The sequence below is a fragment of the Streptomyces sp. NPDC096046 genome (genome assembly GCF_040303285.1).
In the GTDB taxonomy this organism is placed as follows: Bacteria; Actinomycetota; Actinomycetes; order Streptomycetales; family Streptomycetaceae; genus Streptomyces.
On the sequence record NZ_JBEOSZ010000034.1, the window covers coordinates 1 to 57192 of the forward strand.

Consider the following 57192-nt stretch of genomic DNA (forward strand, 5'->3'; position numbering starts at 1 on the left):
GCCCTGTGTCCGTAAGGGGCGAACCGCTCAAGGCACTTGCGCAGCGAATAGCGCCGCAAGGCCAGATCGCACCGCGGATCGCGGACCTGTCTCGCGCGACGGGCGTCGCCCGTCGCGGCACCGGCGCCGGTCACTTCGCGTAGATCGCCTCGATCTCGTGCGCGTAGTCCTTCGCCACCACGTTCCGCTTCAGCTTCAGCGAGGGCGTCAGGTGGCCCGACTCCTCCGTGAACTGGGAGGACAGAATGCGGAACTTCCGCACCGATTCCGCCTTCGACACCGCGGCGTTGCCGTCGTCGATCGCCGCCTGGATCGCGGCCAGCAGGTCCGGGTCCTGGCACAGCGACGCCGCGGTGGAACCCGCCGGCTTGCCGTGGTCGGCGCACCAACGGCCCAGGAACTCCTCGTCGAGGGTGACCAGCGCGGCCACGAACGGCCGCCCGTCGCCCACCACCATGCACTCCGCGACCAGCGCGTGCGCCCGGATGCGGTCCTCGATCACGGCCGGGGCGACGTTCTTGCCGCCCGCGGTGACGATGATCTCCTTCTTGCGGCCGGTGATCCTGAGGTAGCCGTCCTCGTCGAGCGTGCCGATGTCACCGGTGTGGAACCAGCCGTCGGCCAGCGCCTCCGCGGTCGCGCCGGGGTTGTTCCAGTACTCCTTGAACAGGTGCTCGCCGTGCAGCAGCACCTCGCCGTCGTCGGCGATCCGCACCACCGAGCCGGGCAGCGGCTGCCCGACCGTGCCGATCTTCTGCCGGTCCCAGGGGTTGAACGCGGTGGCCGCGCAGGACTCGGTCAGGCCGTAGCCCTCCAGGACCGTGAAGCCGATGCCGCGGAAGAAGTGCCCGAGGCGCTCGCCCAGCGGAGCGCCGCCGGAGATGGCGAACTCGCCCCGGCCGCCCAGGACGGCGCGGAGTTTGCCGTAGACGAGCTTGTCGAACGTCCTGTGCTTGATCTTCAGGCCGAGGGACGGGCCCGACGGGGTGTCCAGCGCCTTGCTGTAGGCGATCGCGGTGTCGGCGGCCTTGTCGAAGATCTTGCCCTTGCCGTCGGCCTGGGCCTTGGCGCGCGCCGAGTTGTAGACCTTCTCGAAGACGCGCGGCACGCCCAGGATCAGCGTCGGGCGGAACGCGGCCAGCTCGTCGGTGAGGTCCTTGATGTCCGGGACGCAGCCGAGCTTGATCGGCGCCATCATGGGCGCGATCTGCACCAGCCGCCCGAAGACGTGCGCGAGCGGAAGGAAGAGCAGCACCGAGCACTCGCCGGTGCGGAACAGCGGGCGCAGGCGCTCGACGATGTTGCCGCACTCCGCGAAGAAGCTGCGATGGGTGAGCACACAGCCCTTGGGGCGGCCGGTGGTGCCGGAGGTGTAGACGATGGTCGCCGGGTCGTCGGCCTTGGCGATCGAGCCGCGCTCCTTGACCGTCTCGTCCGTGACGTCCTGGCCGAGCCGTCCCAGCTCGTCCAGGCCGCCGCCCTCGATCTGCCACACGTGCTTCAGCGCCGGCAGCCGGTCGCGCACCGACTCGATCGCGGCCGTGTGGACGTCCGACTCGACGACGCAGGCCGTCGCGCCCGAGTCGCCGAGGATCCACTGCACCTGCTCCGGCGAACTGGTCTCGTACACCGGCACGGTCACCGCGCCCGCGCTCCAGATCGCGAAGTCCAGCAGCGTCCACTCGTAGCGGGTGCGCGAGATCAGGCCCACCCGGTCGCCGGGCTGGACCCCGGCGGCGATCAGCCCCTTGGCCGCCGTGTGCACCTCGGCGAGGAAGGCGGTGGCCGTGACGTCCTGCCAGCTGCCGCCGATCTTGCGGGCGATGACGGCGACGTCCGGGTGCTGCGAGGCGTTTCTGCGGACGATGTCGGTCAGATTTCCGTCCGCAGGGACCTCGTACAAAGCCGGAAGGCTGAACTCGCGCAAGACTGCTGCTCCTCATAGGGCGCCGGCGCCACGACGTTGTGTGCTGCGACGGTGCGGTCCAAGGCTCGGGGAGGTGCTCAGGCATTCGCTTGTTGAAATGCAGAGCACGACTGGACTGCCCGGACGTTACCCGCCGGTATGGCTTCTCCGACAGGGGGTCCCGTCGAGATGTTCGCTGCGTCACACAGTGGGGTATTCCTTCGCGCACAGTAGTCCACGGGCTAACTGACTGACCAGTAACCGCAGGTAGGACCGCCACTGTTCACGTGTGCCGCACACGCTTACGCTTGATCGTCATGGCATCCACACCAGCCGGAAAGCACCGCACGCGCGTGCACGTGGTCAGCGACGTGCACGGCAACGCCCGCGACCTGGCCAGGGCCGGCGAGGGTGCCGACGCTCTGGTGTGCCTGGGCGACCTCGTCCTCTTCCTCGACTACGCCGACCACTCCCGCGGCATCTTCCCCGACCTGTTCGGCGTGGAGAACGCCGACCGCATCGTCGCGCTGCGCACCGCCCGCCGCTTCGAGGAGGCCCGGGTGCTCGGGGCCCAGCTGTGGGCCGGCCTCCAGGAGAACCGCGCCGCGGTGATCGAGGAGGCGGTGCGCAAGCAGTACGCCGCACTGTTCGCCGCCTTCCCCTCTCCTACGTACGCCACCTACGGCAACGTCGACATGCCGCCGCTGTGGCGGGAGTACGCGGGCCCCGGCACGACCGTCCTGGACGGCGAGCGCGTCGAGATCGGCGGCCGGGTCTTCGGCTTCGTCGGCGGCGGCCTGCGCACCCCGATGCGGACGCCCTACGAGATCAGCGACGAGGAGTACGCGGCGAAGATCGAGGCCGTCGGCGAGGTCGACGTGCTCTGCACGCACATCCCGCCCGAGGTCCCCGAGCTGGTCTACGACACCGTCGCCCGCCGCTTCGAGCGCGGCAGCCGCGCCCTGCTGGACGCCATCCGTCGCACCCGCCCCCGCTACTCACTCTTCGGGCACGTGCACCAGCCGCTGGTGAAGAGGATGCGGATCGGGGCGACCGAGTGTGTGAACGTGGGGCACTTCGCGTCGACCGGAACGCCCTGGGCGCTGGAGTGGTGAGGACGCCCCAGGTCGGATGAGATCGGCGGGGCCCGTGCGCGGTAGCCTTCACGCTGCACTCACGTGCGCACGACCTCATACTCGGCCCGTATCCGGAGGAGCCACGGCGATGGCGGAACACACCAGCTCGAGCATCACGATCGAGGCGGCCCCGGCCGACGTCATGGCGGTCATCGCCGATTTCGCCCGCTACCCGGACTGGACGGGCGAGGTGAAGGAGGCCGAGGTCCTGAAGACCGACGCCGAGGGCCGCGCCGAGCAGGTCCGCCTCGTCATGGACGCGGGCGCGATCAAGGACGACCAGGTCCTCGGCTACACCTGGACGAGCGAGAACGAGGTGTCCTGGACCCTGGTGAAGTCCCAGATGCTCCGGTCCCTCGACGGCTCGTACATCCTCAAGCCGTCCGGCGCGGGCGGCACCGAGGTCACCTACCTGCTGACCGTGGACGTCAAGATCCCCATGCTCGGCATGATCAAGCGCAAGGCGGAGAAGGTCATCATCGACCGGGCGCTGGCCGGCCTGAAGAAGAGGGTCGAAGCGGGCAAGTAGCCCCGGCCGCACACCCGGACGGCCCCGTCGGCGACACCGGGCGCCCGACCGACGCCCGGTACCGTCACACCCATGCGCACCATCCTGATCACCGGGCCCGGCGGCAGCGGCCGTACCACCCTCGCGGCCGCGACCGCCCTGGCCGCGGCGGCCGAGGGCGGCAGCACCCTCGTCCTCGGCACCGATCGCACGGACACGCTCGGTGCCGCCCTGGGGGTGACGACCGGCCCGGCCCCGGTGCAGGCGGCTCCCCGCCTCACCGCCTGGCGCCCCGACGCCGCCCAGGACTTCCGCAGGGACCTCACCGCCCTCCAGGACCGCGCCTCCTCCGCCCTGGACCTCCTCGGCGCCTCCCGCCTCGACCCCGAGGAGCTCACGCCCCTGCCCGGCGCCGAGGAACTCGCCCTGCTGCGCGCCCTGCGCGACGCCGCGCTCTCGGAGACGTACGGCACCCTCGTCGTCGACCTCCCCCCGGCCCCGCAGGCCCTCGCCCTGCTCGCCCTGCCCGAGGAACTCCGCCGCTACCTGCGCCGCCTGCTCCCGCCGGAACGGCAGGCCGCCCGCGCCCTGCGCCCCGTCCTCGGCCGCCTCGCCGGCGTGCCCATGCCCGCCGAGTGGCTCTACGACGCGGCGGCACGCTGGGACCTGGAACTGGCCGCCGTCGAGGCGGTCGTCGCCGACCGCGACACCGTCGTACGGCTGGTCGCCGAGCCCGGCCCGGCGGGCGCCGACGCGCTGCGCACCGCCGGCCTCGGTCTCGCCCTGCGCGGCCTGCGCACCGACGTCGTGGTCGCCAACCGCGTCCTGCCCGAGGCCTCCCCGGACGCCTGGCTCGCCGGCCCGGTCGCCCAGCAGCGCAAGACACTGGAGGAGTGGCGGGAGTCCTACGACGTCCGCACCGTGGCCCACCTCGGACGCGACCCGCGCGGCACCGACGACCTCACCGCCCTCGCCGTGCCCGGCGCCGTCGCCGTGCCCGGCGCAGAGCAGGCGGCCACCAAGGCCGGCTGGCCGGTGACCGACCGGCTCGGCGAGGAGGGCGTGCTCGTCTGGCGGATCCCGCTGCCCGGCGCCATACGCGAAGAACTGGACCTCGTCCGGCGCGGCGACGAACTCCTCGTCACGGCCGGACCGTTCCGGCGGATCGTCTCGCTGCCCTCCGCGCTGCGCCGCTGCACCGTCGACGGGGCCGCCCTGCGCGACGGCGAGCTGCGCATCCGCTTCACGCCCGACCCCAAGCAGTGGCCGCAGGGCCGGTGACCCGGCGGGGCGGCCCGGGCGAGCCCAGCGGAAACCGGGCAGAGACAGCTCCGCCCGGCCCGTGAACCGGTCGCGCCCGTTCGGGTAACGTCGTAGGGACGAACCGTAGGCAGGAGTCCGTCATGAGCGAAGAGCTCCCCCCGTCCGACGCCGCCCGCGACGAGGCCGCGGACGAGACGCGGGCGACCGACGCCGACGCCTGGGCGACCGCGTGCGCCGAGGACCTCCAGGCGGAGAAGGCCCGCCGCCGCACCCAGTACGGCACGCCTCCCGGCTCCGCGGCCGAGGAGCTGAAGAAGCTCGTCGACGCCGTCGCGGAGAAACTGTCGGGTGTCCGGTCCCCGCTGCTCGGCGCGGTCGCGGGGCCCGCCGCCGAGCAGGTCGTCCGGCAGGTCGTCCAGCAGGCCAAGGACGCCGTGGAACCCGTCATCGAGCGCAATCCGGACGTCTTCGACCACCTCGCGGCGGCCGGGAACGAGCTGCTCGCCGCCTACCGCTCCGCCGTCGAGGCCCAGGAGCGACGCTGGACCGGCCGTGACGACCAGGACGACCCCCGCGACCAGGGCGGACGCCGGGACGGTGGCGACGATGCCGGTCCCGGGCAGCGCATCGACCTGGACTGAGGGACCCCCTTTCACCATGAGCCCCCGGCCCCGGCCGCGGAGCGGCCCTCCGGGGTGCCCAGCGTGCGGACGACGGCGAACCCGACGGGGGGCCTCGGGTACCGTTGGCCGTAGCGGGGCTCGACCGAAACTGAGGGATTCATGGGACTCACCATCGGCGTCGACATCGGCGGCACGAAGATCGCGGCCGGCGTGGTCGATGAGGAAGGCAACATCCTCTCGACCCACAAGGTGCCGACCCCGGGCACGGCTGAGGGCATCGTGGACGCCATCGCCTCGGCGGTGGACGGCGCACGCGTCGGACACGACATCGTCGGCGTGGGCATCGGTGCCGCCGGCTACGTGAACCGGCAGCGCTCCGAGGTCTACTTCGCGCCCAACATCCACTGGCGCAACGAGCCGCTCAAGGAGAAGGTCGAGGCCCGCGTGGGCCTCCCGGTGGTCGTGGAGAACGACGCGAACGCCGCGGCGTGGGGCGAGTACAAGTTCGGTGCCGGCAAGGGCCACCGCAACGTCATCTGCATCACGCTGGGCACCGGCCTCGGCGGCGGCATCATCATCGGCAACAAGCTGCGCCGCGGGCACTTCGGCGTGGCCGCCGAGTTCGGCCACATCCGCATGGTGCCGGACGGCCTGCTGTGCGGCTGCGGCTCCCAGGGCTGCTGGGAGCAGTACGCCTCGGGCCGCGCGCTGGTGAGGTATGCCAAGCAGCGCGCCAACGCCACCCCGGAGAACGCCGAGATCCTGCTCGGCCTCGGCAACGGCACCCCCGACGGCATCGAGGGCAAGCACATCTCCATGGCCGCCCGGCAGGGCGACCGCGTGGCCGTCGACTCCTACCGCGAGCTGGCCCGCTGGGCCGGCGCGGGCCTCGCCGACCTGGCCTCCCTCTTCGACCCCTCCGCGTTCATCGTCGGCGGCGGCCTCTCCGACGAGGGAGAGCTGGTCCTCGGCCCGATCCGCAAGTCGTACAAGCGCTGGCTGGTCGGCGGCAACTGGCGCCCGGTCGCCGAGGTCCGCGCGGCGGAACTGGGCAACAAGGCGGGCCTGGTGGGCGCGGCCGACCTGGCCCGCGAACCCGACCCGATCATGTAACGCGCCGCGTCTGTCAGGGGCGCGGGGAACGACGCGATCAGCCACACACGACCGGCACTCGCGCACCGTCCCCGCGCCCCGGCCCGTCGGGCGTAAATTGATCACATGCCCCTGCTCCCCAACTCCCGTACCGAACCCGACGGTTCCGCGGTCATCAGGGTCCTCGGCTACAACATCCGCAGCATGCGCGACGACACCGACGCCCTGGCCCGCGTCATCAAGGCCTGCGCACCCGACCTCGTCCTCATCCAAGAAGCCCCCCGCTTCTTCCGCTGGCGCAAGAAGCTCGCCCGCCTGGCCCTCGCCTCCGACCTCGTGATCGTCACCGGCGGGGCCACCACCACGGGACCGGCGATCCTCAGCTCGCTCCGGGTGAGCGTCGAACGCACGGAGGACGTCCTCCTGCCGCCCACCCCCGGCCTGCACCGCCGCGGCTTCGCCACCGCGGTCGTCCGCATCGCCGGCACCCGCCTCGGCGTGCTCAGCTGCCACCTGTCCCTGCAGAAGGACGAGCGCTACGAGCAGGCCGGCATGCTTCTCGACCGGCTCGCGAGCATGGGTGTGGAGCACGCGATCGCCGGCGGCGACCTCAACGAACGCCCCGACGGACCGGCCTTCCGCCGGCTGGCCGACGGCCTGACCGACTGCCGGGCCGCGGCTCCCTGGGGCGGCGAGCACACCTGGACGCCCACCGACCCCTACCAGCGCATCGACGCGATCTTCGCGACCGGGGGCATCGAGGTGCTGGGCTGCGGTGTGCCTCCCTCACTCCCGGCGCCGCTCGCACGGGACCCCCATGGACAGCCCGAGGTGTCCGAGGCGGATCTGAGGGCGGCCACGGACCACCTCCCGGTCCTGGCCGCCCTCAGAGTCCCGGCTTCCTAGACGACCGCGCCCCGGCCGGGGTCGTCGTCGTCCTCGTCGTCCGTGCGCATGCGCATCACCAGCGTCGCGAACCCGCCGACGAACCCGCCGATCCCCAGCGTGGCCAGCCACCACGTCATGTCCCAGCCGAACAGCACGGCCAGCAGGAGCAGCACCGGCCCGCCGAGCACACCCAGCCAGGCGAACTTGGCGGTGGGGTCGGCGTCGGGCAGCGGGGGCGGCTCCGGGGGGACGAAGTGGCCCTCGTCGTCCTCGTCGAAGTCGTCCTCGGTGGGCTCGCGCACGGAGTAGTCGCGCGGGCCGACACCGGGCGCGAAGGAGACGGAGCCGCCCAGCGGCTTCGCGGGATTCGCCGGCTTGTCCTCGGGTCCCTGCTCCGGCTCGGCCGGCTTCACGGCGTCCCCGGACTTCACGGCCGTATCGCCCCGGTCGCCGTCCATCACGATGTCATTGGTCCCGGCCGCGGGCAGGGCCAGGTCCTCGATCGACTTGAACGGCTTGGCGCCCGGCGGGTCCGGCGGTTCCTCGCCGTATCCGGCGACGATCGCCGCCCAGGCGGCCTCCTCGTCGATCGGGACGCCCTTCTCGTCCGGCTCCCGGCCCTCGCGGTCGGAGTCGTGCTCAGCCACCTGCGGTCGTCCCTTCCTTGCCGAGCCCGGGCTCCTTGGCGAGGCCGGACGCGATGCGGTGGATGAACGCGAGGCTCTCCTCGTGGATCCGGTCCGCGTCATGGTCCAACGTGGCGACGTGGTAGCTGTGTTCCAGGATGACCTCTTTCACGTCCGTCGAGGAGATGCGGCTGAGGATCCGGGCCGAGTCGGCGGGCGGCACCACATGGTCCTGCGGGCTGTGCAGCAGCAGCACCGGCTGGGTGACCTGCGGCAGCTCGTGGTCGGTGGCCTGGAAGAACCGGCGCAGCGAGTGCGCCGCGTGCAGCGGCACCCGGTCGTAGCCGAGCTCCCTGCCGTCCGGCTTGGCGATGTCGCTGGCGATGCCCTTGGTCGCGGGGACGAGGTGGCGGACCACCGGGAGGGCGTGCGCGGCCAGGCCGTGCACCTTGTTGGCGGGGTTGACGACCATGACGCCGCGGACGGCGTCGCCGTGCTTCGCCGCCAGCCGCAGGGCCAGCGCGCCGCCCATCGACAGACCGGCCACGAAGACCGTCCCGCGGCGCTCGCACAGCAGGCGCAGCTCGCGATCCACCTCCGCGTACCAGTCCTGCCAGCCGGTGATCCGCAGGTCCTCCCAGCGCGTGCCGTGCCCGGGCAGCAGCGGCAGGGAGACGGTCATGCCGTGTTCGGCGAGGTGCTCCGCCCAGGGGCGCAGCGACTGCGGTGATCCGGTGAAGCCGTGGCAGAGGAGGACGGCGACCTCCCCGCCCTCGTGGTGAAACGGCTCGGCTCCGGCAAGGACCGGCACCTTCGGCCTCCTGGTCGTGAGAAGGGACTGACACGATCACGGGATGTCACGGAACGCCATGGAAGGGGTCGCACGCCGTTCGCGGGACCTTCACCGTACGCGACCGCACTGACACCGACCAGGGCCGTCGGCGCCTTTGACGGTGCTCCGGGTTAAGGTCTGACCGACACATACAGGAGGCACTCGGTTGTTGTACGGCGCGATGAAGGTCACCATCGGGGGTCCGCTGAAGCTCGCCTTCAGACCCTGGGTGGAGGGCCTGGAGAACGTACCCGCCGAGGGCGCCGCCATCCTGGCGAGCAATCACCTGTCGTTCTCCGACTCGTTCTTCCTGCCCGCCGTCCTCGACCGCAAGGTCACCTTCATCGCGAAGGCCGAGTACTTCACCACGCCCGGCGTGAAGGGCCGGCTGACGGCCGCCTTCTTCAAGGGCGTCGGGCAGCTTCCCGTGGACCGCTCCGGTGCGCGCGGCGCGGGTGAGGCCGCCATCAAGAGCGGCATAGACGTGCTGGAGCGCGGTGAGCTGTTCGGGATCTACCCGGAGGGCACGCGCTCGCCCGACGGGCGGCTCTACCGGGGCAAGCCGGGCGGCCTCGCGCGCGTGGCGCTGGCCAGCGGCGCGCCCGTCCTCCCCGTCGCCATGATCGACACGGAGAAGATCCAGCCGCCCGGGAAGGTCGTGCCGAAGCTGATGCGGCCCGGCATCCGGATCGGCAAGCCCCTGGACTTCAGCCGCTACCAGGGCATGGAGCACGACCGGTTCGTGCTGCGCGCGGTGACCGACGAGGTCATGTACGAGATCATGAAGCTGTCCGGCCAGGAGTACGTCGACATGTACGCCACGGCCATGAAGCGGCAGCTGACCGAAGCGGCCAAGGCGCAGAAGGAAGCCGAGAAGGCGGCCAGGGCCGCACTCGCGCGGGCGGAGAAGGAACAGGCCGAGAAGGAAAAGCAGACGGAGCAGCGGCGGACCGGGCCCTAGGGGCTTCTGATGGATCTACGTGGAAGAAGGAGCGGCGTTCGGTGCGTGCGGCGAGCGTGCGTGCCGGGCGTCGTGACGCTACGGAGATCCATCAGAAGCCCCCTAGTCGGGGCGTCGGACGGGGGGCGGGGGAGATGGCCGAGCGTGAGCGTGTGATGAGGATGTCGGTCGAGCAGCCGCTGTGGCGTGCGCTCACCGCGTACCGGGTGCTCACGATGCTCTACGCGGTCGGCCTGTTCGCCACCGCCTACGAGGAGTTCCCCCGCCCCTGGATCGCCGTCGCCTACTACGCCGTGCTCGGCACCTGGACCCTGGCCACCCTGCCCCGGGTCGCGAACGCGGCCCGCTGCACCAAGCGGTTCCTCGCCGCCGACCTCACCGTCGCCCTCACCGGCATCCTGCTCACGCCCGTCGCCGACGCGCACGAGCGGGTCCAGGCGGGCGGGCCGACCCTGCCGTCGATATGGACCGCCGGTGCCGTCCTCGCCTTCGCCATCAAGGGCGGCTGGCGCTGGGCGGCCCTCGCCTCCGGCCTGGTGGCCGTCGCCAACCTGATCGAGCGCGGCAGCCCGGCCCGCGACACCGTCCACAACGTCCTCCTGGTCTGCATCGCCTCCATCGCCATCGGCTACGTCGTCGAGGTCGCCCGCGCCTCCGAGCGCACCCTCGCCCGCGCCCTGGAGATCGAGGCCGCCACCCGGGAGCGCGAGCGGCTCGCCCGGGACATCCACGACAGCGTGCTCCAGGTGCTGGCCATGGTGCAGCGCCGCGGGGCCGTGATCGGGGGAGAGGCCGCCGAGCTGGGCAGGATGGCCGGCGAGCAGGAGGTGGCGCTGCGCACGCTGGTCTCCGGCGGGCTGGTGCCCGTCTCCCGCGTCTCGGACGACGCCGCCGAGGGCGCTCTCGTCCGGGCCGTCGACGAGGAGCCGGACGACAGCGGCCCCGTCGACCTGCGCACCCTGCTCGCACCGTACGCCGCGGCCCGGGTCAGCCTCGCCGAGCCCGGCGCGCCCGTGCCGCTGGCGCCGGCCGCCGCCCGGGAGGTGGCCGCGGCGGTGGGGGCCGCCCTGGACAACGTCCGCCGGCACGCCGGTGAGGACGCGCGCGCGTGGATCCTGGTCGAGGACGAGCCGGACGAGGTCATCGTCACCGTGCGCGACGACGGCCCCGGCATCCCGGAGGGACGGCTCGTCCAGGCCGAGGGCGAGGGACGGCTCGGCGTCGCCCTGTCCATCCGCGGCCGGCTGCGCGACCTCGGCGGCAGCGCCGAGCTGGTCTCGGTCCCGGGCCAGGGCACGGAGGTCGAGCTGAAGGTACCGAAGGACGTGACGAACACACGGGGGAAGGCGGAGCAGCGATGACGGAGAGCGCCGAGGAGCGGCGGGACCCGATCAGGGTCATGGTCGTCGACGACCACCCCATGTGGCGCGACGCCGTCGCCCGCGACCTGGCCGAGTCGGGTTTCGAGGTGGTCGCCACGGCGGGCGACGGCGACCAGGCCGTGCGCCGCGCCAAGGCCACCACGCCCGACGTCCTCGTGCTCGACCTGAACCTGCCCGCCAAGCCCGGCGTGCAGGTCTGCAAGGAGGTCGTCGCGGCCAACCCCGCGCTGCGGGTCCTCGTGCTGTCGGCGAGCGGCGAGCACGCCGACGTCCTGGAGGCGGTGAAGTCCGGCGCGACCGGCTACCTGCTGAAGTCCGCCTCCACCGAGGAACTGCGGGACGCGGTCCGCCGCACGGCCGTCGGCGACCCGGTCTTCACCCCCGGCCTCGCCGGGCTGGTCCTCGGCGAGTACCGCCGCCTGGCCTCCGATCCCGGCCCCGCCCCGGACACCGACGCACCCAAGGCGCCCCGGCTCACCGACCGCGAGACCGAGGTGCTGCGCCTGGTCGCCAAGGGCCTGAGCTACAAGCAGATCGCCGAACGCCTGGTCATCTCCCACCGCACCGTGCAGAACCACGTCCAGAACACCCTCGGCAAGCTCCAGTTGCACAATCGCGTGGAGCTCGTGCGGTACGCGATCGAGCGCGGCCTCGACGACGAGTGAGGCGCACGTCACACTGACCCTTCGTCAGGCACCTGCGGCGAAGGGACTGTTCCATGCGCGTCGGAGTACTGACCGGAGGCGGCGACTGCCCCGGCCTCAACGCCGTCATCCGGGCCATCGTCCGCAAGGGCGTGCAGGAGTACGGCTATGACTTCACCGGCTTCCGGGACGGCTGGCGAGGACCCCTGGAGAACGCCACCGTCCGTCTCGACATCCCCGCCGTGCGCGGCATCCTGCCCCGCGGCGGCACCATCCTCGGATCCTCGCGGACCAACCCCTTGAAGGTGGAGAACGGCATACGCCGGATCCGGCAGACCCTCGCCGGGCTGGAGGTCGAGGCGCTCATCGCCATCGGCGGCGAGGACACCCTGGGCGTGGCCGCCCGCCTGTCCGAAGAACACGGCGTGCCCTGCGTGGGTGTCCCGAAGACGATCGACAACGACCTGTCCGCCACCGACTACACCTTCGGCTTCGACACCGCCGTCGGGATCGCGACCGAGGCCATCGACCGGCTGCACACCACCGCCGAGTCCCATATGCGTGTCCTGGTCGTGGAAGTGATGGGCCGGCACGCCGGCTGGATCGCCCTGCACTCGGGCCTGGCCGGCGGCGCCAACGTCATCCTCATCCCCGAGCAGCGCTTCGACGTCGAACAGGTGTGCTCCTGGGTGACCTCCCGCTTCCGGGCGTCGTACGCGCCGATCGTGGTCGTCGCCGAGGGGGCGATGCCGAAGGACGGCGACATGGTCCTCAAGGACCAGTCGCTGGACTCCTTCGGGCACGTCCGGCTGTCCGGGGTCGGCGAGTGGCTCGCCAAGGAGATCGAGAAGCGCACGGGCAACGAGGCCCGCACCACGGTCCTCGGGCATGTGCAGCGCGGCGGCACCCCCAGCGCCTTCGACCGCTGGCTCGCCACCCGCTTCGGGCTGCACGCCATCGACTGTGTCCGCGACCGCGACTTCGGCCGGATGGTCGCCCTGCGCGGCACGGACATCGTCCGTGTCCCCATCGCGGACGCCACGACCCGGCTGAAGACCGTGGACCTGGCGCTGTACGAGGAGGTGGGGGTGTTCTTCGGCTGACCGCCCGCTCCCGGGTGCCGGTCGGGGCCGGGCGGCCCCGACCGGAGCCGTGTCAGAGCGACGGCGCGTCCGCGCCCCGCAACCGCCCCACCAGTTCGCGCACGACCCGCGCCCCGTTCAGCGTCAGCACCGACTCGGGGTGGAACTGCACGCCGGCGAACCCGGCGGTGCGCAGCGCGTGCACCTCACCGTTCGCGGCGCGCGCGACCTCGACTCCGTGCGCCGCCAGCTCGGCCGCCGTCTCGTCGTCGCAGCGCGCCACGAAGCTGTTGTAGAAGCCGACGGTCTCCCGCCGCCCGAACAGCTCGATCTCCGTCTGCGCCCCCTGGTACGGCACCTCCTTGCGCACGATGTCCAGCCCCAGCTCCGCCGCGATCAGCTCGTGGCCGAGGCAGACGCCCAGCACGCCCTGCCGTTCGCCTCTGATCACCTCGGCGGTCAGGGAGCGCAGGAACCGCATCTTGGGGTCCGCCGGGTCGGACGGGTCTCCCGGCCCGGGGCCGAGCACCACGGGTCCCTCGTGAGCGAGCACCGCCTCCCGCAGCCCCGGCTCGTCGTACCGCCGCACGCTCACCTCCAGGCCGCTGGAGCGCAGCACGTGCGCGAGCATCGCCGTGAAGGTGTCCTCGCCGTCGACGACCAGGGCGTGGCCGGCCCGTTCGTCCGCGCGCTCCCGCATGCGCAGCCAGAAGGGCGCGAGCGAGGCCCGGCGTGCGTCCAGCGCGGCCCGCACGCGCGGGTCGTCGGCCAGGCGCGGGCGGGTGTGCTCCGCACGCGGCCGTGACGGCCGTACTCCCAGTGCCGCCAGCACACCCGCCGCCTTGGCGTGCGTCTCGGCCACCTCGCCCGCCGGGTCCGAGCCACGCACCAGGGTCGCACCGACCGGTACCCGCAGTCGCCCGCCCGCGTCGATGTCGGCGGTGCGGATGAGGATGGGGGAGTCCAGCGTCTGGACCCCGCCCGGGTCCCGGCCGACCAGCGCCAGCGCCCCGGCGTAGTACCCGCGGCCGCCGCTCTCGTGCCGCTCGATCACCCGGCAGGCGTTCTGCACCGGCGAGCCGGTGACCGTCGCCGCGAACATGGTCTCCTTCAGGACCTCCCGCACGTCCAGCGAGGACCTGCCGCGCAGTTCGTACTCGGTGTGCGCGAGGTGCGCCATCTCCTTCAGCCGGGGCCCGACCACGACCCCGCCCCGGTCGCCGACGGTGCACATCATCTTGAGCTCCTCGTCGACGACCATCGACAGCTCCTCGATCTCCTTGCCGTCGGCGAGGAAGTCCAGCAGGTGCTCGGGCGTCGGCCCCTCGGCGGGGTAGCGGTACGTCCCGCTGATCGGGTTCATGACGACCGTGCCCCCGGACATCCGCACGTGCACCTCGGGGCTCGCCCCGACCAGCGTGCGGTCCCCGGTGTGCACGACGAACGTCCAGTACGCCCCCCGCTCGCCCTCCAGCAGCCGCCGGAACAGCGCGAGGGCGTCGGTCCGCCCGAATCCGGGGATCTCACCCTCGTACGTCCGCCGGATCACGAAGTTGGCGCCCTCGCCCCGGCCGATCTCCTCCTCCAGCACGCGCCCGACGATCCGCGCGTACTCCTCGTCGGGGACGTCGAAGCCCCCGCCGTCGACGCGGACGTCGTGCGCCGGGAGCTGCTCCAGCGCCTCGGCCAGCGGGACGGTGCAGGACTCCTCGGGCGTGAGCGCCAGCAGGGGGGTGCCGTCGTCGCGGACGTCGAAGCCGCGCTCGCGGATCTGCCGGAAGGGCACCAGCGCGAGGCACGTGTCGGGCAGGTCGGCGAGACGGTCGTAGCCGGCGACCGGGCCGATCAGGACGTCGATCCCGTCGTGGTCCCGGCCGGGCGTCCGGCGGCGGAGCAGGGCGAACGGACGGGGATCGTCCGGCAGCTGTGTCAGGTCCATGGAGTGAGTTCCTCTTCCGTCGCATCACGTCGATGTCGAGGAGGAACGACCCCGGAAACACCGAAGGCCGCCCCTCGGGCGGCCTTCGCGAAGTGGTGAGTACGCGCAGTCAGCGGGCCGCCGGATGAGCGGTCCACCACCAGGTCTGGGTCGAGTGCGCGAACATGGCAGGCACCCTACCCCACGTCCGAGGGGTGCACGGGTGTCTCAATTGCTGGGCATGGCTCAGGACGCCCGAGACGACCCCGTAGTGTTGAGGTCGTGACCGTGAACGCTAAGACCAGCGCGAGTGCTGGCAACACCTGGCGAAACCTGCCCGCGGCGCAGCAGCCCGAGTACCCCGACACCGAGGCTCTGCGCGCAGTGATCGCGGACCTCGAGTCGTATCCGCCGCTCGTCTTCGCGGGCGAGTGCGACCAGCTGCGCGCCCGGATGGCGGCCGTCGCCAAGGGAGAGGCGTTCCTCCTCCAGGGCGGCGACTGCGCCGAGGCCTTCGACGCCGTGTCCGCGGACCACATCCGCAACAAGCTCAAGACGCTGCTCCAGATGGGCGCCGTGCTCACGTACGCCGCCTCGGTGCCGGTCGTGAAGGTCGGCCGCATCGCCGGCCAGTACTCCAAGCCGCGCTCCAAGGGGACCGAGACCCGCGACGGCGTGACGCTGCCGACGTACCGCGGCGACTCCGTCAACGGCTTCGAGTTCAACGAGAAGGCCCGCGTCCCGGACCCCGAGCGCCTGAAGCGGATGTACCATGCGTCCGCCTCCACACTCAACCTGGTGCGCGCCTTCACCACCGGCGGCTACGCCGATCTGCGCCAGGTGCACGCCTGGAACCAGGACTTCGTGAAGTCGTCCCCGTCCGGCCAGCGCTACGAGCAGCTCGCCCGCGAGATCGACAACGCGCTGAACTTCATGCACGCCTGCGGGGCCGACCCCGAGGAGTTCAAGACCGTCGAGTTCTTCTCGTCGCACGAGGCGCTGCTGCTCGACTACGAGTCCGCCCTGACCAGGGTCGACTCCCGCACCGGGCAGCTGTACGACGTCTCGGCCCACATGGTGTGGATCGGTGAGCGCACTCGGCAGCTGGACCACGCGCACATCGAGTTCGCCTCACGCATCCGCAACCCGATCGGCATCAAGCTGGGTCCGACGACCACCGCCGAGGACGCGCTGCAGTACATCGAGCGCCTCGACCCCGAGCGGGAGCCGGGCCGGCTGACCTTCATCGTCCGCATGGGCGCCGACAAGGTCCGCGACAAGCTCCCCGAGCTGGTCGAGAAGGTCACCGCCTCCGGCGCGACCGTGGCCTGGGTGACCGACCCGATGCACGGCAACACCTTCGAGGCGGCCTCCGGGCACAAGACCCGCCGCTTCGACGACGTGCTCGACGAGGTCAAGGGCTTCTTCGAGGTCCACAAGGCCCTCGGCACCCACCCGGGCGGCATCCACGTGGAGCTCACCGGCGACGACGTCACCGAGTGCGTGGGCGGCGGCGACGAGATCTTCGTCGACGACCTGCACCAGCGCTACGAGACGGCCTGCGACCCGCGGCTCAACCGCAGCCAGTCGCTCGACCTGGCGTTCCTCGTGGCCGAGATGTACAGGGACCAGTAGCGGGTCCGCCTGTTACCGGGGCAAGGACTGGGGCGCGGATCACACGATCCGCGCCCCTCTCCACTTTTGTGCTCCGGACCCGCCGGGTAAGGTTAGGTTAGCCTCACCGATCACCGGGGACGGCGCCAGAGAACGACCCCGTCGGGAGGTGAACCGCGTGTACGTCTGCAGTTGCTTCGGGATCACCGAGCAGCAGGTCAAGCAGCACGCGGACGGCGGCGCCTGCACGCCCCGCCAGATTGCCTCCGCCTGCAAGGCGGGCACGGACTGCGGCTCGTGCGTGCGCCGCATCCAGGCGATCCTGGGCAGGGGAGCCTGCCCTCGCCGCGACCTGGCCGACCGGGGCGAGCCGGCGCTCGCCGAACTGGAAGACGCCGCCTAGGGCGACAGGCGCCGCTGGTGTCGCGGCACTAGCTCGGCTGCTCGATCTGCTGCGCGATGTACAGCGCCTCGCCGAGCTTGTCGATGAGCTCCAGCTGCGTGTCCAGGTAGTCGATGTGGTGCTCCTCGTCCTCCAGGATCGACTCGAAGAGGTTCGCGGACGTGACGTCGCCCTTGCTGCGCATCACCTCGATGCCACGCCTGAGGCGGTCGATCGCCTCGACCTCCACCTGGCGGTCCGCCTGGAACATCTCGGTGACCGTCTGGCCGACCCGCACATGGAAGAGCCGCTGGTAGTTGGGCAGACCGTCCAGCATGAGGATGCGCTCGGTGATCTTGTCCGCGTGCTTCATCTCATCGATGGACTCTTCACGCGTGTACTTGGCGAGCTTGGTCCAGCCCTTGTTGTCCTGGATCCGGTAGTGCAGCCAGTACTGGTTGATCGCCGTCAGCTCGCCGGTCAACTGCTCGTTGAGAAATTCGAGAACCTCGGGGTCGCCCTGCATCGCAGAGGCTCCTTCCATGCGGGGGAACTGACAGGTTGCGCCGCATGATTCCACTGGCGGAGAAGATCGTCCAGTAAGTCTTCACTTAGTAAGTAAGGGCATGCTTAGTCGAGTTTGTCCGCTTTCAGGGTGGCCCCGGTCAGGGGCATCAGCCGAGGTCTGTCAGGATGGAGTCATGGGTCAGCCGCTGGAACACGAATCGGGAGAAGGGCGCGACCCAGCAGGTGCGACGCAGCCCGACCTGCCCCCGGGGCAGCGGCTGCAGCGCGGCTGGCCGGTCACGCACTACGGGCCCGTCCCCAAGTTCCGGCCCGAGCGCTGGGAGTTCCGGGTCTTCGGAGCCACCGCCGACGGCGGCAAGCACTGCTGGACCCACGAGGAGTTCACCGCCCTGCCCCACACCACCGTCGTGGCCGATCTGCACTGCGTCACGAAGTTCAGCATGCTCGGCGCGGAGTGGGGCGGCATCCCCGCGCGCACGATCCTCGACCTCGCCCCGCCCGCGGACGACGTCACCCATGTGATGGTGTGGGCCGAGTACGGATTCAGCTCCAACCTCCGGCTGTCCGACTTCGCCGACGAGCGGGTCCTGTTCGCCACCCACAAGGGCGGCGAGCTGCTCACCGCCGAGCACGGCTTCCCGCTGCGCCTGATCGTGCCCCACCTGTACGCCTGGAAGGGACCCAAGTGGGTGCGCGGTGTGGAGTACATGACCGCCGACCGGCGGGGCTTCTGGGAGGAGCGCGGCTACCACAACATCGGCGACCCCTGGCAGGAGCAGCGCTACTCCTACCAGGAGGAGCCCGGGGACGGCCCCGGCATCTGACGCCTCAGCCGTCGCGCAGCTTCTTCAGCCGCTCCACGTCCCCGGCGTGCCCCTGCCTGCCGCCCGGCGTCTCGATGATCAGCGGCACCCCCTCGGTCGCGGGATGCGTCATCAGCGCCCGGAACGGGTCCTCCCCGATGTGGCCGACGCCGATGTTCTCATGCCGGTCCTTGTGCGCGCCCACCACGTCCTTGGAGTCGTTGGCGTGGATCAGTTTCAGCCGGCCCTCGCCCACCGTGCCCACCAGCAGGTCCAGCGTCCGGTGCATGCCGCTCGGGCCGGTCAGGTCGTGACCGGCGGCGAAGATGTGGCAGGTGTCCAGGCACACGCCGAGCATCGGATGGGCGTCCAGTGCCTCGAAGTACGGGCCGAAGTCCCAGGTCCGTGAGCACAGGGAGGCGCCCTGGCCGGCCGTCGACTCCAGCAGCAGGAACGGGTCGTCGTCGTGGGTCAGCTCGTCCAGCAGCGGCAGGAGATGCTCCCGGACCTGCTTCAGCGCCACCGACCGCTCGCGGCCGCCGGTCGCGCTGCCGGTGTGCACGACCACGCCCAGCGCCCCGATCTCCCGCGCGCGCCGCAGCGAGTGCCGCAGGGACTCCACCGAGCGCTCCACGGTCGCCTCGGTGTGCGAGCCGAAGTTGATCAGGTAGGGGGCGTGCACATAGGCCGGGATCGACTCGGCGGCGCAGGCCGCGCGGAAGGCCTCGTCCTGCTTCGGGTTTCCGGTCGGCGTGGCCCAGCCGCGCGGGTTGGCGACGAAGACCTGGACGGTCTCCGCCTTCAGGTCACGGGCGTACGACAGACCGACGGAGTGGAGGCCACCGGCCACGGGGACGTGGCCGCCCACGGGATTGCGGGGAGGGCCGGACAGCTGACTGTTCACCCGTTCAGGGTGTCATGCGTCCGGCCCCGTCCCGGCCACGGGCTCCCTGCCCGCGTCGGTCACCTGATCTTGATGGTGATCGTCGAGCCCTTGGGCGCGGTCTCGCCGCCCTCGACCGACTGGCCCTTGACGGTGTCGCCGAACAGGCCGAGCAGGCCGCGGTCCTCCTTGACCTGGAACCCGGCGGCCTCCAGCGCCTTCCTCGCGTCGTCCACGCGGTCGCCGACCACGTCCGGGACCTCGATCATCTCGGGGCCCTTGGACACCGTCAGCGTCACGGTGGCGCCCTCGGCAACCCGACTGTCGGCCTTCGGGGACTGCGCCGCGACCTGGCCCTTGTCGAACTCGTCCGAGGTGACCTGCCGGGGCGAGACCTTCACGCTCAGACCAGCCTCCTGCAGCTCCGCCCAGGCGTCCTCCTCGCTCTCACCGGTGACATCGGGGACGTCGACCGGGGCGCCCTTGCTGACGACGAGAGCGATCGCCGAGCCTGCCCGTCGCTCGGTGCCGGCGGCGGGCTTCGTGCTGATCACGTGACCCTTGTCCATGTCCTCGCTGAACTCCTGCGTGACCATGCCGGGCTCCAAGCCGTCCGACCTCAGCCGCTCCTTGGCCCGGGCCAGTCGATCCCCCGCCACATCCGGCACGTTCACCGTCTCCGGGCCGTCGGAGACGGTGAACGACACGGAATCGTTGACCCGGATACGGCTGCCCGGCTCGGGCTGGGTGCCGATGATCGTGCCGCGCTCGACGGTGTCACTGTAGTCGTGGCTGACCTTGCCGACCTCGAGCCCGGCGTCCTCCAGCTGCTGCCGGGCCTGCGCTTCGGTCTTCGACAGCAGCGCCGGGACCTTGGTGAACTGGCCGGAGTTGATGTACCAGACGCCCGCGCCGACACCGAGGACCAGCAGCAGGGCGGTGACGATCGAGAGGACGCCACGCCGCGGCAGGCGCCCCCGGAGTGGTGGCGGAGGCGGCGTCCGCAGCCGGCTGGTGCGGTGCACCTCCGGCTCGGCGTCCTCGTCGACGGGCAGCGGCCGCGGCACCGTCAGCGCCCGCGGGATCACGCTCGTCCGGTCGTCGGCGTTGTCGTGGTGCGCCGTGAGCGCCTGCGGCGGCACCGCGTCCAGCTGGTCCTCGCTGAGCCGGCCGCGTCCGTCGCGGACCCGCGCGAGCAGCGCCACCGCGTCGTGCGGGCGGATCTCCGGGGTGCGGGCGGTCGCCGAGGCCACCACCTCGTCCAGCTCGTACGCCAGGCCCGGCACGGCGGCCGAAGGCGGCGGCACGTCCTCGTGCAGGTGCTTGTAGAGGATCACGGCGGGGGAGTCCCCGTCGTGCGGCTTGTCGCCGGTCAGCATCTCGTACAGCATCACGCCGCAGGCGTACACGTCGACGCGGGGGGCGGCGGTGCCGTTCTCTATCTGCTCGGGGGCGAGGTACGAGACCGTGCCGAGGACGGTGCCGGTGGTGTTCGTCACCGTGTCCACGGCCCGGACGAGCCCGAAGTCGGCGACCTTGACCCGGCCGTCGTCCCCTATGAGGACGTTCTCGGGCTTCATGTCACGGTGCACGAACCCGGCGCGGTGGGCGGCGCCCAGCGCGGCCAGCACCGGCTCCAGGATGTCCAGGGCGGCGCGCGGCTGCAGGGCCCCGCGCTCGCGCAGCACGTCGCGCAGGGTGCAGCCCGCCACGTACTCCATCGCCAGGTACACGTACGAGCCGTCGGTGCCCTGGTCGAAGACCTGCACCACGTTCGGATGGGCCAGCCGGGCCACCGACTTCGCCTCGCGGATGAACCGCTCGACGAACGAGGCGTCGACCGCGAGCGCGGGGTGCATCACCTTGAGCGCGAGGACCCGGTCGAGCCGGGTGTCCACGGCCCGGTAGACCGTGGCCATCCCGCCGACCGCGATCCGCGCGTCGATGCGATACCGGCCGTCGAGCACCTGCCCGACCAAGGGGTCCTGAAGGGTCGTGTCCACGCAGGCGAGTGTACGAGTCGGCACCGACAGCTCTCCCGCCCCGCCCGATTTCGGGGCGCGACTGCAGCCGACCTGTGACGTGTGTCCGCCCCCCGCCGCGGGCATGCGTGCCGCTCGGGGCGGCACGGGTGGGCGCGGCCGCAGCCCGCTACGCCGGGCTGCGGACCGACCCGCCCCCGGCACCGGCGCGGGTCACCGGAAAGCAGGCCGCTCCGGATCGAGCACGGCCATACCCTCACCCGGCGAAGACGCCTGCGCGAAGTGCCGCCGCGGGATACGCCCGGCTCGATACGCCAACCGCCCGGCTTCCACCCCGCTCCTCATGGCGGAAGCCATCAGCACGGGCTCCTGCGCCCGCGTCACCGCCGAGGCGAGCATCACACCCGCGCACCCCAGCTCCATCGCCAGCGCCGCGTCCGAGGCCGTCCCGGCACCGGCGTCCAGGATCACCGGCACGCGCGCGTGCTCCACGATCAGCTGGAAGTTGTGCGGGTTGCGGATCCCCAGCCCGGAGCCGATCGGCGAGCCGAGCGGCATGACCGCCGCACAGCCCGCGTCCTCCAGCTTCCGCGCCAGCACCGGGTCGTCGTTGGTGTACGGCAGCACCGTGAACCCGTCGTCGACCAGCGTCTCGGCCGCCTCCAGCGTCTCGATCGGGTCCGGCAGCAGCGTGCGCTCGTCGGCGATGACCTCCAGCTTGATCAGGTCGGTGCCGAGGGCCTCGCGCGCGAGACGGGCGGTGAGGACGGCCTCGCCGGCCGTGAAGCAGCCCGCCGTGTTGGGCAGCACCCGGATGCCGAGCCGGTCCAGGACGGACAGCACCGAACCGTGCACCGAGGCGTTCACCCGGCGCATCGCGACGGTCGTCAGTTCCGTCCCCGAGGCGACGAGCGACCGCTCCAGCACCTCCAGGCTGGGCGCCCCGCCCGTGCCCATGATCAGACGGGACGTGAACGACGTACCACCGAGGACGAACGGATCGTCGGCCATGGTCAGCCTCCTTGGACGGCCGTGAGGACTTCCACCCGGTCTCCCTCGGAGAGCGGCGTGGCGGACCACTGCGTGCGCGGGACGACGGTTTCGTTGAGGGCCGCGGCCACGCCCGAGGACGAGGCGGTGAGCGACCTCACGACGGTGTCGAGGGCCGTACCGGGCCGGACGTCCCGGGGCTCCCCGTTGACGGAGATGTTCATGCGGGCTGCTCCGTGAGTGCGGTGGCGGGGCTGAAGCGCTTCGGCGTGAAGGGCCGGGCCTCCGCGGGCAGTTCGCCCGTCGTCAGGACGTGTGCCAGGGCGTCGCCGGTCACCGGCGTGAGCAGGACGCCGTTGCGGTAGTGCCCGGTGGCCAGCGACAGACCCTCCAGGCCGGTCGGGCCGAGCAGCGGCGCGTTGTCGGGAGAGCCGGGGCGCAGCCCGGCCCGGGTCTCGGTGAGCGGCAGCTCGGTGATGCCCGGAACCAGCTCGTGCGCGTCCCGCAGCAGTTCGTACACGCCGCCCGCGGTCACGGTGGTGTCCCAGCCCAGCTCCTCGCTGGTCGCCCCGATGACCAGCTCGCCGCTCTCGCGCGGCACGAGGTAGACGTGGCTGCCGCGCACCACCGCGCGAACGGTCCGGCTCAGGAACGGCCCGGGCCGCTGCGGCATCGTCAGCCGCACCACCTGCCCCTTCACCGGGCGCACCGGAGGCAGCACGTCCCGCGGAATCCCCGCGAGCCGCCCGCTGAGGCTGCCCCCGGCGAGCACCACCTGCCCGGCGGCCGGCGCGGTCCCGTCGGCCAGGACGGCACCCGCGGCCCGGTCCCGTACGACGGTCAGCCGCTGCGCCCACGCCCGGTGGAAGACCACACCGGCCCGCTCGCACGCGGCCACCAGGGCCCCGGCCAGCCGCCGCGGGTCGATCTGGTGATCACCGTCGACCCGGAGCCCGCCGCGCACGCCCGGCGCGAGCATCGGCTCCAGGCGCCGGCACTCGCGTCCCGACAGCCACTGCGAGTCCAGCCCCGACTGCTGCTGAAGGGTGTGCAGTTCACGCAGGTGGGCCCGGTCGTCGGCGTCCAGGGCCACGGCGAGCGTGCCGCAGCGGCGGTAGCCGAGGTCCTGGCCGGTCAGCTCGGTGAGCTCGGCGGCGAAGTCCGGGTAGCGCCGGGCCGAGGCGAGGTTCAGGCCGAGCAGGGTCTGCTCGCCGTAGTGCAGTTCCGTGACGGCGGCCAGCATGCCGGCCGCCACCTGTGCGGCTCCGCCGCCGGGCTCGGGGTCCACGACGGCCGTGGCGAGCCCGCGTTGCGCGGCCCGCCAGGCCGTGGCCAGGCCGATGATCCCGCCCCCGATGACCAGGACGTCTGATGTGGTGGACGTAGGCGACATGGGCGTCCAGCCCCTCCCTTCGCCGGCATGACCCGGATCAGGTTCGTACGGTCGGAGGCCGCCAGCCTCCCTCTCAGCCCGGTGCGTCCGGGCTCCCGCGAGTGCTTTACGTTGGCCACCCTAGCCCGATGCCGCACGCCGCAGTAAGGGAGCCTCCGCCCATGGCCCGATCCCTCGACGGTCTCGTCCTCGCCCCGGTCGCCGACCAGGCACCCGGTCAGGTGGGCGTCCGCACCCGGTTCGCGTACCACGAGCGGCAGGGCGAGATCTGGGCCGAGTACAGCGGCGGCGACGTCGTACGGGGGCATCTCGTGGGTACCCGGGAAGGTGACCGGCTGGACTTCCGGTACGTCCAGCTCCAGCGGGACGGCACCACGTCCTCGGGGCACTGCGTCTCGGCGGTCGTGGAGCTGCCGGACGGGCGGGTGCGGCTGGAGGAGACCTGGGCGTGGGAGTCCCGGCGGGGCGCCGGTACGAGCGTTGTGGAGCAGGTCACGGCGCATGAGCACTGACTGACAACGCGTCAGGTGTCTATGGTGATCAAGTGAGCGAGCAGACGCAGGAACCAGGTTCACCCGCGCCCCGGCGCGTGGTCGTGGCGGGTGCGGGCATGGCCGGGGTGCAGACCGCCGTCGCGCTGCGCGAGCGGGGCTTCACCGGCGATGTGATCCTGATCGGCGCCGAGCCGCACCAGCCCTACGACCGGCCGCCGTTGTCCAAGGCCGTCCTGCTCGGCAAGTCCGAGGGCTCCGCCTTCGACGTCGACTTCGACGCCCTCGGCATCGAACTGCGGCTCGGCTGCGAGGTGCTGGGCCTGCGCCCCGCCGACCACGAGCTGGACACCGAGGACGGGCCCGTGCCCTACGACGCCCTGGTCGTCGCGACCGGCGCCGAACCGGTCCGGCTGCCCGGCGCGGAGGGCGTGCCCGGCGTGCATCTGCTGCGCACCCTGGACGACGCCGAGCGGCTGCGGCCGGTGCTGGCCCGCCGGCAGGACATCGTGGTCGTCGGCGGGGGCTGGATCGGCGCGGAGTTCGCCACCGCCGCGCGCGAGGCGGGCTGCGCGGTGACCGTCGTGGAGGCCGCCGAACGGCCGCTCGCCGGGGCGCTGCCCGCCGAAGTCGCCGCCCCGATGGCCGGCTGGTACGCCGACGCGGGAGCCGTACTGCGGACGCACGCGCGCGTGGAGCGCGTCGAGCCGGGTGCCGTGCTCCTCGACGACGGCACCCGGCTGCCCGCGGGCGCGGTCGTCGTCGGCATCGGCGCCCGGCCCGCCACGGCCTGGCTGGCCGGTTCCGGCATCGCGCTCGGCGCCCACGCCGAGGTCCTGGCCGACGAGCATCTGCGCACGTCCGTACCGGACGTGTACGCGGTCGGCGACTGCGCCTCCTTCCCCTCCGGGCGCTACGGCGAGCGCCTGCTGGTCCACCACTGGGACAACGCCCTCCAGGGGCCGCGCACGGTCGCCGTGAACATCGTCGGCCGGGCCACGGGGGAGACACCGGCGGTGTACGACCCGGTGCCCTACTTCTGGTCCGAGCAGTTCGGGCGCTTCGTCCAGTACGCCGGGCACCACGCCGCCGCGGACACGACCCTGTGGCGGGGCGAGCCCTCCGGACCGGCCTGGACGGTGTGCTGGCTGCGCGGTGAGCGGCTGGTCGCGCTGCTGGCGGTCGGCCGGCCGCGGGACCTGGCGCAGGGCCGGCGCCTGATCGAGTCGGGCGCGCGGATGAATCCGGTCCTGCTGGTGGATCCGGCCAGGCCCCTGAAGGCCGCGACGAGGTAGGCGCCGGGGCTCGCGCGCGGGGCCGGGGCGGCGCTGCGGGCCCGGCGCGTCCGCCGGGTGGACGGGGCCGACTTCCGACTGTCAGTGGCAAATGGCAGGCTTGTTTCCGTGACCGAGATTGACGCAAAGATCGATGCTCTCGTCCCCGCCTGGCTCACCCTCCCCGACATCGCCGAACAGTTCGGCGTCGAGGTGACGCGTGTGCGGCAGCTGGTCAAGGACGGCCAGCTCATCGCCGTACGCCGCGGTGAGAACCGCGCGCTGCACGTTCCCGCCGCCTTCATCGACGGGGATAAGGTCGTCAAGGGCCTGTCCGGGACCTTGACGCTCCTGCGGGACGACGGCTTCACGGACGAAGAGATGCTGGAGTGGCTCTTCACCCCGGACCCCAGCCTGCCCGGCACCCCCGCGCAGGCGCTCAGCGAGAATCGCGGCACGGAGGTGAAGCGCCGCGCCCAGGCGCTCGCGGTCTGACCCGGCCGCGACGGACAACCGTCCGGTGCTGTGAACGGGGCCGGAACCGTCCGGTGCCGTGAGCGGGGCCGGGCCTGAACAACCGCCCGACGCGGGGGCCGTGGCCCACGGGTCACGGCCCGGGGCGACTCCCCTCGCGTCCGGGGTGTGCTCGTACCCGGCCGGGCCGGGGCGGGCGTAAGGTGCCCGGGGCGTTCGCCGCGGGCACCGTCGCCGGGCGGGGCGCTCCAGCGCCCCTCCCCGCCGACAGCCGTGCGGACGCACGCCCATGCCGCCGACGCGCGTACGGGCCCCTCCCGCACGCCATCGACACCCTGGGGGACACGCATGACCGGCACCGCCGCCACCGCACGGGCCCAGCTCGCCGACGCCCGCGTCTACCTCTGCACCGACGCACGCAGGCGGCAGGGCGACCTCGGGGAGTTCCTCGACGCCGTGCTGGCCGGCGGGGTGGACATCGTGCAGTTGCGCGACAAGGGCATGGAGGCGGGCGAGGAGCTGGAGCACCTGGCCGTCTTCGCCGACGCCTGCGCCCGGCACGGCAAACTCCTCGCGGTCAACGACCGTGCGGACGTCGCCCACGCCGCGGGCTCCGACGTCCTGCACCTCGGCCAGGGAGACCTCCCGGTCCCCGCGGCCCGGGCGCTCCTCGGCGACGACATCCTGATCGGCCGCTCCACCCACGCCGAGACCGAGGCCGCCGAGGCCGCCGTCCAGCAGGGCGTGGACTACTTCTGCACCGGCCCGTGCTGGCCGACCCCCACCAAGCCCGGCCGCCACGCCCCCGGCCTGGATCTCGTCCGGTACACCGCCGCCCTCGGCACCGACCGCCCCTGGTTCGCCATCGGCGGCATCGACCTCGGCCGTCTCGACCAGGTCCTGGAAGCCGGGGCCCGGCGGGTCGTCGTCGTCCGGGCGATCACCGAGGCCGACGACCCGGGGGCCGCGGCGGCCGAGTTCGCGAAGCGGCTGCGGGGACAGTAGTCGGGACGGTTTGTCCAAGGGATGGACAACAAGTGGACAATCCGGGCAAATGTCGGCCACCGGTTGGGGGACCGACCGCCCCTGGCTAACCTGCCGGTATGGCCCTCGGCACCGCATCCATCAGGTCGGACCACGCGCGCACCGTCCGCGACATGCTCGCGGCCGGCAAGACGACGTACTCCTTCGAGTTCTACGCCCCCAAGACCCCGAAGGGCGAGCGGAACCTGTGGAACGCGCTGCGCCGGGTCGAGGCGGTGGCGCCCGACTTCGTCTCCGTGACCTACGGCGCGGGCGGTTCCACCAGGGCGGGCACGGTCAAGGCGACCGAGGCGATCGCCTCCGACACCACCCTCACCCCGATCGCCCACCTCACCGCGGTCGACCACTCGGTGGCCGACCTGCGCAACATCATCGGCCAGTACGCCGACGCCGGGATCCGCAACATGCTCGCCCTGCGCGGTGACCCGCCCGGCGACCCGATGGGCGACTGGGTCCCGCACCCGCGGGGCCTCGCCTACGCCGCCGAACTCGTGGAGCTGATCAAGGCGTCCGGCGACTTCTGCGTGGGCGTCGCCGCCTTCCCGGCGATGCACCCCCGCTCCGCCGACTGGGACACCGACGTCCGCCACTTCGTCGACAAGTGCCGAGCGGGCGCGGACTACGCCATCACGCAGATGTTCTTCCAGCCGGAGGACTACCTCCGGCTGCGCGACCGCGTCTCGGCCGCCGGCTGCGAGACCCCGATCATTCCCGAGGTCATGCCGATCGCGAGCGTGAAGACGCTGGAGCGGATCGGGTCCCTCACCAACGCCGCGTTCCCCGCCGCCCTGAAAGAGCGGATCCTCACAGCGAAGGACGATCCGGCCGCTGTACGCTCCATCGGGATCGAATTCGCCACGGAGTTCTGCGCGCGGCTGCTCGCCGAGGGTGTGCCCGGCTTGCACTTCATCACGCTCAACAACTCCACCGCGACACTGGAGATCTACGAGAACCTGGGCCTGCACCACTCATCGCAGGCCTAGACCGTTCGCACCGGTATACGACACACTGCGTAGCGGCCACTGGGAGAGGGGCGTACATGGGCTGGGCGGTCCTCTACATCGCGTTCGGCATCGTCGCGCTGTGGCTGCTGGGTGAGGTGCTGCTGCAGTACAAGGCGCGGCTGCGCTGGCGGCTGCTGGCCTTCGCCGGGTTCCTCGGGGTCGTCGTCGGTGTCCTGATCCCGTCGGTCGTCGTCATCGGCCTTGGCGCCGCCGCATTCGCGATCGGGCAGACCTACGTCACCCTGTCGTTCCGCAGCGGCTTCGCGTCCGGCTGGGCGATGAACGCGCCCGCGCTCGGCGGCAGCAAGCGCCGCCGCGGGGAGCGCGGCCGCCGGGAGCCGACCCTGGAGGTCTCCGGACTGGAGGCCGAGGGCGGCTACGACGACGAGGCCGACCCCTACCGCCGCGACCCGGCCGCCTACGGCGAGGACGACGACTACGACCGCGACGACGTCTTCACCCCGGCCCGCCCGGCCCACCAGCCGACGCCCGCCGAGTCCACCGCCGTCTACGAGCCGCAGCCCATGCCCGACGACACCGGCTCCTACGGTGTCTACGACAACGGGTACCAGGCCGGGGGGCAGCAGCCCCACGACCAGTACGCCGCTCAGGCCGCCGACCAGTCCTACGCCTACGACCACTCCGGCTACGGCCAGCAGCAGGGCTACGACGCCACCGGTCAGCAGCAGTACGCCGCCTACTCCGACCCGTACATCGGCTCGTCGAACTACGGCCAGGCCTCGTACGACACTTCGTACGGCGACCAGCAGTACTACGGCCAGCAGGGTTACGCCCAGGACCAGTACGCCGGCACCTACGGCGGCGAGACCCCGCCCGGCGGGGTGTGGGTCCCACAGCAGCGCGACACCGACGAGTACGGGCGGGAGCTGCCGCCCGAGCAGCCGTACCCCTATCAGGGGGGCGGGCAGCAGCCGCAGGGGAACGGGTTCGACGAGCAGTACCGTTTCTGAAGCGCGAACCCGGCAGGCGGCGGCGGGATCACTGCGAGCCGCGGAACTCCGGCCCCTCCACGATCAGTCCCGCCACCAGCGCGCCCGACATGCCCGCGTGCGGCAGCCCGCCGCCCGGGTGTGCCCAGCCGCCCACGGTGAACAGGCCGGGCACCCGTGTGGTGTTGGACGGATGCAGCAGCCGTCCGTCGGCCGCGGCCAGGGCCGGGACGGGGACCGCCCCGCCCTGCGCTCCCGTCGCGTCCTCGATGTCGGCCGGGGTGCGCACCTCGCGCCACAGGAGCCGGTCGCGCAGACCGGGCACGGCGCGTTCGGCGACGGTGAGCATGCGGTCGGCGAGGTCGTCGTGAGGCCGGCCGGGCCGCGCGGGCACCACCGTGGTGAGGGTGACCGCCTCGTGGTCCGCCGGGGCCAGGCGCGGATCGTCGGGCCGTAGCACCGCGACCGTGGGGCTCGGACTCCCGGCCGCCGTGCCGAACAGGGCGTCCAGCTCGGCCTCCCGATCCCGGGTGTGCACCACCGTGCGGTGCGCCGTACCCTCCGGGCGGGCCCCGCGCAGGGCCAGCAGAAGGGTCAGCCGGGCGGCCGCCGCGGGCTGCGGGGGCACCTCGCCCTCGCCCCGTACGGCGGTTCCCACCGATACCGTCAACCGGTCCAGGATGCCGGGCGCGACGCCTGCGACCACGAAGTCCGCTTCCGCCACCGACCCGTCGGCGAGTCGCACCCCCGACGCCCGGCCGTCCTTCTCCAGCACGCCGGTGACGTCGGCACCGAAGTGGAACTCGACCCTCCGGGCCAGGCACCGCTCGAACACCGCCCGCGCCAGCTCGCGCAGGCCACCGCGCACGTACCAGGTGCCGAAGGCGTGCTCCATGTACGGCAGTACGGCCGCGCTCGCCGGGGTGAGCCGGGGATCCAGGCCGTACAGGAGGGCGTGGCTCTCCAGGAGTGCCGCGAGCCGGGGGTCGCGCAGCTCCCAGGCGCCGATCTCGGCGAGTGTGCCGGCCCGCCGGGTGCGCAGCAGCCGCCGGTGGGGGACCGACGGGTAGGGCTCGCGCTCACCCAGCACCTGCCAGTCGCGCCACAGCGGCTCCTCCAGCAGCGGCCGGCGGGTGCGGTCCCAGGCCTCGCGGGCCCGGACGAGGAAGTCGCCCCAGCGCTGCCCGGCACCCGCGCCGAGCCCCTCGTCCAGGGCGGCGACGACGCCCGCGCGCGAGGCGTTCGGCAGCGACACCTCGGTGCCGTCCGCGAACACGTGGCGGGACGACGGGTCGACCTGGACGAGGTCGACGCTGGACTCCAGGGGCTCCTTGCCGGTCTTGACGAACAGGTCGCGGTAGACGGCCGGCAGCGGGAGCAGGGCGGGGCCCGTGTCGAAGGAGAACCCGTCACGCTCGAAGCGGCGCAGGGCTCCGCCGTAGGTGTCCGTCCGTTCGTACACCGCCACCCGGTGGCCCGCGACGGCCAGCCGGGCAGCGGCCGTCAGCGCGCCCATCCCGGCGCCGATCACCGCAATCCGTGCCATGCCAGGGACTTTATCGGCCCCCTCCGGCAGCCTCCGCCGACAGCCCCCGCGACGGACCTCTCGACCGCCTCCGAGTACGGGCGCGGAGGTGATCGTGACCAGTCGGCCGCGCGGCGTTGTGGGGCCGCGTGCGCAGGACTGAGTATCCGTACCTATCCGGGGAGTTGAGTACGGGCGCGGATGGGGGACGACCTGCGCGGACGAGAGAGTGGAGACACGGAGAGGGGCTCGGCTCCGGCACCGGCGACACGGGGCGCCGGAGCGGGAGCCGGCCCACGATCCGCTCCTTCCGCCGGCGGTGCCGGCGGGAGCGAGGCACGGGGGAGTACCGGGGGACGACCGAACGGGGGTTGTGCGGGGGGACGCACGGGGGAGCACGGAAGGCGCCGGTTCGGTATGGCCCGCGGGGGACGCGGCCACACCGAACCGGCGCCTTCATGTCCGCGCGATCAGCGGCAGCCGCTCACCCGTCCCTGGAGCAGCCGGGACAGGGCCGCGTGGACGTCGTCCAGGGAGCGCTCCGCCTGGAAGGACTTCCAGTCGAGGGCCGCCACCAGGACCATGCCGACCAACGCCGCCGCCGTCAGCGGAACGTCGATCTCCGCGCTGAACTCGCCGCCCGCCACGCCGTCGCGCAGGACGTCCTCCACCACCGCGACGGCCTGCTGCCGGACCACCATCAGCGTGGACTGCCAGGTCCGGTTGGTGCGCCACAGCTCGGCCACGTACAGCTGGGTGAAGGCCGGGTAGCGGTCGATGAAGACCAGCCCCGCGCGGATCATCGCGTCGAGGGCGTCGACCTTGGTGCCGCCCTCCCGCTCGGTCCGCTCGGCCGCTTCCCGCAGGGAGGCGGTCAGCAGACCCACTCCGTGCCGCAGCAGTTCCTCGAAGAGGACGGACTTGCTCGCGAAGTTGTAATAGACCGTGCCCTTCGCGACCCCGGCACGCTCGGCGATCTCGTCCACGGTCGTGGCGGAGAACCCCTGCTCGGCTATGAGCGTCACGGCCGCTTCGTAGAGCTTCTGCCGGGTGGCCTCGCGGCGCGTGCTGCCGCCCGACGCGGCACTGCTGCTTTCCATGGCCCTGATTGTCACAGGAACCTTTCCCGGGGATGTCACCGAAGGGCTCACAGGGTCAGCTCCGGGTGCAGCCGGTCCAGCGTCCACACCTGGCGCCGGCGGGCCGCCACGGCGGTCAGGGCGAGGGCGCCGGCGGTGAACGCCGTCAGCACCACGCACGCGTGCCACACCGGTTCGAGTCCACCGCCCGTGATGAGCCGCCTGAGCGCCTCGACGACGTAGCTCATCGGGAGGAACGGGTGGAGCGCGTTGAAGAACCCGGGGCTGGTCTGCACGGGGTAGGTGCCGCCCGCCGAGGTCAGCTGGAGCATCAGCAGCGCGAGGACGAGGATTCGGCCCGCCGCCCCGAAGCGCGCGTTCAGCCACTGCACGATCGCCGCGAAGCACGCCGTCACCAGGAACAGGAAACCCACCGTCCCGGCCGCTCGCGCCATCTCCAGGCCGACCGCCCAGTGCAGCACCGACATCAGCGCCACCGTCTGCAGCACCCCGATCGCCAGCACCGGCAACCAGCCCGCCAGCGCGATCCGCCACGCCGGGGCGCCGGCCGCGAGCGCCCGCCGGTTCATGGGCGCGATCAGCATGTACGCCACCATCGCGCCGACCCACAGGGACAGCGGGATGAAGTACGGGGCGAACCCGGTGCCGTAGTTGGGTGCCTTGTGCAGGTCGTGGGAGGCGAGCCGCACGGGGTCGGCCATGACCTCGGTGCGCCGGTCACGGTCCCGCTCGTCGTAGTCGGGGATCTGCTCCGCCCCGTCGTGCAGGCCGCCGGCGAGCTTCCCGGATCCGCCGACGAGCTTGAAGATGCCGCCGTTGAGGTCGTCCGCGCCCGTCTTCAGCGTGCCGACGCCCTTGTCCAGGTCGACGGCGCCGGTCTTGGCCGCGCCGAGGCCCCTGTGCAGCTTCTTCGCGCCGGCGGCGACCTTCGCCGCCCCGTCGTTCAGCTTGTTGATCTTCTTGACGGCGTCGGCGAGGTCCTCGGACAGGTGCGGTGCGCGGTTCGCGAGGGCCTGGGACTGCTTCTGGAGGGTGGCGAGGTTCTTGTCGAGCTCATCCAGATCGCCGTCCTGGGCCGCGATCAGCGTGTTGAGGTCGTCCGCGATGGTGGTCACGTCGGCGGCGGCGTCCCTGGCCTTCTTCAGGTCGGTGCAGGCCGCGTCGGGCAGGACGGGATCGTCGCAGCGCCGGGTGTGGACGTCGTTCAGCGTGCCGGAGGCCGCGCGGGCGCCCTTGGCGGCGGTCGGGGCCGTCCTCACCAGGGTGTCCAGGTGCTTGCGGATCACCTCGGAGGAGTCGGCCACCAGCTGGGCGGTGTCCCCGATGGTCTTCTCGTTGCCCTTGAGGAACGGGCCGACCTTGCCGGCGGTGCCGTTGACCCGGTCGGCGAGCGTCTGTGTGCCCTCCGCGACCCGCTTCGAGCCGTCCTCCAGGTCGCCCGTTCCGCTGTGGAGCTTCTTCAGGACCGTGGAGAGCTTGCCGCTGCCGTCCTTGGCGTCCTTCAGGCCGTCGGCGAGGTCCTTGGAGCCCTTCTCGGCCTTGCCGATGCCGCCCTTGAGCCGGTCGGCCCCCTCCGCCGCCTTCACGGTCCTGCCGTGGATGTCGGAGAACGACACGAAGATCTTGTCCAGGAAGGACCGGGACGTCTTCGTGGACGCCGCCTGCCGCACCTCGCCGAAGACCGTCCGGGAGATCTGCCCGACGATGTAGTTGTTCGCGTCGTTCGTGCGGACCTGGAGGGCGCCGGTCTCCGGGGTGTCCCCCGAGCTGGAGGCGATCCGCTCGCTGAAGTCGGCGGGCATGGTGAGCGACAGGTAGTAGCTGCCGTCCTCGACGCCCCTGCGGGCCTCGGCGGCGCTCACCTCCCGCCAGTCGAAGGTCTTGCTGTCGCGCAGGCCCTTCGTGATGTCGTCGCCCGCCGTGATCTTCTTCCCGTCGGCGGTCGCCCCCTTGTCGTCGTTCACGAGCGCCACGGGAATCCGGTCCAGACGGCCGTACGGGTCCCAGAACGACCACAGGTACAGCGCGCCGTACAGCAGCGGCAGCACCAGCAGCGCCACCAGCGCTGCCCGCGGCAGTTTCCCCCGCCCGAATCGGCGCAGCTCAAGCGCGGCCAGTCTCGGCGAGCGCATCGGCCTTCCCCTCTCCCTGGTCGGCCTCGTCGCCCTCGGCGACCGGCTCCTCGTGGCTCTGCGCGGTGGAGACCGCGACGGCACCCTCGGGGGCCTCGGCGCACACCGCCACGACCGTCGTCCCGGCGTCGGCCAGAGACCCGAGCAGCGCCCAGACCTCCGCCCGCTCCCCGTCCGAGAGCTTGAGATCGGTGTCGTCGATGCCCAGCAGCCGCGGCTCGGCGATCAGGGCGAGCGCGACCGACAGCCGCAGCGCCTCCAGACGCTCCAGGTCCCGCACGGCCGTGCGCGGCCCCTTGGGCAGGGCCGCAAGGTCGAGCCCGGCGGTTTCGAGCGCCGCGTCGACGCGCTGCCCGGCCTCGGCCGCCCGCTCGGCGCGCGGACGCAGCAGTCCGCGCAGTGACGCGCCGAACCGCTGCTGGAGCAGTGCCCGTTCCCGCAGGTGCTCCCCGACGGTCAGCGCCGGGTCGAGGTCGGTGACCCCGGGGACGTGCGCCAGCGCGCTGACGCCCCGTACCGCCGCCATCTGCTTCGGCAGTCTCGCGTCACCGACGGCGGCCGTGCCCTCCGCGACCTTCATCCGCCCCGTCAGCGCGAGCAGCAGGCACGTGCGGCCCGACCCGGACGGGCCCTCGACCGCGACGAGCGAACCCGGCCCCGCGTCGAGGGAGATGCCGCGGACCGCCCACCCCCGTGGCCCCTTGATCCCGAGGCCGTCGGCGGCGATCCGCACCCCTCCCGGCAGTTCACCCACGAGTCCCCCCTTTTGAACTGACTGGTCAGTGCAAAAACTACTCCGAACCTACGATCGAGGCAAAACAGCAGGTCAGAACGGATTGTCAGTGCCATACCTCACGATGGGTCACATACGGCACTTCGTGACCGGACGTGCCGTCACACAGACGACAGGAGGTTCGTCATGGCCAGCTACCACGCAGCAGCCGCCCGTCGGCGCCGCGCCACCGGCCCTGCCCCCTCACTGACCGGACCGGCGAGCGACGTGCACCCCGTGCTGCGCCGGGCCACGGCCCCGCCCGCCGCCCTCGACCTTCTTGCCCAGGCGCGCGCGAGCCTCGACGAGGCCACCGCCCTGGAAACACCGAACGAGCGCTACGCGACGGCCCACCTCGCCGCCCTGCGCACCGCGGCCGCGGTGCTCGCCGCCCGGGGGCGGCCGGAGACCTCGCCCCGGGCACGGGCCAAGATCCGGAGCGCCTGGGAAGTGCTCCCCGAGATCGCGCCCGAACTGACCGACTGGAGCGCCCTGTTCGCCTCCGGCGCCCGGCGCCGTGCCCGGGCCGAGGCGGGCATCCAGGGCGCGGCCACCGGCCGGGACGCCGACGACCTGATACGGGACGTGTCGATGTTCCTGCGCCTCGTCGAGCGGATGCTCGTCCTCCAGCCGGTCCTCCCCCAGCCCCGCCCGGACCAGGACCAGCCTGACCCCGGCACGGGGAGGGACATGCCGGACGCGGGCTGACCGGGCAGGGGAGGAACGGGCCTGGGTCCATTCGGGTTCCGGCGGTGCCGGGTTCCGGGCTTGTCGGATCCCGGCGGTGCCAGGTTCCGGCCCATCGGATACCGGCGGTGCCGTACCTCGGGCCCAGCCGGATTGGGGCGGTGCCGTGCTCGGGCCCGACCTGTACCGCTGGCCCAGGCGGATCCGACATCCGCGGTGTGGGCCCCAACCGGGGTGTGGGTCCCGGCAGGTCCGACATCCATGGTGTGGGTCCCGGCAGGTCCGACCAGGGCCGGGCCACCAGACCCGTGTTCGTCCCGGCACCGGGTCATCCGGACGCCGAGGCCGAGGCAATAGGGTGGGGGACGCCTGAAGTCTTCCCTCCCCATGACACGGGGCCGGGGAGGACGCCCCGTTCCCGCCGCCGTGCAAGAGGCGGTGCCGCGCCGAGGAGTCAACTGCCGTGTCGGACCCGATGCGCCCCCGCGCCTCACTCCGTACCGCCGTAGTCTGGGAGGTCCTCCAGGACGCCCTGGACCGCCGGGTCAAGGCCACGGGTCGGGAGTCGCTCGACGTCCTCGACACGGGAGGCGGCAGCGGCAACTTCGCGGTGCCCGTCGCCCGCCTCGGCCACCGGGTCACCGTCGTCGACCCCAGCCCCAACGCGCTGTTCGCCTTGGAGCGCCGCGCCGCCGAGGCCGGCGTCGCCGACCGGGTCAAGGGTGTCCAGGGCGACGCCCACGGCCTCTTCGACGTGGCCGAGCGCGGCGGCTACGACGCGGTGCTGTGCCACGGCGTGCTGGAGTACGTGGACGACCCGGCCGAGGGCGTCCGCAACGCGGTGGCGGCCCTGCGCCCGGAGGGTGTGCTCAGCCTGCTCGCCGCCGGTCTCGGCGGCGCCGTACTGGCCCGGGCCCTGGCCGGGCACTTCAAGGAGGCCCGGCAGGCGCTCGACGACCCGAACGGACGATGGGGTACGGGTGACCCCGTTCCGCGCCGGTTCACCGCCGAGCAGCTCACCGGCCTGGTCGAGGGCGTGGGCCTGCGCGTCGGGGCCGTGCACGGTGTGCGGGTCTTCGCCGACCTCGTGCCCGGTGTCCTGGTGGACACCGAGCCCGGCGCCCTGGAAGCGCTGCTGAAGCTGGAGGAGGCCGCGGCCGAGCTCCCCGCCTTCCACTCGGTGGCCACACAGCTGCACGTGTTGGGTGAGACCACCGGTGTTACCGAGAGCGGTGGGGCGATCGAGGCCGATGGGGCGGTCGAGGCCTGAGCCACTTCGTGAGGCACCGCCGCTGATCAGCGGCTTGGCTGCGCATGGAGTACGCCACAGGCCCCCCGAATGGGGGCGGCGCGCCGTATGATCGAGGGAGACCGTTCCGGCATGACGGGTCGGCCGCCGGGGAAAGGAAGCCTCAGCGAGCCGGGACGCCCATGGCGGGTTCCGGTTGGTCAATTGGCGCAGAGGGGCGGGTTTCACGGGGGCGATTCCCTGCCTATCCTGAAGAGACCCCCCCCGGTCGCCCCGGCGACTGCACGATGAGGAGGACTCCGTGCCGCTCTCGGAGCACGAGCAGCGCATGCTCGAGCAGATGGAGCGAGCGCTGTACGCCGAAGATCCCAAGTTCGCGACAGCGCTTGAGGGAAGCGGGCTGCGCACGTACACCCGGCGACGGGTCTACCAGGCGGTCGCGGGCTTCCTCGTAGGTATCGCGCTCCTCATGGCCGGAATGGTCGCCAAGCAGGTCTGGCTCAGTGTCGTGGGCTTCCTCGTCATGCTGGGCTGTGCGGTGCTGGCCGTGACCGGCTGGCGCAAGGCCCCCAAGCCGGGCGAACAGGCGGCCGGTGCCGGTGCCGCCGGACCTCACGCCCGTCGGCAGGGTCGGCAGCGCCGCTCCATGATGGACCGCATCGAGCAGCGCTGGCAGAAGCGCCGCGACGAGCAGGGCGGCCATTAGCGCCCTCCGCGCAGCCTCTCCAGGCCTACGTGAATACGTACGTCAGGGGGTGACCACCGGCTTGGTGGTCACCCCCTGACGCATGCGTGTGCCTCACACGTGCAGTGCACCGCACGTGTGAGGTGTGCGCGGAGCGCCACCGCACCGCCGGCCGCCTCCGGACACGGCAGGGCCGACCGGCGCACCTGCACGGCCGATGCACCCGCACGGGCCGGCCCGAGCGGCACCGGCCGGCCAGAGCCGCTCCGCCCGGCCAGAGCCGCTCCGCCCTCCTCAGCCCTGCTGTCCCGACGCCTTTCGCCACGTCGGCCGCAGCGCCACGGCGCGTTCCCGGACCCTCGTCCACCAGGCCGACGCCGCCCACACCACACGAACGGTGGAGCGGGGGGCCAGCAGCGCGCGGACCCGGGCCGGACGCCCGGCGGCCGTGCCGAGACCCGCCGTCACTCGGTGGACGTCGTCCGTGAGGCCCGCCGTCGGACGGGGGTGGGGTGCGTACAGGACCTGCTCCACCGCGTTCGCCACCCGGTGCACCGAGGCCGCGGCCGTCGCGTCGAGGTCGCCCAGCCGGACGATCCGGTCGGCCGCCTTGCGCGGTGTCCGGGACTCGTCCGGCGTGATGCCGAAGTCCCACGCCGTGTCGGTCAGCTCCTGCCAGGCGGCCAGCGTGTGCAGCGCCGCGTCCGCCTCACCGCGGCCGTGCGCCCCCAGCCGTGCCCTGCGCGTCCGCAGCCGCCACAGCATGGGCGCCGAGGGGAGTGCCAGGACGGCGAGACCGGCGAGGATCCAGAGCGCGAAGGCGTACCACTTCGGGCCGTCGTCGTCCGTGGGCAGCGCCGCCTGCGGCGACTGGCTCGCGCAGCCGCCGTCCAGCTTCTTCTGCTCCGGCGTGCAGGTCTCGCTCGCCGAGGGCGCCGCGGACGGCGCGGCGGACGCCGACCGGGAGGGACGCACCTCGTCCGGCACCGAACTGTCCGGGCTGTCCGGCACGGTGTACGCGGGGATCGAGCCGCGGGTCGGCGTGGGCTCGAAACGGGTCCAGCCCACGCCCTCGAAGTACAGCTCGGGCCAGGCGTGCGCGTCCCGCAGCCCCACCGACACCGAACCGTCCGACTGCGGGGAACCGGGCGCGAAGCCCACCGCGACCCGGGCCGGTATGCCCAGGGAGCGGGCCATCGCCGCCATCGCGAAGGAGAAGTGCACGCAGAAGCCCTGCTTGTCCTTCAGGAAGCGGGCGATCGCCTGCGAGCCGCTGCCGACCTGCACCTGCGTGTCGTACTCGAAGCCGCCCGTCACGGCGAACCAGTCCTGCAACTTGACCGCCTGGCCGTACGGGTCGGCGGCCCCCGCGGTGACCTGGCGGGCGGTGCGGCCGACCACCGACGGCAGCGAGTCGGGCAACTCGGTGAAGTCACGCTCGATGTCCGCGGGCGGCGGTCCCGCCGAGGCCAGCTGCTCCGCCGTCGGCTGCACGTCCAGGCTCCTGACCTGGTACGTCAGGCCCCGCGTGTTCTGCCCGTGGTCGCCGACCAGCGTCATGCCCACCGGCTCGTACCGCCAGTTGCCGCTGATGCGCACGTCTCTCGGCGGGTAGGGCATGGGCAGCCAGTCCTGGGCGTACCAGTCCGCCGCGCTGATCGTGGTGTCGACCTCGGTGCGCTTGACGTCCGGGCTGAGGCCGACCGGATCCGGGAAGGCGCCGTCGGGCACGGCGGTGATGGACCGCCGGGACGGCTTCCAGGTGGTGCCGTCGAAGTCGTCCAGGGACACGATCCGCAGATACAGGTCCGACACGTCCGCCGTCTTGGCCCGCACGGACAGCACCTGCTGGTCCTCGTCCACGTTCAGGCTGTCCCGCAGCGACACCAGCGGGTTCACGGCGGAGATCGTGCCCCCGCCGCCGGGACCGGCGCCCGCGCCCGCCCCCACGGAGTCCAGCAGGCCGCCGTTCATCGCGGGCAGGCCCAGCGGGACCACCAGCGCGATGCCCAGCGCGACCACACCGATGCGCCGACCGGCGCGGACCGGGGCGACGGCGCCGCCCGGTTCCCCGCCGGACGCGCGCGGAGCGCCGCCGAAGACCCGGCCCCACTGGGAGAGCCGGTCCTGGCCCTCGGCCAGCAGCAGCATCAGATAGCCGACCGCCGCCACCAGGAACCACAGCCAGTCCGTGCCCCCGTCGGACAGTCCCGCGGCCACGGAATACAGCGCGAGCAGGGGCAGCCCGGCCGGGGCGGCGCTGCGGAAGGTCACCGCGAGGGCGTCCACCAGCAGGCCGATGATCAGGACCCCGCCGATGAGCATCAGCCGGATGCCGTCGGACCCCAGGGGGGCCGGTATCGCGTACCGCGCGATGTCGTGCCCGCCCTGATCGAACAGGAGTACGAAGCGGTCCACGGCCTGCGGTCCCGGGATCACCCCGGCCAGGGCCTGGCCCCGGGCGAAGACGAAGGTCAGCAGCATCACGGTGACCACGGCCTGCGCCGCCACCGTCAGCGGCCGGGGCAGCGGCACCCTGCGGCCGAGGGCGCCCACGCCCGACTGCAGGGCCAGCAGGAAGGCCGTCTGCACGATCCACGTGGCCGGTCTGACCAGAGGCAGCAGGGCACACGCGGCCATCAGCGTGGCCGCCCACGCCCCCAGCGTCAGTCGTACCCGCCCGCTCATCACGGTCCCTCCCCGCCGCTCGCGGCGGCCAGGCCACTGCGCTCCCGGTCCGCCCGGCGCCACAACTCGTCCACCGAGGCGCCCTGCGGTACGCGCAGAGCCGTCCACCCCGCCTCGCGCAGCATGCGCAGCCGGTCGCCGCTCCCGTCCAACGGGCCGGGCACGTCGCCCGGTTCCCGCAGCCAGGTGTCGCTGTCCAGCAGGAAGGCGACCGCGCCCGGGCTGCGCTGCCGCATCCGGCCCAGTACGGCCGCCTGCTCCTCGTCCAGGTCGCCGAGGAAGGCCACGAGGAGCCCTTCGTTCCCGCCGCGCAGCACGTCGTAGGCCCGGGACAGGCCCGCGCCGTCCGAGTGGTCGATCACCGCGAGGGTGTCCATCATCTGGCCGGCCGCGTCGGCCGACTCCTGGCTCGCGCCAGCGAAACCGTCCCCGCCCTCGCCGGGCACCGCGTCGCCGGTGTCCGTCAGCAGCCGTACCGAGTAGCCGCGTTCGAGCATGTGCACCAGCAGGGACGCGGCGCCCGACACGGCCCACTCGAAGGCGGAGTCCGGACCCGCGCCCCGGTAGGCGATGGCGCGAGTGTCCAGCAGCACCGTGCAGCGGGCGCGCTGGGGCTGCTCCTCGCGGCGCACCATCAGCTCGCCGTAGCGGGCGGTGGAGCGCCAGTGCACGCGGCGCAGATCGTCGCCGTAGCGGTAGCCGCGCGGGATCATGTCGTCCTCGCCGGCCAGCGCGAGCGAACGCTGCCGTCCGTCGCCGTACCCCTTCGCCTCGCCACTGAGGCGTACCGGCGCCAGCGGCTCCACCCGCGGGATGACCGTGAGCGTGTCGTGCGCCGAGAAGGAGCGGGTCAGCTCGCACATGCCGAACGGGTCGGTCAGGCGCAGCTGGAGCGGGCCCAGCGGGTAACGGCCCCGCAGGTCGGAGCGGACCCGGTAGGAGACCTCGCGCCGGCCCCCCGCCTCCACCCGGTCGAGCACGAAACGCGGCCGGGGGCCGAGTACGTACGGCACCCGGTCCTGGAGCATCAGCAGGCCTGTGGGCAGCCGCGAGACGTTGTCCATCCGCAGGTGGACCCTGGCCTCGCTGCCGGCGGGCACACGCGCGGGGGAGAGCCGGCGGCTGCCCGCGACCCGGTAGCGCGTGCGGTACAGCACCGCCGCACACACCAGCGGCAGCACTGCCAGCAGCAGCCCCACGCGCAGCAGGTCGCTCTGCCCGAGCACGTACGAACAGACGGCGGCCGCGACGCCGGCGGCCAGAAAGGAGCGTCCGCGGGTGGTCAGACCGGCCAGAGCGGTGCGGATGCCGCCCTTCTCGCCCCGATCGGCTTCCGCGTGCCCCGTCCCCGCGGTGGTCATCACAGCCTCCGCGGCGGCTGCTGGGGATACGCCGGCGCCGGACGGCCGAGGCCGCCGAAGCCGCTCTGCTGCGGCGGCGCCGCCGGTACGGGCGTGCGCTGCAGGATCTCCTCGACGACCTGCTCGGCGGTGCGCCGGTTGAGCTGGGCCTGGGCGGTGGGCAGCAGGCGGTGGGCCAGGACGGCGACGGCCAGGCCCTGCACGTCGTCCGGCAGCGCGTACTCCCGGCCGCTGAGGGCGGCGGACGCCTTCGCCGCGCGCAGCAGGTGCAGCGTGGCGCGCGGGGAGGCGCCCAGTCTCAGGTCGGGGTGCGTGCGCGTGGCACCGACCAGGTCGACCGCGTAGCGCCGGATCGGCTCGGCGACATGGACGCCGCGCACCGCCTCGACCAGCTTGAGGATCTCGTGCGCGTGGGCCACCGGCTGGAGGTCCTCCATCGGCGAGACGCCGCCGTGGACGTCCAGCATCTGCAGCTCGGCCTCGGCGCTCGGGTAACCGACCGAGACCCGGGCCATGAAGCGGTCGCGCTGGGCCTCCGGCAGCGGGTAGGTGCCCTCCATCTCGACCGGGTTCTGCGTCGCCACCACCATGAAGGGGCTGGGCAGCTCGTAGGTCTTGCCGTCGATGGTGACCTGGCGCTCCTCCATGGACTCCAGGAGCGCGGACTGCGTCTTGGGCGAGGCGCGGTTGATCTCGTCGCCGATCACCACCTGCGCGAAGATCGCACCCGGCTTGAACTCGAAGTCGCGGCGCTGCTGGTCCCAGATGGACACACCGGTGATGTCCGACGGCAGCAGGTCCGGCGTGAACTGGATGCGCCGCACCGAACAGTCGATGGACCGCGCCAGCGCCTTGGCCAGCATCGTCTTGCCGACCCCCGGGACGTCCTCGATCAGCAGATGTCCCTCGGCCAGCAGCACGGTCAGCGAGAGCCGTACGACCTCGGGCTTGCCCTCGATCACGCCTTCCACCGACTCCCGCACGCGCTCCACCACGGCGGTCAGATCAGTGAGGCTCGCTCGATCGTCATAGGTCGTCACCCGGCCCTCCTCGGCCTTTCCCGTGCTCCCGGGGAGCACGGGATACCCCATTTTCCCGGGCCGACGCCGCATGACGCGGCCCGCCCACCCCAACCACGGACGCCCCGCGGGAATGGTTCCGCGCGACGTCACCCCCGCATTCTTGCTGCCGTTACCGATTCGTGTCACTCGACTGTGGACAACTGGCCGCGATATGTCGGTCTTACGATCATTCGAACACGCGACTGACAGGCTTTCGACAGCTGCGGCGGGTGGCCCTCCGGGGTGGGCGCCTCCCGGCGGGCGGGCATCAGGCGACCGGGTCGACCTCCCGCAGCAGGCCGGTCTTCACGTCGAAGACGAATCCGCGCACGTCGTCGGTGTGCGGCACGAACGGCGAGGTGCGCACGCGCTGCATCGACTGCCGCACGTCCTGGTCGACGTCCCGGAAGGACTCCACGGCCCATGCCGGACGCTGACCGACCTCGGCCTCCAGCTCGTTGCGGAAGTCCTCGGTGAGGCTCTCCAGGCCGCAGCCGGTGTGGTGGATGAGCACCACGCTGCGGGTGCCGAGCTTGCGCTGGCTGATGGTGAGGGAGCGGATCACGTCGTCGGTGACGACACCGCCCGCGTTGCGGATCGTGTGGCAGTCACCCAGCTCCAGGCCGAGCGCCGCGTGCAGGTCGAGACGGGCGTCCATGCAGGCCACGACGGCGACGTGCAGCACGGGCCGGGCGTCCATCCCCGGGTCCGTGAAGGCGTCCGCGTACCGGGCGTTGGCCTCCACGAGACGGTCGGTGACCGTGCCGCCGGCCTTCATGGCGCTCTCCGAACCTGTGGGAACCGATGCAGAAGTCGTCATAGCTATGACGTTACTGGTCACACCCTGTCCAGGCCTCCTGTGGAAGTGAACAAAGAATGCCGTCGAGTGAGGTGTGTGAGGTAACCCACAAGGGTGCCGCCCCGGTGTCCGCGCGAACGGCGGCGACGCGCAGGCCGGTTGATTGACCGGGCGACAGGGTGGACTAAAGTGACGCGAAGCGGGAGGCGAGACTCTCCCCATTGGACTGATGTTCTTCACAAGACCCCGGCGACGACCGGTGATCTCCCCGCGTGCGCGGCGCGTACGCACGGCTCGGCCTCCTCCCGCTCCCGGTCGGCTGACGCTTCCGGCGCCGGCGGGCCTCGTGTTCACCAGCGGGCGGGGACCCGGCGGTGCGGACGACCGCGCCGGATCTGAGAGGGCCCAGGATAAATGGGGCGCGAAGCGCATTCGATCAAGGGTGGTGGTGGGCGACGGGAGGGAGAGAGTCGACACGTCCCGGTGATGCTCCAGCGGTGCCTGGACCTGCTGGCACCCGCCCTGGAGGGCCCGGACGCCGTGGTCGTCGACTGCACCCTCGGCCTCGGCGGCCACAGCGAGGCGCTCCTCGAGCGGTTCCCCGGCGTCCGGCTCGTCGCGCTCGACCGCGACAAGGAGGCCCTGCGGCTGTCCGGCGAGCGCCTCGCCCCCCACGGCGAGCGCGCGACCCTCGTCCACGCCGTCTACGACGAGCTCCCCGAGGTGCTCGACCGGCTCGGCATCGCGCGCGTGCAGGGCGTCCTGTTCGACCTGGGCGTCTCCTCCATGCAGCTCGACGAGGCCGAACGCGGCTTCGCCTACGCCCAGGACGCCCCGCTCGACATGCGCATGGACCAGACGACCGGCGTCAGCGCCGCCGAGGTCCTCAACACCTACCCGCCGGGCGAACTGGTGCGCATCCTCCGGGCGTACGGCGAGGAGAAGCAGGCCAAGCGGATCGTGAGCGCGATCGTGCGCGAGCGGGCCAAGGAGCCGTTCAGCAACAGCGCGCGGCTGGTCGAGCTGATCCGCGACGCCCTGCCGCAGGCCGCCAAGCGCACCGGCGGCAACCCGGCCAAGCGCACCTTCCAGGCCCTGCGCATCGAGGTCAACGGCGAGCTCTCCGTGCTGGAGCGCGCGATCCCCGCCGCCGTCAAGGCACTCGACGTGGGCGGGCGGATCGCGGTGCTGTCGTACCACTCGCTGGAGGACCGGCTGGTCAAGCAGGTCTTCGCGGCGGGCGCGGCCACCACCGCGCCGCCCGGGCTGCCCGTCGTCCCCGAGCGCTATCAGCCGCGGCTCAAGCTGCTCACGCGCGGTGCCGAACTCCCCACGGAAGAGGAGATCGCCGAGAACCGGCGGGCGGCACCGGCGCGGCTGCGCGGGGCCCAGCGCATCAGGGAGGACGTCGAGTGAGGCGTGTGCAGGCCGGACCGAGGGAGCGTGCGTGAGCGGCAAACCCGAACTGAAGGGGAGGGCGGCCCGCCTCGCGCGGCTCCTCCCGACCGGCCCGGGGCAGGCGGCCCGCACGCCCTTCGTCCTCCTGGTCGTCCTCCTGCTTGGCGGCGGTCTCATCTGCCTCCTCGTGCTGAATTCGGCCCTCAGTGAAGGCGCGTTCGAACTCGACGACCTCCAGCGGGGGACCAAGAGCCTCACCGACGAGGAGCAGGCCCTCCAGCGGGACATCGACGCCTACTCCGCCCCCGACGCCCTCCAGCGCCGCGCCCGCGAGCTCGGCATGGTGCCCGGCGGCGATCCCGCCTTCCTCGATCCCGACGGCACCGTCAAAGGCGTCCCCCGCGCCGCCACCGGTGCCGGGCAGACCTCCGTGCACACGCCCGTGGTCCTCGCCCCCGAGGCCATGACCGACGGCCCCACCCCGACCCCCGGCAGGTGACGGAAGTGACCGACAGGGAACCGCCGCGTCGCCGCGTGCCCGCCCCCGCCAGGCCCGCTCGTCCCGACGCCCGGCGCCGTCCCGACGCCCGGCGCCGTCCCGACGCCCGGCGCCGTCCCGGCCCCGGTGCCCGCCCGGCCCGGCGGCCGGGGCAGGGCCGCCCCGCTGCGCCGCCCAAGCCGCTGAGGCTCGGCAGCCCCCGCCCCCGCCTGCGCCTGGTCGGACTCGCGCTCGCCCTGGTCCTGACCGCCTTCGTCGTACGGCTGTTCCAGGTACAGGCCGTCGACGCGAGCACGTACGCCGCCAAGGCTGAACAGAACCGCTACGTCGGGCAGATCCTCGCCGCGGACCGGGGCGAGATCACCGACCGCTCCGGAGTGGCCCTCGCGACCAGTGAGGACGCCTACGACATCACCGCCGACCCCACGATGTTCGCCCCCCGCCAGCTGAAGATCGAGGACGGCCCGGAGCAGGCGGCCGCCCTCCTCGCGCCGATCCTCGGCCAGGAGCAGGACCGCCTGGTCGAGAAGCTGCGGCCGAAGAACACGGCCCTGCGCTACGTCAAACTGGCCTCCCGTCAGACCCCGCAGGTCTGGAAGCAGATCAAGGACCTCAAGTCGGCGCTCGCCAAGAAGGCGGAGACGGACAAGTCCACGCCCAACGTCCTCTCGGGCGTCTTCTCCGTCGCCACCAGCAAGCGTGTGTACCCCAACGGCGACCTCGCCGCCGGGATACTGGGCTGGGTCAACGCCGAGGGCAAGCCCGGCGGCGGCATCGAGTTGCAGCTGAACAAGCAGCTCGCCGGCAAGGACGGCAAGATCCGCTACGCGCAGTCCGGGGGCCGTCTCGTGCCCACCGCGGGCTCCACCGAGACACCCGCCGTCCCCGGCAGCGACATCGAGCTCACCATCGACCGCGACATCCAGTGGGCCGCCCAGAACGCCATCAGCGACCAGGTGAAGGAGTCCGCGGCCGACCGCGGCTACGTCATCGTTCAGGACACCCGCACCGGGCAGATCCTCGCCATGGCCAACTCGCCCGGCTTCGACCCGAACGACCTGTCCGACGCCGACCCGGCCGCCCTCGGCAACGCCGCCCTCCAGGACGCCTTCGAGCCCGGCTCCACCGCCAAGGTCATGTCGATGGCGGCCGTCCTCCAGGAGAACGTCGCCACACCGGGAACCCACGTGGTGGTGCCCAACCGGCTGCACCGCGGCGACCGGCTCTTCAAGGACGACATCGACCACCCGACCTGGTACCTGACCCTGAACGGCGTCCTCGCCAAGTCCAGCAACATCGGCACCATCCTCGCCACCGGCCAGCTCGGCACAACCCAGGCGCAGGCCAACAAGGTCCTCTACGACTACCTGCGCAAGTTCGGCCTCGGCAGCCACACGGGGCTCGGCTTCCCCGGCGAGACCAAGGGCATCCTCGCCCCGCCCGACAAGTGGTCCACCTCGCAGCAGTACACGATCCCTTTCGGCCAGGGCGTCTCCATCAACGCCATGCAGGCGGCCTCCGTGTACTCGACCATCGCCAACGGCGGCGTCCGGGTCGAACCCACCCTCGTGCGCGGCGCCAAGGGCCCCGACGGGCGCTTCACCCCCGCCCCGAAGCCCGCGAAGAACCGGGTCGTCAGCGCCGAGACGGCGAAGACCCTCGCCCGGATGCTGGAGTCCGTCGTGGACGACGAGGAGGGCACCGGCACCAAGGCGCGCATCCCCGGCTACCGCGTCGCGGGCAAGACGGGTACCGCCAACCGGGTGGATCCGGCCACCGGCAAGTACCACGGCTACACCTCGTCGTTCGCCGGATTCGCACCCGCCGACCAGCCCCGCGTCACCGTCTACTGCGCCATTCAGAACGCCACCCAGGGCAGCTACTTCGGCGGCCAGATCTGCGGACCCGTCTACAAGAAGGTCATGGAGTTCGCACTGAAGTCCCTCCAGGTCCCGCCGACCGGCGCCAAGCCCGCGAAACTGCCCGTCTCCTTCAAGCAGTGACCAGCGCGACGCACCCCGATCAGACCCAGCCCCACCGAGCCACCAGGACCGCCTCCGTGACAACGATCACCCCCGAGCCCGGGAACCAGGGCAGCCCCAGCCCCTCACTTCGCCCGGAGGCGGGTACGCCCGGTACGCTCACCGCCGTGCCACACGCTGATCAGTCCCAAACCACCCAGAAGGGCCATCCCGTGACATACCCCGGGCCGCCCAGGCCGGTTCAGGTCTCCGCCACACCCCTCGCGGAGCTCGCCGATCAGCTGGGTGCTTCCGCGCCGGACAGTTCCCCGGGGGTCACGGGCATCACCCATGACTCCCGTGCCGTGCGCCCCGGCGACCTGTACGCCGCCCTCCCCGGTGCCCGGCTGCACGGCGCCGACTTCGTCAACCAGGCCGCGGGCCTCGGCGCGGCCGCCGTGCTGACCGACCCCACCGGCGCCGAGCGCTCCGCCGCGTCCGGTCTGCCGGTCCTGGTCGTCGACGACCCGCGCGGGCGGATGGGCGAGCTGGCCGCCACGATCTACGGCCATCCCGGCCGGGACCTGCTGCAGATCGGCATCACCGGCACCTCCGGCAAGACCACCACCGCCTATCTCGTCGAGGGCGGCCTGAAGACGGTCAGGTCCACCGGCCTGATCGGCACGGTCGAGATGCGCATCGGCGACGAGCGCATCAAGTCCGAGCGCACCACCCCCGAGGCCACCGACCTCCAGGCCCTGTTCGCCGTCATGCGTGAACGCGGCGTCGACGCGGTCGCCATGGAGGTCTCCAGCCACGCTCTGGTCCTCGGCCGGGTCGACGGCTGCGTCTTCGACATCGGCGTCTTCACCAACCTCAGCCCGGAGCACATGGAGTTCCACTCCGACATGGAGGACTACTTCCAGGCGAAGGCGCAGCTGTTCACCCCGAAACGGGGCAAGCTCGGCGTGGTCAACGTCGACGACGAATACGGCCGCAGGCTGGCGAAGGAGGCCACCGTCCCGGTCGTCACCTACTCCGCCGAGGGCCACCCGGACGCCGACTGGCGTGCCGAGGACGTCCAGGTCGGCCGGCTGGACTCGACGTTCACCGTCGTCGGCCCCAAGGGCGAGCGGGTCGACGCCACCTCGCCGCTGCCCGGGCCCTTCAACGTGGCCAACACCCTGGCCGCCATCGTCGCCCTCGCCGTCGCCGGCCTCGACCCGCAGGCCGCCGCCGACGGTGTCGCCGCCGTCCCCGGCGTCCCGGGCCGCCTGGAGCGCGTGGACGCCGGGCAGCCCTACCTGGCGGTCGTGGACTACGCGCACAAGACCGACGCCGTCGAGTCGGTGCTGCGCGCCCTGCGCAAGGTCACCGAGGGCAGGCTGCACATCGTCCTCGGCTGCGGTGGTGACCGGGACAAGACCAAGCGCGAGCCCATGGGCGCCGCCGCGGCACGGCTCGCCGACACCGCCACACTGACCTCCGACAACCCCCGCTCCGAGGACCCCCTCGCGATCCTCGCCACGATGCTCCGGGGCGCGGCGTCCGTGCCCGCGCACGAGCGCGGCGAGGTGCAGGTCTTCGAGGACCGGGCCGCCGCGATCGCCGCGGCCGTCGCCCGAGCCGAACCCGGCGACACCGTGCTGGTCGCGGGCAAGGGCCACGAGCAGGGCCAGGACATCGCCGGGGTGGTCCGTCCCTTCGACGACCGCCAGGTGCTCCGCGAAGCCATTCAGAAGACCCAGGGATGAAAATCCAGAAGACCCAGGGGATGAACTTGTGATCGCCCTCTCCCTCGCCGAGATCGCAGAAGTCGTCGGCGGGCAGACGCACGACATACCGGATCCGTCCGTCCAGGTCACCGGACCGGTCGTCCGGGACTCCCGGGAGGCGGTGCCCGGCAGCCTCTTCGTCGCCTTCGCCGGGGAGCGCGTGGACGGCCACGACTTCGCGGCGGCGGTCGTCGAGTCCGGAGCGGTGGCCGTGCTCGGCACCCGGCCGGTCGGCGTGCCCGCGATCGTCGTGGACGACGTCCAGAGCGCGCTCGGCGCCCTCGCGCGGCACGTCGTACGACGTCTCGGTGCCACCCTCGTCGCCCTCACCGGCTCGGCGGGCAAGACCAGCACCAAGGACCTCATCGCGCAGGTGCTGCAGCGCAAGGCCCCCACGGTGTTCACGCCCGGCTCGCTCAACAACGAGATCGGGCTGCCGCTGACCGCGCTCAGCGCCACCGAGGAGACCAGGTTCCTCGTCCTGGAGATGGGCGCCCGCGGCATCGGGCACATCCGTTACCTCGCCGGCCTGACGCCCCCCAAGGTCGGTCTCGTCCTCAACGTCGGCAGCGCCCACATCGGCGAGTTCCGCGGTCGCGAGCAGATCGCGCAGGCCAAGGGCGAACTCGTCGAGGCCCTCCCCGCCGAGACCGACGGCGGCACCGCCATCCTCAACGCCGACGACCCCTACGTGCGGGCCATGGCCTCCCGTACGAAGGCGAAGGTGCTCTTTTTCGGAGAGTCCGGCGAAGCGGACGTTCGTGCCGAGAACGTGCGACTCACGGACACCGGGCAGCCCTCGTTCAGGCTTCACACACCCTCCGGTGCAAGTGATGTGACCATGCGCCTGTACGGTGAGCACCACGTGTCGAACGCGCTCGCCGCGGCCGCCGTCGCCCACGAGTTGGGCATGTCCGCTGACGAGATCGCCGTGGCGCTCTCCGAGGCGGGCTCCCTCTCCCGCTGGCGGATGGAGGTCACCGAGCGCCCGGACGGCGTGACGGTCGTCAACGACGCCTACAACGCGAACCCCGAGTCCATGAAGGCCGCGCTGCGCGCGCTCGTGGCCATCGGCAAGGGGCGTCGTACGTGGGCGGTGCTCGGCAAGATGGCCGAGCTCGGGGACGAGGCTCTCGCCGAGCACGACGCGGTCGGACGGCTCGCCGTCCGGCTCAACGTCAGCAAGCTCGTCGCGGTCGGTGGCAGGGAAGCCGCCTGGCTGCAACTGGGCGCATATAACGAGGGTTCGTGGGGTGAGGAGTCGGTGCACGTGTCCGACGCACAGGCGGCGGTCGACCTGTTGCGCAGCGAGCTGCGCCCGGGGGACGTCGTGCTCGTGAAGGCGTCCCGTTCGGTCGGGCTCGAGAACGTGGCGCAGGCGCTGCTCGAGACCGGTGCCGAGGGTGAGGTTTCCGCCCGATGATGAAGCAGATCCTGTTCGCAGGAGTCATTGGTCTCTTTCTCACGCTGGTCGGCACCCCGCTGCTGATCAAGCTGCTCGCGCGCAAGGGTTACGGCCAGTACATCCGCGACGACGGCCCGCGCGAGCACGCCAGCAAGCGCGGTACGCCGACCATGGGCGGTATCGCCTTCATCTTCGCGACGGTCGCCGCGTACTTCCTGGCCAAGGTGATCACGGGCTATGCGGACCCGGAGGCCGACGCGGCGCCGACCTTCTCGGGTCTGCTGGTGCTCGGCCTGATGGTGGGCATGGGCCTGGTCGGCTTCCTGGACGACTACATCAAGATCGTCAAGCGGCGTTCGCTCGGCCTGCGGGCCAAGGCGAAGATGGCCGGCCAGCTGATCGTGGGCATCACCTTCGCGGTGCTCTCGCTGCAGTTCGCGGACAACCGCGGCAACACCCCGGCCTCCACGAAGCTGTCGTTCATCACGGACTTCGGCTGGACGATCGGCCCCGTGCTGTTCGTGGTCTGGGCGCTGTTCATGATCCTGGCGATGTCCAACGGCGTGAACCTCACCGACGGTCTGGACGGTCTCGCCACCGGCGCCTCGGTGCTCGTCTTCGGCGCCTACACGTTCATCGGCGTCTGGCAGTTCCAGGAGTCCTGCGCCAACGCGCAGACCCTGACCAACCCGGGCGCCTGCTACGAGGTGCGGGACCCCCTCGACCTGGCGGTGGTCGCCTCCGCGCTGATGGGCGCCTGCCTCGGCTTCCTGTGGTGGAACACCTCGCCGGCCAAGATCTTCATGGGCGACACCGGTTCGCTGGCGCTCGGCGGTGTGCTCGCCGGCCTCGCGATCTGCTCGCGCACCGAGCTGCTGCTCGCCATCCTCGGCGGCCTCTTCGTCCTGATCACCATGTCCGTGGTCATCCAGGTCGGTTCCTTCCGGCTCACCGGAAAGCGTGTCTTCCGGATGGCGCCACTCCAGCACCACTTCGAACTCAAGGGCTGGTCCGAAGTGCTCGTGGTGGTCCGCTTCTGGATCATTCAGGGCATTTGTGTGATCGTCGGACTTGGCCTCTTCTACGCGGGATGGGCAGCGGACAAGTGACCTCCTCGGAGCCCTTCGACTTCCAGGGCAAGCACGTCACCGTCGCCGGACTCGGCGTCTCGGGCGTCCCGGCGGCCAAGGTGCTGCACGGGCTCGGCGCGAGGGTCACCGTCGTCAACGACGGCGCCGACGAGCGCGCGCGGGCGCAGGCGGCCGAGCTGGAGGCGCTCGGCATCACCGTGCGCCTCGGTGACGGCGGCGCTCTGCCCGAGGGCACCGAGCTCATCGTCACCGCGCCCGGCTGGATGCCGGACAAGCCGCTGTTCATGGCGGCACAGCAGGCGGGGGTCCCCGTCTGGGGCGACGTCGAACTGGCCTGGCGCCTGCGCGGCCCCGACGCCGCCCCCTGGCTCGCCGTCACCGGCACCAACGGCAAGACCACCACCGTGCAGATGCTGGCCTCGATCCTGAAGGCGGCGGGCCTGCGCACGGCCGCCGTCGGCAACATCGGCGTGTCCCTGCTGAACGCGGTCCTCGGCGACGAGCGGTACGACGTGCTGGCCGTGGAGCTCTCCAGCTACCAGCTGCACTGGGCGCCCTCCCTGCGCGCCCACTCGGCCGTCGTGCTGAACCTCGCCCCGGACCACCTCGACTGGCACGGCTCCATGGAGGCCTACGCCGCCGACAAGGGCCGCATCTACGAGGGCAATCGCGTCGCCTGCGTCTACAACGTGGCCGACAAGGCCACCGAGGACCTGGTCCGCCGGGCCGACGTCGAGGAGGGCTGCCGGGCCGTCGGCTTCACCCTCGGCACCCCCGGCCCGTCCCAACTCGGCGTCGTGGAAGGCATCCTGGTCGATCGCGCCTTCGTCGAGAACCGGCAGAAGAACGCCCAGGAGCTCGCCGAGGTCGCCGACGTCCATCCGCCGGCCCCGCACAACATCGCCAACGCCCTCGCCGCCGCGGCTCTCGCCCGCGCCTACGGCGTGCCCGCCAGGGCCGTGCGGGACGGCCTGCGGGCGTTCACCCCGGACGCCCACCGCATCGCGCACGTGGCGGACGTGGACGGGGTCGCCTGGGTCGACGACTCCAAAGCCACCAACACGCATGCGGCGGAAGCCTCGTTGGCGGCGTACGAGTCGATCGTGTGGATCGCGGGCGGACTCGCGAAGGGCGCGACCTTCGACGAACTGGTCGCCAAGTCGGCGAAGCGGCTGCGGGGTGCCGTGCTGATCGGCGCGGACCGCGCGCTCATCCGGGAAGCCCTCGCGCGACACGCCCCGCAGGTACCCGTCGTCGACCTCGACCGGACCGACACTGGGGCGATGCGCGCGGCGGTTCAGGAGGCGCGGCAACTCGCTCGCCCGGGCGACACGGTGCTGCTGGCTCCGGCCTGTGCCTCCATGGACATGTTCGCCAACTACAACAAGCGCGGAGACGCTTTCGCGGACGCCGTTCGTGAGCTCGGCTCCGTCGACGGCTGACCCGGGTCCGCCTCGCCCGGCGGCGGCGCCGGGCGAACCTGGGAGGGACGCGTGACACGGATGTGGCTGGTGCCCGAGCGGCCTGGGGGCGTGCACCGCGCGTCGTCCCCCTCCGGCACGGCAGGGTGAGCGGCGATGCCCACCAGCCGCACCGGACGGCCCCCGACCCCCCGCGCCCCCAAACGCCCCGTGGCGCCGCGGAACGCGCGTGAGAACGGCGTCCTCGGTCTCTACACCCGCGTGCGCAGGGGCTGGGACCGGCCGCTGACCGCCTACTACCTGATCCTCGGCGGCAGTGCGCTGATCACCGTGCTGGGGCTGGTGATGGTCTACTCGGCCTCCCAGATCACCGCGCTGCAGATGTCGCTGCCCGGTTCGTACTTCTTCCGCAAGCAGTTGCTCGCCGCGGGCATCGGCACCGTTCTGCTGCTGGCGGCCTCGCGGATGCCGGTGAAACTGCACCGGGCACTCGCCTACCCCATCCTCGCGGGTGCCGTCTTCCTCATGACCCTGGTGCAGGTCCCCGGCATAGGAGTGTCGGTCAACGGCAACCAGAACTGGATCGCCCTCGGCGGCTCCTTCCAGATCCAGCCCAGCGAGTTCGGCAAGCTCGCCCTCGTGCTGTGGGGCGCCGACCTGCTCGCCCGCAAACAGGACAGGAGGCTGCTGACCCAGTGGAAGCACATGCTCGTGCCGCTGGTGCCGGCCGCCTTCATGCTGCTCGGTCTGATCATGATCGGCGGCGACATGGGCACGGCGATCATCCTCACGGCCATCCTGTTCGGCCTGCTGTGGCTGGCCGGCGCCCCCACACGGCTGTTCGCCGGGGTGCTGTCGATCGCCGCCGTCCTCGGCCTGATCCTCATCAAGACCAGCCCCAACCGCATGGCCCGCCTGCAGTGCCTGGGCGCCACCGAACCCCAGTCGGGGCCCGTCGACTGCTGGCAGGCCGTGCACGGGATCTACGCGCTCGCCTCGGGCGGGATCTTCGGGTCCGGACTGGGTGCGAGTGTGGAGAAATGGGGTCAACTCCCCGAGGCTCACACCGACTTCATCTTCGCCATCACCGGTGAGGAACTGGGTCTGGCGGGGACGCTGTCGGTACTCGCCCTCTTCGCGGCTCTAGGCTATGCGGGTATCCGCGTGGCCGGACGCACGGAAGATCCGTTCGTGAGGTTTGCCGCAGGAGGCGTGACCACCTGGGTCACGGCCCAGGCCGTGATCAACATCGGTGCGGTGCTCGGTCTGTTGCCGATCGCCGGCGTCCCCCTCCCGCTGTTCTCCTATGGAGGATCCGCCCTGCTGCCGACCATGTTCGCCATCGGGTTGCTGATCGCCTTCGCGCGTGACGACCCCGCTGCGCGGATGGCGCTTGCGATGCGACAACCCCGCTTTGGTAGAAAGCGGGGGGCGGGGGGCACCGCTCGGTCGGGCAGGCCGGCCGGAGTCTCCCGGAGATGGAACACGATGCGACGGCGTGCCTCGGCGGCACGCTCGTCCGGAGAGCGGTGAATTTCGGTGCATGTCGTACTCGCCGGCGGAGGAACCGCGGGCCACATCGAGCCCGCGCTCGCCCTCGCGGACGCCCTGCGCAGGCAGGACCCGAGCGTGGGCATCACGGCCCTGGGCACGGAGCGCGGCCTCGAGACCCGTCTCGTACCCGAGCGGGGGTACGAACTCGCGCTGATCCCCGCCGTTCCGCTGCCGCGCAAGCCCACCCCGGAACTGATCACCGTCCCGGGCCGGCTGCGCGGCACGATCAAGGCGACGGAGCAGATCCTGGAACGCACCAAGGCGGACGCCGTGGTCGGCTTCGGCGGCTACGTCGCCCTGCCCGGCTACCTCGCGGCCAAGCGCCTGGGCGTGCCGATCGTGATCCACGAGGCCAACGCCCGTCCGGGCCTGGCCAACAAGATCGGCTCGCGCTACGCCAGCCAGGTCGCCGTCTCCACGCCCGACAGCAAGCTGCGGGGCGCCCGTTACATCGGCATCCCGCTGCGCCGCTCCATCGCCACCCTCGACCGGGCCGCCGTACGCCCCGAGGCCCGGGCCGCGTTCGGGCTCGACCCGAACCTGCCCACGCTGCTGGTCACCGGCGGCTCCCAGGGCGCCCGCCGCCTGAACGAGGTCGTCCAGCAGGTCGCGCCCTGGCTCCAGCAGGCCGGAATCCAGATCCTGCACGCCGTCGGCCCGAAGAACGAACTGCCGCACGTCCAGCAGATGCCGGGGATGCCCCCCTACATCCCGGTAAGTTACCTGGATCGGATGGACCTCGCGTACGCCGCGGCCGACATGATGCTCTGCCGCGCGGGCGCGATGACCGTCGCCGAACTCTCCGCCGTCGGGCTCCCGGCCGCCTATGTTCCGCTGCCCATCGGCAACGGCGAACAGCGGCTCAACGCCCAGCCGGTGGTCAAGGCCGGCGGCGGACTGCTGGTCGACGACGCGGAGCTGACCCCCGAGTGGGTCCAGCAGAACGTCCTGCCCGTGCTCGCCGACCCGCACCGGCTGTACCAGATGTCCCGCGCCGCGGCCGAGTTCGGCCGCCGGGACGCCGACGAGCTGCTCGTCGGCATGGTGTACGAGGCGATCGCCGCCAGCCGTGCACACCGATAGGACCGTATGACGGGAAGGCAGGGGAGCGTGGCCGGATCGACCACCGCCGAGCGCGGTGCACGCCAGCAGGAGTCGTCCGGTCCGCCGCCCCGCCTTCGCTCGAGGCGGGCCAGGATCCGCGCGCTCGTCCTCCTGGGCCTCGCCCTGGTCTTCCTCGGCATCCCGACGGTCTGGCTGTTCTACGGCTCCGACTGGCTGCGCGCGGAGCACGTCTCGGTATCCGGCACCCGGGTCCTGACACCGGCTCAGGTCGAGGCGGCTGCCAGAGTTCCGCTCGGGAAGCCGCTGATTTCCGTCGACACCGATGCGATCGAGACGCGACTGCGCCGGAAATTGCCCCGCATTGACGCGGTTGACGTGGTCCGATCCTGGCCTCGGGGAATCGACCTGAAAGTGGTCGAGCGGACTCCGGTTCTGATTGTTCAAAAGGGCGGAAAGTTCGTCGAAGTGGACGACGAAGGTGTCCGTTTCGCCACGGTTTCCGAGGCGCCGAAAGGTGTCCCCGCGCTGGAATTGACGCTCTCCCGCTCCAGCTCCGCCGCCGCGAGCCTGCGCCGCTTCGGCGAGTCCCGGCTGGTGCGTGAGGCGGTCGGCGTCGCGCGCGCCGTTCCGGCCGCCGTCGCGAGTGACACACGGACCGTCAAGGTCCGTTCCTACGACGACATCACGCTGGAGCTGAGGGACGGCCGCACGGTGGTCTGGGGAAGCGGTGAGAAGGGTGCCGCGAAGGCCCGTACGCTCACCGCTCTGATGAAAGCCTCGCCCGATGCGCGGTACTTCGATGTGAGTGTCCCCACCGCGCCCGCGTCATCGCGGAGTTGACGCACATCCGCGCAGGCCAGCACCCTGGTTGGGCAGTGCTACGGCTGATCACATAGGGTGAAAAGAAAAACGGGAGGTTCGGCGTGTTCGTTGAACGTGCGCCACTTGTCGACTTAGTGTCCTGTTCAGAAGACTCCAAGGAACAGACACACTGGTAACCCTAAACTTCAGGGTTAGGGTTCGGGTCGGCGATACGGACCGTCCCATTCGGCATCAGTCGTCGGGTCGCGGGGCGCAGGGCGTCACGCTGATCCGTCGACACGTAACTCGAGGCGAGAGGCCTTCGACGTGGCAGCACCGCAGAACTACCTCGCAGTCATCAAAGTCATCGGTGTCGGCGGCGGTGGTGTCAATGCCATCAACCGGATGATCGAGGTCGGTCTCAAGGGCGTCGAGTTCATCGCCATCAACACCGACGCGCAAGCTCTGTTGATGAGCGACGCCGACGTCAAGCTGGACGTCGGCCGCGAACTCACCCGCGGACTCGGCGCCGGAGCCAACCCGGCCGTCGGCCGCAAGGCCGCCGAGGACCACCGCGAGGAGATCGAGGAGGTCCTCAAGGGGGCCGACATGGTCTTCGTGACAGCCGGTGAAGGCGGCGGCACCGGCACCGGCGGCGCGCCCGTCGTGGCCAACATCGCCCGCTCGCTCGGCGCCCTCACCATCGGTGTGGTGACGCGCCCGTTCACCTTCGAGGGACGGCGCCGCGCGAACCAGGCCGAGGACGGCATCGCCGAACTCCGCGAAGAGGTCGACACCCTCATCGTCATCCCGAACGACCGGCTGCTGTCCATCTCGGACCGCCAGGTCTCGGTGCTGGACGCCTTCAAGTCGGCCGACCAGGTCCTGCTCTCCGGTGTCCAGGGCATCACCGACCTCATCACCACCCCGGGCCTGATCAACCTCGACTTCGCCGACGTCAAGTCGGTCATGTCGGAGGCCGGCTCGGCCCTGATGGGCATCGGCTCGGCCCGCGGCGACGACCGCGCGGTGGCCGCCGCCGAGATGGCGATCTCCTCGCCGCTGCTGGAGGCGTCCATCGACGGCGCCCGTGGCGTGCTCCTGTCCATCTCCGGTGGCTCCGACCTCGGCCTGTTCGAGATCAACGAGGCCGCCCAGCTGGTGAGCGAGGCCGCCCACCCCGAGGCCAACATCATCTTCGGCGCGGTGATCGACGACGCCCTCGGCGACGAGGTCCGGGTCACCGTGATCGCGGCCGGCTTCGACGGCGGCCAGCCGCCGGCCAAGCGGGACAACGTCCTCGGCTCGTCCTCGGCCAAGCGCGAGGAGCCGGCCCCGGTCCGGCAGACCGAGAGCCGACCGTCCTTCGGATCACTCGGCAGCGTGACCCCGAAGGAGGACCCGGAGCCCGCGCCGGAGCCGGTCAAGGACATCCCGGTCGCCCCGCCGGTCCCGCCGGCGCCGCGGACCTACTCGGACAGCGCGGCCGA

General features: G+C 72.1%; 52 protein-coding genes and 1 riboswitch (1 of these 53 only partly in view). Of the genes, 33 read left to right on the forward strand and 19 right to left on the reverse strand.

Translation table 11 applies throughout. The features are described 5' to 3' along the window. Positions 1 to 130: 130 nt before the first annotated feature. Complete coding sequence (locus tag ABTX62_RS25695) at positions 131 to 1927, reverse strand: AMP-dependent synthetase/ligase (RefSeq protein ID WP_352118422.1); 1797 nt, start codon at positions 1925 to 1927, stop codon at positions 131 to 133. 296 nt (positions 1928 to 2223) lie between these two features. Between ABTX62_RS25695 and ABTX62_RS25700 the strand changes: the two genes are divergently transcribed. The 6 genes from ABTX62_RS25700 to ABTX62_RS25725 all read left to right on the forward strand — a co-directional run bounded on the left by ABTX62_RS25700 (position 2224) and on the right by ABTX62_RS25725 (position 7434). After that, a complete protein-coding gene (locus ABTX62_RS25700) occupies positions 2224 to 3021 on the forward strand; it encodes a metallophosphoesterase family protein (protein ID WP_352118423.1) in 798 nt (265 codons plus the stop codon). Positions 3022 to 3130: 109 nt separating this feature from the next. Next, the gene (locus tag ABTX62_RS25705) at positions 3131 to 3571 is read left to right on the forward strand and encodes an SRPBCC family protein (protein ID WP_283969626.1); all 441 of its coding nucleotides are present in this window, start codon (positions 3131 to 3133) and stop codon (positions 3569 to 3571) included. 72 nt (positions 3572 to 3643) lie between these two features. Beyond that, complete coding sequence (locus ABTX62_RS25710; RefSeq protein WP_352118424.1) at positions 3644 to 4831, forward strand: ArsA family ATPase; 1188 nt, start codon at positions 3644 to 3646, stop codon at positions 4829 to 4831. Positions 4832 to 4953: 122 nt separating this feature from the next. Then, positions 4954 to 5454, forward strand: coding sequence for a DUF5304 domain-containing protein (locus ABTX62_RS25715; protein WP_352118425.1), 501 nt, complete (start codon positions 4954 to 4956; stop codon positions 5452 to 5454). A gap of 141 nt (positions 5455 to 5595) precedes the next feature. After that, complete coding sequence (locus ABTX62_RS25720) at positions 5596 to 6549, forward strand: ROK family glucokinase (RefSeq protein WP_352118426.1); 954 nt, start codon at positions 5596 to 5598, stop codon at positions 6547 to 6549. A 105-nt stretch (positions 6550 to 6654) separates the two neighbouring features. Then, positions 6655 to 7434, forward strand: a complete 780-nt coding sequence (locus ABTX62_RS25725; RefSeq protein WP_352118427.1) for an endonuclease/exonuclease/phosphatase family protein — start codon at positions 6655 to 6657, stop codon at positions 7432 to 7434. Here the strand turns inward: ABTX62_RS25725 and ABTX62_RS25730 are convergent. Next, positions 7431 to 8063: a hypothetical protein gene (locus ABTX62_RS25730; protein WP_352118428.1), complete on the reverse strand. Its 633-nt coding sequence runs from the start codon at positions 8061 to 8063 to the stop codon at positions 7431 to 7433. The two genes, ABTX62_RS25725 and ABTX62_RS25730, sit on opposite strands and share 4 nt — an antisense overlap. Further along, positions 8056 to 8853, reverse strand: a complete 798-nt coding sequence (locus ABTX62_RS25735) for an alpha/beta hydrolase (protein WP_352118429.1) — start codon at positions 8851 to 8853, stop codon at positions 8056 to 8058. The genes ABTX62_RS25730 and ABTX62_RS25735 overlap by 8 nt, the downstream gene beginning before the upstream one ends. Before the next feature lie 202 nt (positions 8854 to 9055). Here ABTX62_RS25735 and ABTX62_RS25740 point away from each other — a divergent pair, with 202 nt between their 5' ends. From ABTX62_RS25740 to ABTX62_RS25755, 4 genes are all read left to right on the forward strand, one after another. Then, complete coding sequence (locus ABTX62_RS25740) at positions 9056 to 9835, forward strand: lysophospholipid acyltransferase family protein (protein WP_352118479.1); 780 nt, start codon at positions 9056 to 9058, stop codon at positions 9833 to 9835. A gap of 134 nt (positions 9836 to 9969) precedes the next feature. Beyond that, entirely contained in the window at positions 9970 to 11196 is a 1227-nt protein-coding gene (macS, locus tag ABTX62_RS25745; RefSeq protein WP_352118430.1) for a MacS family sensor histidine kinase, read from the forward strand. Next, the gene (locus tag ABTX62_RS25750; protein WP_352118431.1) at positions 11193 to 11882 is read left to right on the forward strand and encodes a response regulator; all 690 of its coding nucleotides are present in this window, start codon (positions 11193 to 11195) and stop codon (positions 11880 to 11882) included. The genes macS and ABTX62_RS25750 overlap by 4 nt, the downstream gene beginning before the upstream one ends. A 53-nt stretch (positions 11883 to 11935) precedes the next feature. Beyond that, positions 11936 to 12964: a 6-phosphofructokinase gene (locus ABTX62_RS25755; protein WP_352118432.1), complete on the forward strand. Its 1029-nt coding sequence runs from the start codon at positions 11936 to 11938 to the stop codon at positions 12962 to 12964. Between the two features lie 52 nt (positions 12965 to 13016). Here ABTX62_RS25755 and ABTX62_RS25760 read toward each other — a convergent pair whose 3' ends face one another. Both ABTX62_RS25760 and ABTX62_RS25765 read right to left on the reverse strand, forming a co-directional pair. Further along, complete coding sequence (locus ABTX62_RS25760; RefSeq protein ID WP_352118433.1) at positions 13017 to 14882, reverse strand: anthranilate synthase family protein; 1866 nt, start codon at positions 14880 to 14882, stop codon at positions 13017 to 13019. A gap of 109 nt (positions 14883 to 14991) precedes the next feature. Then, on the reverse strand, positions 14992 to 15048 hold the full coding sequence (locus tag ABTX62_RS25765; protein WP_078625594.1) for a trp operon leader peptide: 57 nt from the start codon (positions 15046 to 15048) through the stop codon (positions 14992 to 14994). 95 nt (positions 15049 to 15143) lie between these two features. Between ABTX62_RS25765 and ABTX62_RS25770 the strand changes: the two genes are divergently transcribed. Together ABTX62_RS25770 and ABTX62_RS25775 are read left to right on the forward strand one after the other, a co-directional pair. After that, positions 15144 to 16496 (forward strand): class II 3-deoxy-7-phosphoheptulonate synthase, encoded by a 1353-nt coding sequence (locus ABTX62_RS25770; RefSeq protein ID WP_283969637.1) that lies wholly within the window; start codon positions 15144 to 15146, stop codon positions 16494 to 16496. Positions 16497 to 16644: 148 nt separating this feature from the next. After that, positions 16645 to 16878, forward strand: a complete 234-nt coding sequence (locus ABTX62_RS25775; protein WP_352118434.1) for a (2Fe-2S)-binding protein — start codon at positions 16645 to 16647, stop codon at positions 16876 to 16878. Between the two features lie 28 nt (positions 16879 to 16906). On the opposite strand, the gene bfr is transcribed toward ABTX62_RS25775, so the two are convergent. Continuing rightward, positions 16907 to 17383, reverse strand: coding sequence for a bacterioferritin (gene bfr, locus ABTX62_RS25780; RefSeq protein WP_283969639.1), 477 nt, complete (start codon positions 17381 to 17383; stop codon positions 16907 to 16909). Between the two features lie 175 nt (positions 17384 to 17558). Here bfr and ABTX62_RS25785 point away from each other — a divergent pair, with 175 nt between their 5' ends. After that, entirely contained in the window at positions 17559 to 18209 is a 651-nt protein-coding gene (locus tag ABTX62_RS25785; RefSeq protein WP_283969640.1) for a sulfite oxidase-like oxidoreductase, read from the forward strand. A gap of 4 nt (positions 18210 to 18213) precedes the next feature. Here the strand turns inward: ABTX62_RS25785 and ABTX62_RS25790 are convergent, their stop codons facing one another. From ABTX62_RS25790 to thiO, 5 genes are all read right to left on the reverse strand, one after another. Further along, positions 18214 to 19092, reverse strand: coding sequence for a deoxyribonuclease IV (locus ABTX62_RS25790; protein ID WP_352118435.1), 879 nt, complete (start codon positions 19090 to 19092; stop codon positions 18214 to 18216). A gap of 59 nt (positions 19093 to 19151) precedes the next feature. Continuing rightward, positions 19152 to 21074, reverse strand: a complete 1923-nt coding sequence (gene pknB, locus ABTX62_RS25795) for a Stk1 family PASTA domain-containing Ser/Thr kinase (RefSeq protein ID WP_352118436.1) — start codon at positions 21072 to 21074, stop codon at positions 19152 to 19154. 192 nt (positions 21075 to 21266) lie between these two features. Then, positions 21267 to 22064, reverse strand: a complete 798-nt coding sequence (locus tag ABTX62_RS25800) for a thiazole synthase (protein ID WP_352118437.1) — start codon at positions 22062 to 22064, stop codon at positions 21267 to 21269. A gap of 2 nt (positions 22065 to 22066) precedes the next feature. Beyond that, positions 22067 to 22267, reverse strand: coding sequence for a sulfur carrier protein ThiS (gene thiS / locus ABTX62_RS25805; protein WP_352118438.1), 201 nt, complete (start codon positions 22265 to 22267; stop codon positions 22067 to 22069). After that, on the reverse strand, positions 22264 to 23436 hold the full coding sequence (gene thiO / locus ABTX62_RS25810) for a glycine oxidase ThiO (protein ID WP_352118439.1): 1173 nt from the start codon (positions 23434 to 23436) through the stop codon (positions 22264 to 22266). The genes thiS and thiO overlap by 4 nt, the downstream gene beginning before the upstream one ends. Next, positions 23434 to 23545, reverse strand: a riboswitch (TPP riboswitch). (Overlaps the previous gene by 3 nt.) A gap of 52 nt (positions 23546 to 23597) precedes the next feature. Here thiO and ABTX62_RS25815 point away from each other — a divergent pair. From ABTX62_RS25815 to ABTX62_RS25840, 6 genes are all read left to right on the forward strand, one after another. Beyond that, on the forward strand, positions 23598 to 23948 hold the full coding sequence (locus tag ABTX62_RS25815) for an avidin-fold protein (protein ID WP_352118440.1): 351 nt from the start codon (positions 23598 to 23600) through the stop codon (positions 23946 to 23948). A 32-nt stretch (positions 23949 to 23980) separates the two neighbouring features. Beyond that, on the forward strand, positions 23981 to 25222 hold the full coding sequence (locus ABTX62_RS25820; protein ID WP_352118441.1) for an NAD(P)/FAD-dependent oxidoreductase: 1242 nt from the start codon (positions 23981 to 23983) through the stop codon (positions 25220 to 25222). A 108-nt stretch (positions 25223 to 25330) separates the two neighbouring features. Beyond that, positions 25331 to 25696: an Rv2175c family DNA-binding protein gene (locus tag ABTX62_RS25825; protein ID WP_031131943.1), complete on the forward strand. Its 366-nt coding sequence runs from the start codon at positions 25331 to 25333 to the stop codon at positions 25694 to 25696. Between the two features lie 327 nt (positions 25697 to 26023). Next, entirely contained in the window at positions 26024 to 26680 is a 657-nt protein-coding gene (gene thiE, locus ABTX62_RS25830; RefSeq protein ID WP_352118442.1) for a thiamine phosphate synthase, read from the forward strand. Positions 26681 to 26778: 98 nt separating this feature from the next. Continuing rightward, positions 26779 to 27702 carry a methylenetetrahydrofolate reductase [NAD(P)H] gene (metF, locus tag ABTX62_RS25835; RefSeq protein ID WP_352118443.1) on the forward strand — a complete coding sequence of 308 codons (924 nt, stop codon included), beginning with the start codon at positions 26779 to 26781 and terminating at the stop codon, positions 27700 to 27702. 56 nt (positions 27703 to 27758) lie between these two features. After that, entirely contained in the window at positions 27759 to 28694 is a 936-nt protein-coding gene (locus ABTX62_RS25840) for an SCO2102 family sporulation regulator (protein ID WP_352118444.1), read from the forward strand. 28 nt (positions 28695 to 28722) lie between these two features. Here ABTX62_RS25840 and ABTX62_RS25845 read toward each other — a convergent pair whose 3' ends face one another. The 4 genes from ABTX62_RS25845 to ABTX62_RS25860 form a co-directional block, all read right to left on the reverse strand. Next, the gene (locus ABTX62_RS25845; protein ID WP_352118445.1) at positions 28723 to 30219 is read right to left on the reverse strand and encodes a phytoene desaturase family protein; all 1497 of its coding nucleotides are present in this window, start codon (positions 30217 to 30219) and stop codon (positions 28723 to 28725) included. A gap of 449 nt (positions 30220 to 30668) precedes the next feature. After that, a complete protein-coding gene (locus ABTX62_RS25850) occupies positions 30669 to 31298 on the reverse strand; it encodes a TetR/AcrR family transcriptional regulator (RefSeq protein ID WP_352118446.1) in 630 nt (209 codons plus the stop codon). A gap of 47 nt (positions 31299 to 31345) precedes the next feature. After that, complete coding sequence (locus ABTX62_RS25855; protein WP_352118447.1) at positions 31346 to 33430, reverse strand: YhgE/Pip family protein; 2085 nt, start codon at positions 33428 to 33430, stop codon at positions 31346 to 31348. Further along, positions 33402 to 34184 (reverse strand): ATP-binding cassette domain-containing protein, encoded by a 783-nt coding sequence (locus ABTX62_RS25860; RefSeq protein WP_352118448.1) that lies wholly within the window; start codon positions 34182 to 34184, stop codon positions 33402 to 33404. Before ABTX62_RS25860 ends, ABTX62_RS25855 begins: the two co-directional genes overlap by 29 nt. Positions 34185 to 34349: 165 nt before the next feature. Between ABTX62_RS25860 and ABTX62_RS25865 the strand changes: the two genes are divergently transcribed. The 3 genes from ABTX62_RS25865 (at position 34350) to ABTX62_RS25875 (ending at position 36844) form a co-directional block, all read left to right on the forward strand. Continuing rightward, positions 34350 to 34910 carry an SAV_6107 family HEPN domain-containing protein gene (locus ABTX62_RS25865; protein ID WP_283969655.1) on the forward strand — a complete coding sequence of 187 codons (561 nt, stop codon included), beginning with the start codon at positions 34350 to 34352 and terminating at the stop codon, positions 34908 to 34910. 442 nt (positions 34911 to 35352) lie between these two features. Continuing rightward, complete coding sequence (locus ABTX62_RS25870) at positions 35353 to 36159, forward strand: methyltransferase (RefSeq protein WP_352118449.1); 807 nt, start codon at positions 35353 to 35355, stop codon at positions 36157 to 36159. A 280-nt stretch (positions 36160 to 36439) separates the two neighbouring features. Continuing rightward, positions 36440 to 36844, forward strand: a complete 405-nt coding sequence (locus ABTX62_RS25875; protein WP_352118450.1) for an SCO2097 family morphological protein — start codon at positions 36440 to 36442, stop codon at positions 36842 to 36844. A 273-nt stretch (positions 36845 to 37117) separates the two neighbouring features. On the opposite strand, the gene ABTX62_RS25880 is transcribed toward ABTX62_RS25875, so the two are convergent. The 4 genes from ABTX62_RS25880 to ABTX62_RS25895 all read right to left on the reverse strand — a co-directional run bounded on the left by ABTX62_RS25880 (position 37118) and on the right by ABTX62_RS25895 (position 42753). After that, the gene (locus ABTX62_RS25880; RefSeq protein ID WP_352118451.1) at positions 37118 to 39511 is read right to left on the reverse strand and encodes a transglutaminase TgpA family protein; all 2394 of its coding nucleotides are present in this window, start codon (positions 39509 to 39511) and stop codon (positions 37118 to 37120) included. After that, entirely contained in the window at positions 39511 to 40872 is a 1362-nt protein-coding gene (locus ABTX62_RS25885) for a DUF58 domain-containing protein (RefSeq protein WP_352118452.1), read from the reverse strand. Before ABTX62_RS25885 ends, ABTX62_RS25880 begins: the two co-directional genes overlap by 1 nt. Beyond that, positions 40872 to 41912 carry an AAA family ATPase gene (locus ABTX62_RS25890; protein ID WP_352118453.1) on the reverse strand — a complete coding sequence of 347 codons (1041 nt, stop codon included), beginning with the start codon at positions 41910 to 41912 and terminating at the stop codon, positions 40872 to 40874. The genes ABTX62_RS25885 and ABTX62_RS25890 overlap by 1 nt, the downstream gene beginning before the upstream one ends. 289 nt (positions 41913 to 42201) lie before the next feature. Next, complete coding sequence (locus ABTX62_RS25895) at positions 42202 to 42753, reverse strand: beta-class carbonic anhydrase (RefSeq protein ID WP_283969661.1); 552 nt, start codon at positions 42751 to 42753, stop codon at positions 42202 to 42204. A gap of 393 nt (positions 42754 to 43146) precedes the next feature. Here ABTX62_RS25895 and rsmH point away from each other — a divergent pair, with 393 nt between their 5' ends. The 11 genes from rsmH to ftsZ form a co-directional block, all read left to right on the forward strand. Continuing rightward, entirely contained in the window at positions 43147 to 44148 is a 1002-nt protein-coding gene (gene rsmH / locus ABTX62_RS25900) for a 16S rRNA (cytosine(1402)-N(4))-methyltransferase RsmH (protein WP_352118454.1), read from the forward strand. Positions 44149 to 44179: 31 nt separating this feature from the next. Then, positions 44180 to 44629 carry a cell division protein FtsL gene (gene ftsL, locus ABTX62_RS25905; RefSeq protein WP_352118455.1) on the forward strand — a complete coding sequence of 150 codons (450 nt, stop codon included), beginning with the start codon at positions 44180 to 44182 and terminating at the stop codon, positions 44627 to 44629. A gap of 5 nt (positions 44630 to 44634) precedes the next feature. Continuing rightward, entirely contained in the window at positions 44635 to 46632 is a 1998-nt protein-coding gene (locus tag ABTX62_RS25910; RefSeq protein WP_352118456.1) for a peptidoglycan D,D-transpeptidase FtsI family protein, read from the forward strand. 191 nt (positions 46633 to 46823) lie between these two features. Continuing rightward, positions 46824 to 48344 (forward strand): UDP-N-acetylmuramoyl-L-alanyl-D-glutamate--2,6-diaminopimelate ligase, encoded by a 1521-nt coding sequence (locus ABTX62_RS25915; RefSeq protein ID WP_352118457.1) that lies wholly within the window; start codon positions 46824 to 46826, stop codon positions 48342 to 48344. A gap of 28 nt (positions 48345 to 48372) precedes the next feature. Next, entirely contained in the window at positions 48373 to 49788 is a 1416-nt protein-coding gene (locus tag ABTX62_RS25920) for a UDP-N-acetylmuramoyl-tripeptide--D-alanyl-D-alanine ligase (RefSeq protein WP_352118458.1), read from the forward strand. After that, entirely contained in the window at positions 49788 to 50879 is a 1092-nt protein-coding gene (gene mraY / locus ABTX62_RS25925; protein ID WP_352118480.1) for a phospho-N-acetylmuramoyl-pentapeptide-transferase, read from the forward strand. The genes ABTX62_RS25920 and mraY overlap by 1 nt, the downstream gene beginning before the upstream one ends. Then, positions 50861 to 52303, forward strand: coding sequence for a UDP-N-acetylmuramoyl-L-alanine--D-glutamate ligase (murD, locus tag ABTX62_RS25930; protein WP_352118459.1), 1443 nt, complete (start codon positions 50861 to 50863; stop codon positions 52301 to 52303). The genes mraY and murD overlap by 19 nt, the downstream gene beginning before the upstream one ends. A gap of 135 nt (positions 52304 to 52438) precedes the next feature. Continuing rightward, positions 52439 to 53815 carry a putative lipid II flippase FtsW gene (gene ftsW / locus ABTX62_RS25935; RefSeq protein ID WP_352118460.1) on the forward strand — a complete coding sequence of 459 codons (1377 nt, stop codon included), beginning with the start codon at positions 52439 to 52441 and terminating at the stop codon, positions 53813 to 53815. Positions 53816 to 53821: 6 nt separating this feature from the next. Then, positions 53822 to 54919: an undecaprenyldiphospho-muramoylpentapeptide beta-N-acetylglucosaminyltransferase gene (murG, locus tag ABTX62_RS25940; RefSeq protein ID WP_283969669.1), complete on the forward strand. Its 1098-nt coding sequence runs from the start codon at positions 53822 to 53824 to the stop codon at positions 54917 to 54919. 27 nt (positions 54920 to 54946) lie between these two features. After that, the gene (locus ABTX62_RS25945; protein ID WP_352118461.1) at positions 54947 to 55741 is read left to right on the forward strand and encodes a cell division protein FtsQ/DivIB; all 795 of its coding nucleotides are present in this window, start codon (positions 54947 to 54949) and stop codon (positions 55739 to 55741) included. Positions 55742 to 56029: 288 nt separating this feature from the next. After that, positions 56030 to 57192: the 5' portion of a cell division protein FtsZ gene (gene ftsZ / locus ABTX62_RS25950; RefSeq protein WP_031131993.1), read on the forward strand. The gene runs 31 nt beyond the window's last position; 1163 of the gene's 1194 nt are visible here — the first part of the coding sequence; it begins with the start codon at positions 56030 to 56032; its stop codon lies off the right edge, out of view.

Coding starts and splice junctions, on each gene's coding strand:
- ABTX62_RS25715 (WP_352118425.1), top strand. CDS start 4,954: ATGAGCGAAGAGCTCCCCCCGTCCGACGCCGCCCGCGACGAGGCCGCG.
- ABTX62_RS25895 (WP_283969661.1), bottom strand. CDS start 42,753: ATGACGACTTCTGCATCGGTTCCCACAGGTTCGGAGAGCGCCATGAAG.
- rsmH (WP_352118454.1), top strand. CDS start 43,147: ATGGGGCGCGAAGCGCATTCGATCAAGGGTGGTGGTGGGCGACGGGAG.
- ABTX62_RS25800 (WP_352118437.1), bottom strand. CDS start 22,064: ATGGCCGACGATCCGTTCGTCCTCGGTGGTACGTCGTTCACGTCCCGT.
- ABTX62_RS25725 (WP_352118427.1), top strand. CDS start 6,655: ATGCCCCTGCTCCCCAACTCCCGTACCGAACCCGACGGTTCCGCGGTC.
- ABTX62_RS25760 (WP_352118433.1), bottom strand. CDS start 14,882: ATGGACCTGACACAGCTGCCGGACGATCCCCGTCCGTTCGCCCTGCTC.
- ftsW (WP_352118460.1), top strand. CDS start 52,439: ATGCCCACCAGCCGCACCGGACGGCCCCCGACCCCCCGCGCCCCCAAA.
- ABTX62_RS25710 (WP_352118424.1), top strand. CDS start 3,644: ATGCGCACCATCCTGATCACCGGGCCCGGCGGCAGCGGCCGTACCACC.
- ABTX62_RS25840 (WP_352118444.1), top strand. CDS start 27,759: ATGGGCTGGGCGGTCCTCTACATCGCGTTCGGCATCGTCGCGCTGTGG.
- metF (WP_352118443.1), top strand. CDS start 26,779: ATGGCCCTCGGCACCGCATCCATCAGGTCGGACCACGCGCGCACCGTC.
- macS (WP_352118430.1), top strand. CDS start 9,970: ATGGCCGAGCGTGAGCGTGTGATGAGGATGTCGGTCGAGCAGCCGCTG.
- ABTX62_RS25850 (WP_352118446.1), bottom strand. CDS start 31,298: ATGGAAAGCAGCAGTGCCGCGTCGGGCGGCAGCACGCGCCGCGAGGCC.
- ABTX62_RS25740 (WP_352118479.1), top strand. CDS start 9,056: ATGAAGGTCACCATCGGGGGTCCGCTGAAGCTCGCCTTCAGACCCTGG.
- bfr (WP_283969639.1), bottom strand. CDS start 17,383: ATGCAGGGCGACCCCGAGGTTCTCGAATTTCTCAACGAGCAGTTGACC.
- ABTX62_RS25845 (WP_352118445.1), bottom strand. CDS start 30,219: ATGGCACGGATTGCGGTGATCGGCGCCGGGATGGGCGCGCTGACGGCC.
- thiO (WP_352118439.1), bottom strand. CDS start 23,436: ATGTCGCCTACGTCCACCACATCAGACGTCCTGGTCATCGGGGGCGGG.
- ABTX62_RS25705 (WP_283969626.1), top strand. CDS start 3,131: ATGGCGGAACACACCAGCTCGAGCATCACGATCGAGGCGGCCCCGGCC.
- ABTX62_RS25755 (WP_352118432.1), top strand. CDS start 11,936: ATGCGCGTCGGAGTACTGACCGGAGGCGGCGACTGCCCCGGCCTCAAC.
- ABTX62_RS25855 (WP_352118447.1), bottom strand. CDS start 33,430: ATGCGCTCGCCGAGACTGGCCGCGCTTGAGCTGCGCCGATTCGGGCGG.
- ABTX62_RS25885 (WP_352118452.1), bottom strand. CDS start 40,872: ATGACCACCGCGGGGACGGGGCACGCGGAAGCCGATCGGGGCGAGAAG.
- ABTX62_RS25720 (WP_352118426.1), top strand. CDS start 5,596: ATGGGACTCACCATCGGCGTCGACATCGGCGGCACGAAGATCGCGGCC.
- ABTX62_RS25865 (WP_283969655.1), top strand. CDS start 34,350: ATGGCCAGCTACCACGCAGCAGCCGCCCGTCGGCGCCGCGCCACCGGC.
- mraY (WP_352118480.1), top strand. CDS start 49,788: ATGAAGCAGATCCTGTTCGCAGGAGTCATTGGTCTCTTTCTCACGCTG.
- thiE (WP_352118442.1), top strand. CDS start 26,024: ATGACCGGCACCGCCGCCACCGCACGGGCCCAGCTCGCCGACGCCCGC.
- ABTX62_RS25785 (WP_283969640.1), top strand. CDS start 17,559: ATGGGTCAGCCGCTGGAACACGAATCGGGAGAAGGGCGCGACCCAGCA.
- ABTX62_RS25880 (WP_352118451.1), bottom strand. CDS start 39,511: ATGAGCGGGCGGGTACGACTGACGCTGGGGGCGTGGGCGGCCACGCTG.
- thiS (WP_352118438.1), bottom strand. CDS start 22,267: ATGAACATCTCCGTCAACGGGGAGCCCCGGGACGTCCGGCCCGGTACG.
- ABTX62_RS25750 (WP_352118431.1), top strand. CDS start 11,193: ATGACGGAGAGCGCCGAGGAGCGGCGGGACCCGATCAGGGTCATGGTC.
- murD (WP_352118459.1), top strand. CDS start 50,861: ATGGGCAGCGGACAAGTGACCTCCTCGGAGCCCTTCGACTTCCAGGGC.
- ABTX62_RS25815 (WP_352118440.1), top strand. CDS start 23,598: ATGGCCCGATCCCTCGACGGTCTCGTCCTCGCCCCGGTCGCCGACCAG.
- ABTX62_RS25700 (WP_352118423.1), top strand. CDS start 2,224: ATGGCATCCACACCAGCCGGAAAGCACCGCACGCGCGTGCACGTGGTC.